Source organism: Streptomyces sp. NPDC059957 (assembly GCF_042730015.1).
Classification (GTDB): Bacteria; Actinomycetota; Actinomycetes; order Streptomycetales; family Streptomycetaceae; genus Streptomyces.
In genome coordinates this window covers 39621-96140 of sequence record NZ_JBHWMB010000011.1, presented here as the reverse complement: position 1 = coordinate 96140, position 56520 = coordinate 39621, and the positions used below count along the sequence as shown (strand labels likewise).

Sequence of the window (56520 nt, the reverse complement as noted above, 5' to 3'; positions counted from 1 at the left end):
CGCGGTCTGCCCGAGAAGGGGTCCAGGACCGCCACGTACGGATCCGACGAGCGGCCGAGGAGCCCGCGCCGCCCGCCCTGGGGGACCTTGACGTACAGGCCGCCGGGCCGCAGACCCAGCAGTTCGAGCCCGCACCCCGCCCCGCCGCACCGGGCCGCCTGGCGCTGCCAGCGCAGCGCGCCCGTCGCCGCGTCGAGCGCGAGGACTGCGTCCCAGCCGTCCCGGCCCTCCGCCGCGTGCGAGGCCGCGTACACCGTGCCGCCTTCCACGAGCAGGCCCTCCGTCAGGGCGCCCGGCGCGCAGCGCCACACCTCCCGGCCGGAGCCCTGGTCCAGGGCCAGCAGCGCGCCCTCGTCCAGCAGGTGGACCAGGCCGCTCCCGGCGAGCCGCGGATCGTGCAGCGTGCGCGCCGTGGGGCGGGACCGCTGGAAGGACCACACCGGGCGGCCGGTCGGCAGGTGCAGCGCCCGCAGCCGCTGATCGTCCGCGAGGACCAGGCAGTCGCCCACCGCGGCGGGAGAGCGCGTCGCCGGGTCGGGAACGGGGCGCTGCCACAGGATCTCGCCCGTCGCCGCCCGCAGCGCGGTCAGGTCCCCCGGTGCCCCGTGCACCAGCACCGGCCCGGCGCTGCGCAGCGGCCGCGGCCCGGGGAGGCCGGCGCCCGCGGTGCCGGGCGGCGGCTGCGTGCCGGGCAGGTCCCGCCACCAGCGCACCCGGCCGTCCCGCGGCTCGCGCGCCAGCAGCCGTACCCCCGGCGTGCCCTGCCGCCGCACCTCGACGTAGACCGTGCCGGCGTCCGCCGTGCAGGACACCAGTACCTGCCCGGCTCCGGGCAGGGGCGGCGCGCCCGCGCCCTCGTCGCCGCGGGCCGTCCAGCGGGTCGCGCCCACGTCGGCCCGTACGCAGCCCACCTCGGGCCCCGACCGCCACACCACATGGGCGCCGGCCGCGTACAGGGCGTCCGGCCGGGCGCCCGTGTGCCAGGCGCGGACCCCTGCCGGAGCCCTGCCCCCGCCGGCCTTCCTCGTGGCTGCCGGGCCGCTCAGCACCGCGGCCCCCGGCGGTGGCGGGCTCCCGGCGTCGGCGGCGGCCTCCGCCAGCCAGGGCGTCCCGCCCGCCGCCACGCACTCCCGGGCGATCCGGGCCAGCGCGCGCGCCCGCTCCGCCGCGTCCGGCAGGTTGCGGGCCCGGCCCGCACGCTCCCGCGCCGCCACGGGGTCCAGCGGCGGCCGAGCCTCCCGCTCGACGCGGGCCCGGGCCGAGGCCAGCGAGGCCAGGGCGTGGTCGGCCTTCTCGTCCTCGGCCTCCTGCGGGTGGCGGCGCAGCAGCCCGGCGGCCTGGTTCCGCAGCCGCTCCGCCTGTACGAGCTGCCCCCGCTCGGCGTGGTGCGCGGCCTCCTCGCGCAGCCAGGCCGCCCGCTCCTCCAGGAACCGGGGCAGCTCCTCCTCGGCCTGCGCCAGCGCCCGGGCCCCGCCCGCCGGGTCCCCGGCCCCGGCACGGTCACGCGCCACCTGGCACAGCGCCAGCAGCCGGCCCCCGGCGGAGCCGATCCGCTCGCTCAGGCGCAGGGCCGCCGCCAGGTCGTTCGGGGCGACGGCCAGCACCATGTCGTAGGTGGCGGCCCCGCGCAGCCCGGCGTCCCGGATCAGCGCGAGGCCCAGTTCGGCCTCGGCGGGATCGGCCGCCGCGACCGCCGTGGCGATGCGGGCGACGAGCCGCTTCTCGGCCGGGCCGTCCGCGAAGTGGTCCGCCGCGATCTGCGCGGCCCGCTCCGGCGCGACCCTGGCCAGCTCCTCCGCCACCGCGCGCAGCGGGCCCGACCGGTTGGAGCCGAACACGGTGAACAGCGCCTGGTGCGCGTCGGTCAGCAGTCGCCGGGCCCGCGCCGGGGCGTGGGCGGAGGTGTCCTTGGCCAGCCCGGTCAGCAACCGGGCCGACCGCGCGCCGTCGCCCCCGCCGCCCTCCCACGCCGCCGCCTCGGCCTCGGCCAGCAGCCGCCCGGCGAGCCCGCCGTCGAAGCGGGCCGCGGCATCGGCGGCGACGGCCAGCACCTCGATCCTCGCCTCGGCCCCGGCGGGCAGCGCGCGCAGCGACTCCTCCACCTCCAGCAGCAGGTCCCGTACGAAATCCCGTACGGCCGCGGGAACGGCCGAGGAGTCCGGTGCGGCGGCGGTCCCGGTGTGCGGCGCGGGCACGGCGACGGGCCCGAACACGCCCCCGGCGTCCGGCGCGGGCACGGGGCCGGGCTCGTACCCGCTCCCGGGAGCCCCGGAGCCCCCGGGCGGATCCGCCAGGGCCGTCGTACCCGCCGTACCGCCCGTACCCGCCGTACCGCCCGTACCCGCCGTACCGCCCGTACCCGCCGTACCCGCCGAGGCCGCAAGCCCCACGGACACCTCCGAGCCCACCGCGGACCCCACCCCCGCCCGCAGCAACGCCCGCAGCGCCTTCGCCACCCCGTCCGCCGACTCCGGCCGGTCCGCCGCGTCCTTGGCCAGCAGGTGCAGCACCATCCGCTCCAGCTCCGGCGGGACCGGGGCGCCGGCCACGCGCAGCGGGAGCGGCGGATCCTCGATGTGCCGGCGCATCAGGACGTACGGGCTCTCGGCCTCACCGAAGGGCGGCTCCCCGCTCAGCAGCGCGTACAGCACGCCCCCCAGCGCGTACAGATCGCACCGGGCGTCCACCCGCTCGCCCCGCCACTGCTCGGGGGCCATGTACGGCGGGCTGCCGAAGATCCGGCCGGTCACCGTCCAGCCGGCCGTGGCGTCGGAGGAGTGCGCGATGCCGAAGTCGCAGATCTTCAGCCGGCCCCCGGGCAGCAGGAAGAGATTGGCCGGCTTCAAGTCGCGGTGGATCACCTCGCGTTCGTGCGCGGCGGCCAGCGCCTCGGCGGTCTGCGCGGCGAGATCCAGTGCGACCGCCACCGGCATCCCGCCCGGAGCCCGGATCAGCGCCGTGCGCAGGTCCTCGCCCGCGAGCAGCTCCATCACGATGAAGAGTCGGCCGTCCTCCTGGCCCACGTCGTGCACCACGGTGATGCCGGGGTGCTGGAGCCGCGCCCCGATCGTGGCCTCGCGCCGGAAGCGGGCGACCAGCTCGTCGTTCGTGGCCGCCTCCAGCAGTACCTTCACCGCCACGGCCCGCTCCAGCGCCGTGTCCTGCGCCCGCCACACCTCGCCCATGCCGCCCTGGCCGAGCCGCTGTTCGAGGCGGTACCGGCCCGCCAGCTGATCCCCCACCCGCACCGCGAATGCCCCCTGACGTGACGTCAACAACGTTGCTCAGGGGGCATTCTGTCGTGCGAAGTGAACAGCTGGGGGCGGCTACGAGCCGGAACGGCGCCCGATCTTGTTCCCCAGCCACACCAGCGGGTCGTACTTGCGGTCCACGGCCCGCTCCTTCAGCGGGATCAGGGCGTTGTCGGTGATCTTGATCCCCTCGGGGCAGACCTCCGTGCAGCACTTGGTGATGTTGCAGAGACCGAGCCCGTGCTCCTCCTGCGCCGCGCGCTTGCGGTCCAGGCCCGCCTCGGCCGCCGCGTCCAGCGGGTGCATGTCCAGCTCCGCCACCCGCATCAGGAAGCGCGGACCGGCGAAGGCCCCCTTGTTCTCCTCGTGGTCGCGCACCACGTGACAGGTGTCCTGGCACAGGAAGCACTCGATGCACTTCCTGAACTCCTGCGAGCGCTCCACGTCGATCTGCTGCATCCGGTACTCGCCCGGCGCCACCCCGGCCGGCGGCACGAAGGCGGGCACCTCGCGCGCCTTCTGGTAGTTGAAGGACACGTCCGTCACCAGGTCGCGGACGATCGGGAAGGCCCGCAGCGGGGTCACGGTGATCGTCTCCTCGCGGGAGAAGGTCGACATGCGCGTCATGCACATCAGCCGAGGCCGCCCGTTGACCTCCGCGCTGCACGAACCGCACTTGCCCGCCTTGCAGTTCCACCGCACCGCGAGGTCGGAGGCCTGGGTGGCCTGGAGCCGGTGGACGATGTCCAGGATCACCTCTCCGTCGTGCACCTCCACGGTGAAGTCGCGCAGCTCACCACCCTCCGCGTCGCCCCGCCAGATCCGGAACGCGGCATCGTAGGTACTCACTCGTAGAGCTCCTCTTCGGCGAGGTACTTGACCAGCTCTTCCTTCTCGAAGAGCGCGAGCAGGTCGGATCGGATGGGATCGGTGCGCACCCGGGTCAGCTCGATCCGGTCCGCCGCCGGATCCGAGGGAGCGGGGTCCACGGGCCGGCACAGCAGGTTCACCGGCCGCCAGGACCGCTCCATCGCCGGGCAGTCCTCGCGGGTGTGCCCGCCCCGGCTCTCGGTGCGCTCGAGGGCCGCGCGGGCCACGCACTCGCTGACCAGCAGCATGTTGCGCAGGTCCAGGGCCAGGTGCCAGCCCGGGTTGAACTGCCGGTGCCCCTCGACCCCGGCCCGGGAGGCCCGTACCCGCAGGGCCGCCAGCTTCTCCAGCGCCTGGGCCATCTCGCCCTCGCGGCGGATGATCCCGACGAGGTCGTTCATGGCCGTCTGCAGCTCCTGGTGGAGGGTGTACGGGTTCTCCGCGCCCTCGGCGGCATGGAACGGGGCCAGCGCCTCCGCGGCCGCCGCGTCGATCTGCGCCTGGGACACCTCGGGCCGCCCGCCGACGGCCGGGGCGTCCCGCGCCGCGTACTCGGCGGCGTGCAGCCCGGCCCGCCGGCCGAAGACCAGCAGGTCGGACAGGGAGTTCCCGCCGAGCCGGTTCGAGCCGTGCATCCCGCCCGCGACCTCACCGGCGGCGAACAGGCCCGGCACCCCGAGGGTGGCGGCCGTATCGGACTCGACGGCGATGCCGCCCATCACGTAGTGGCAGGTCGGGCCGACCTCCATCGCCTCGGCGGTGATGTCCACGTCCGCCAGCTCCTTGAACTGGTGGTACATCGACGGGAGCCGCCGCTTGATCCTCTCGGCCGGCATCCGGGTGGACACGTCGAGGAACACCCCGCCGTGCGGGGATCCGCGCCCCGCCTTGACCTCGGAGTTGATGGCGCGGGCCACCTCGTCGCGGGGGAGCAGCTCGGGCGGGCGCCGGTTGTGGTCCGGGTCCTCGTACCAGCGGTCGCCCTCCTCCTCGGACTGCGCGTATTTCTCCTTGAACACGTCCGGGATGTAATCGAACATGAACCGCTTGCCCTCGCTGTTGCGCAGCACCCCGCCGTCGCCGCGCACCGACTCGGTGACGAGGATCCCCTTCACCGAGGGCGGCCAGACCATGCCGGTCGGGTGGAACTGCACGAACTCCATGTTCAGCAGCGGGGCCCCGGCGAGCAGCGCCAGCGCGTGGCCGTCGCCGGTGTACTCCCACGAGTTGGAGGTGGTCTTGAAGGACTTCCCGATCCCGCCCGTGGCCAGCACCACCGCCGGGGCTTCCAGGACGAAGAACCGCCCGGTCTCGCGCTCGTAGCAGAAGGTCCCGGAGACCCGCTCCCCGTCTTTCAGGATCCTCGTGACCGTGCACTCCTGGAAGACCTTGAGCCGGGCCTCGTAGTCCCCGTACTCCTTGAAGTCCTCCTGCTGGAGCTGGACGATCTTCTGCTGGAGGGTGCGGATCAGCTCCAGCCCGGTCCGGTCGCCGACGTGCGCGAGCCGGGGGTACTCGTGCCCGCCGAAGTTGCGCTGCGAGATCTTCCCGTCGGGCGTGCGGTCGAAGAGCGCGCCCCAGGTCTCCAGCTCCCAGACCCGGTCCGGGGCCTCCTTGGCGTGCAGCTCCGCCATCCGCCACTGGTTCAGGAACTTGCCGCCGCGCATGGTGTCGCGGAAGTGCACCTGCCAGTTGTCGCCCTCGTTGACGTTGCCCATGGAGGCGGCGATCCCGCCCTCCGCCATCACGGTGTGGGCCTTGCCGAAGAGGGATTTGCAGATCACGGCCGTACGGGCGCCCCGCTCGCGCGCCTCGATCGCGGCCCGCAGCCCGGCGCCGCCCGCGCCGACCACGACCACGTCCCACTGCTGCCGTTCCACTTGAGCCATCTCAGAAGATCCTCGGGTCGGAGAAAGCGCCGCTGGCCACCAGGTAGACGTAGAAGTCGCACGCGGCGACGCTGATCAGGGAGGCCCACGCCAGCTGCATGTGACGGGTGTTGAGGCGGCTGATCCAGCCCCACAGGCGGTAGCGGACCGGGTGTTTGGAGAAGTGCTTCAGGCGGCCGCCCATGATGTGCCGGCAGGAGTGGCAGGACAGCGTGTACGCCCAGATCAGCCCGATGTTGAGCAGGAACAGCACGGTTCCCAGACCCATGTGGCCCCACGCGTAGTGCTCGTCGCGGAAGGTCAGCACGGTGTCGTACGTGAGGATGCCCGCGACCGGGACCGCCGCGTAGAAGAAGTACCGGTGCATGTTCTGGAAGATCAGCGGGAAGCGGGTCTCCCCGCTGTACGAGGCGTGCGGCTCGGCGACCGCGCAAGCGGGCGGCGAGGCCCAGAAGCCCCGGTAGTAGGCCTTGCGGTAGTAGTAGCAGGTCAGCCGGAAGCCGAGCGGGAAGACCAGGATCAGCAGCGCGGGGGACAGGCCCCACCAGCTGCCGAAGAGGTCCAGGTTCGGGCCGCCGCGCATCTCCTGGCAGTTCTCCGCGAGGCACGGGGAGTAGAAGGGCGAGACGTACGGCGCCGCGTAGTAGTCGGCGTTGGCGAAGGCCCGCCAGCTCGAGTAGACGATGAAGGCGAGCAGCCCGGCCGCGGTGCCGGCGGGGGAGAGCCACCACCGGTCGGTGCGCAGGTGCCGGGCTGCGATCGCGGCCCGCGAGGCGTCGTGGACGCCGCCGGGCCGCTGTGCCGGTGGTTGGGTGCCTGTGGCCAAGAGGGACTCCGAGTGGAGTGATGAGGGGTGCCCCGGGGGCCCGGCCGCCGTCGCTGCGGGTGACCGGGTCCGGTGGGGTGGTGGGGTGTGCGGGACAGGGTGGGTCAGGGTGGGTCAGGGAGCGCGGCGGTCGCGGGCACCGAGACCTTCGTCGTCGGCGTCCGTCCACAGCGCACTGTCGTACGGGGTGTCCGGGACGCTGACCATCGCGCCCGCGCCGGGAGGCCGGGAGGCGGCCGGCGTCTGCCGCGCGACATCCCTCTCCAGCTGCTCCACCGAGCGGACCAGCTCGTTCAGGTTGCGCCGTACGGCGGTCAAATCGTCTTGCAGGGACATGATTTGCCCTCACTTCACCTTGGGTGCGGTGGCAACGCTCATGTGCGCCTGCGAGTGTCGCGCCTCCCGTCCCCGGTTGTGAAGGGACGTGCAGCGATTGCGGGCGCGCAGGCGCGAACTGTGCGCCCCTCCCTGCCCCCATTTTCATCCCTCTTACGGGGGAACGCCCGTCCGGAAAGCAAGCCGGATTGGTCCGCACGGGTGGGGTTCGCGGCGTGGCGGGGGTCGGCTGCGGTGGCTGTGGCGGGGTGTCGATTTCAGTGGGTTTCGGCACCCAGTGTGATCAGCTCCATATACCGCCGAACGTGATCGAAACATCCGCTTTCACGGCCCCCCACGCCCCGTCCCGGAGGTACCACCCATGTCCCAGAGAAGGCGCAGGTCCTTGGCGCTCCTGACCTCGGGAGTTCTTGCACTGCCGCTGCTCGCGGGCTGCGGCGCGGGTGAAGACGAGGGCGGCCCGGCCGCCGCCGGGCAGGACATCGCGGCCGCCACCCGCGACAAGGTCGCCGACGGCGGGGTGGTGCGGTGGGCCGTCGACTCCATGCCGGGCACCCTCAACGCCTTCCAGGCCGATGCGGACGCCACCACCAACCGGATCGCCGGGGCGGTGCTGCCCCAGCTGTTCGTGCTGGACGGCAAGGGGCGGCCGGTGGCCAACCCCGACTACCTGGAGAAGGCCGAGGTCGTAGAGCGGGAGCCCAAGCAGGTCGTCCTGTACAAGCTCAACCAGCAGGCGGTCTGGAGCGACGGCCGCGAGATCGGCGCCGCCGACTTCGTCGCCCAGTGGCGGGCCCTGAACGGCAAGGACTCCGCGTACTGGACGGCGCGCAACGCCGGCTACGACCGGATCGAGAAGATCGAGCGCGGCAAGACGGACCTGGAGGTCAAGGTCACCTTCGTCAGGCCGTACGCCGACTGGCGCTCCCTCTTCAGCCCCCTTTACCCCAAGCAGGTCACCGGCACCCCGGAGAGCTTCAACGAGGGGGCCCGGGGCGCCCTGAAGGTCACCGCGGGCCCCTTCGGTCTGGGCGCCATCGACAAGAAGACCGGTACGGCCTCGCTGACCCGCAACCCGCGCTGGTGGGGCAGCCCCGCCAAGCTCGACACCCTGGTCCTCACCGCGGTGCCCCGCTCCGAACGCCCGGCCGCGCTGGCCGCCGGCAAGCTCGACCTGGCGGAGATCGACCGCACCGGGGCCGACCGGATCGCCCTGGCCCGCCGCGCGGCGGCCAAGACCGACAAGGGCGCCGGAGGCGCGGGGGCCCACGGCCCCGCCGCCTCGGTGACGCCCGCGCAGGCCACCCTGTCGTGGGCGCTCGCCTTCGGACCGGACGAGGACAAGGCCCAGGAAGCCCAGGCCACCCGCCAGAAGCACGCGGAGGCGGTGAAGCGGTACGCCGAGGAGCAGAGCGCCCTGCGCGGCTTCACCGTCCGCAAGTCCCTGGAGCCCGCCTACACCCAGCTCGCCATGAACGGCGCGAGCGGCCCGCTCGCCGACGAGCGGGTGCGCCGCGCCGTGGCCCGCGCCCTGGACCGCCAGGCGCTCGCCGACATCGTCCTGAAGCCGCTGGGCCTGCCCGCGAAGCCGGTCGGCAGCCACCTCGCGCTCGCCGGGCAGCAGTCGTACGCCGACAACAGCGAGGCCCTGGGCGGCCAGGACACCCAGGCCTCGCAGGCCCTGCTCGCGGACGCCGGCTGGCGCCGGGGCGGCAAGCTCACCGCCCCGGCGGGCGCCAAGGCGGGCTCGGAGGCCGCCAAGGAGACGGACGACTCCAAGACCCCGGCGGTCCCGGCCGCGGGTCCGGGCACCGGGAACGACGGCCTCTACATCGTCGGCCAGGACGACGGGCGCAACGGAGACGGGCAGCCCGCTCAGGACGGGGAGATCGTCGACGCCGATGCCTTCGCCGAGAGCGGGCAGGGCGGGCAGGACGCCCCCTCCCCGGTGCTCGCCCCGGCCCCGTTCGCGGCCCTCCAGGAGCAGCACCTGCGCACCCAGGCCGAAGCGCAGTCCGAGGCCCGGGCCGACGCCGTGGACGACGGCAAGCGCAGCCCGGACCTGGACGCCGAAGCCGCCGCCGAACCGGCGGCCCAGGACGGGGCGAGCACCGCCCCGGCCCCCGCCAAGCAGGCCGTACGCACCTCCGGCAGCATGCTCGCCAAGGACGGCAAGCCGCTCGCCCTGCGCTTCGTCTTGCCGGCCGGCCCCGGCTCGGAGGCGCTGCGCACGGTGGGCGAGCGGATCTCGCAGATGCTCCGGAAGGTCGGCGTGCAGACCGAGCTGGTCAAGGTGCCCGACGAGAGCTTCTTCAAGGACCACATCGCCTCGGGCCAGTACGACCTGGCGCTCTACTCGTGGCCCGCGACCGCCTACCCGGCCACCGACGCCCGGCCCATCTTCGCCAAGCCGGAGCCGGCCGCCGACGGCTCGCTGCTGGTCGAACAGAACTACACCCGGGTCGGCACCGACCACATCGACCAGCTCTTCGACCAGGCGCTCGGCGAGCTGGACGAGGCGGCCTCGCGCGAGCTGATGCGCAAGGCGGACGCCCGGATCTGGGCCACGGCCGGCTCCATCCCGCTCTACCAGCGACCCGAGCTGGTCGCCGTGAAGCCCGGCCTGACCAACGCGGGCGCCTTCGGCCTCGGAGCCCCGCGCTACCAGGACATCGGCTGGAAGAAGGCGGCCGCGGGGAAGAAGAACGAGAAGAAGAAGTGATGACGAAGGGGTGCATCCGGGGTTGATTCGAAGGTCTCAAGCTCAGATGTGACTCAAGTCCCTTGCCCGCCGGATCACCGGCGGGCAGGGTCGTACACACCCATTGACCCGCGTGTTTACAGGCTTCATCCACGGTCGAGTCCCCCCACCCAGGACCCGTCCCCGCTCAGTCGTCCGGCCTCTTGACAGACCCCCCGGCAGGCGGTTCCCGCCAGCCGACGTACGATGGGGTAAGGCCGTGGCAGGTTTTCCGCCCGGTCGAGGCGCGCGTGCCGGACCGTACGCGTCGCCATCCACGATCCCGGGAGAAGCGCCGAAGTGCCCACGCGCCACGACATCCGTAACGTCGCCATCGTCGCCCACGTCGACCATGGCAAGACGACCATCGTCGATGCCATGCTCAAGCAGGCCGGTGCCTTCGCCGCCCACCAGCACCTCGACGACCGCATGATGGACTCGAACGACCTGGAGCGTGAGAAGGGCATCACGATCCTCGCCAAGAACACGGCGGTGAAGTACCACCCGAAGGACGGGTCGGCCCCGATCACGATCAACATCATCGACACCCCCGGCCACGCCGACTTCGGTGGTGAGGTCGAGCGCGGTCTGTCGATGGTGGACGCCGTCGTCCTGCTGGTGGACGCCTCCGAGGGTCCCCTGCCCCAGACCCGCTTCGTCCTGCGCAAGGCCCTGCAGGCGAAGATGCCGGTCATCCTCTGTATCAACAAGACGGACCGCCCGGACTCCCGGATCGACGAGGTCGTCAACGAGACGTACGACCTCTTCCTCGACCTGGACGCCGACGAGGACCAGATCGAGTTCCCGATCGTCTACGCCTGTGGCCGTGACGGCGTGGCCTCGCTGACCAAGCCGGAGGACGGCACCGTCCCCGCGGACAGCGACAGCCTGGAGCCCTTCTTCTCCACCATCCTGGCGCACGTCCCGGCCCCGGTGTACGACGAGGAGGCCCCCCTCCAGGCCCACGTCACCAACCTGGACGCGGACAACTTCCTCGGCCGCATCGCGCTGGTGCGCGTCGAGCAGGGCGAGCTCCGCAAGGGCCAGACCGTCGCGTGGATCAAGCGTGACGGCACCATCTCCAACGTCCGCATCACCGAGCTGATGATGACCGAGGCGCTCACCCGCAAGCCGGCCGAGGTGGCGGGCCCGGGTGACATCTGCGCGGTCGCCGGTTTCCCCGACATCATGATCGGCGAGACCCTGGCCGACCCGGAGAACCCGATCGCGCTCCCGCTGATCTCGGTCGACGAGCCGGCGATCTCGATGACCATCGGTACGAACACCTCCCCGATGGTCGGCCGCGGCGGCAGCGGCAAGGGCGCGGACGCCAAGTCCGCGGTCAAGGACCGTAAGGTCACCGCCCGCCAGGTCAAGGACCGTCTGGACCGCGAGCTGGTCGGTAACGTCTCGCTCCGCGTCCTCGACACCGAGCGTCCCGACGCCTGGGAGGTCCAGGGCCGTGGTGAGCTCGCGCTCGCCATCCTGGTCGAGCAGATGCGCCGCGAGGGCTTCGAGCTGACCATCGGCAAGCCGCAGGTGGTCACCCAGGTGATCGACGGCAAGGTGCACGAGCCGGTCGAGCGCATGACGGTCGACGTCCCCGAGGAGCACATGGGCGCGGTCACGCAGCTCATGGGCGTCCGCAAGGGCCGCATGGACAACATGTCGAACCACGGCTCCGGCTGGGTCCGCATGGAGTTCGTGGTTCCCTCCCGCGGCCTCATCGGCTTCCGTACCGAGTTCCTGACCGGTACGCGCGGCACCGGCATCGCCCACTCGATCCACGAGGGCCTCGAGCCGTGGTTCGGCCCGCTGGTGACCCGTAACAACGGTTCGCTGGTCGCCGACCGCTCCGGTTCGGTCACGCCGTTCGCGATGATCAACCTGCAGGAGCGCGGCGTCCTGTTCACCGAGCCCGGCACCGAGGTGTACGAGGGCATGATCGTCGGCGAGAACTCCCGCGCCGACGACATGGACGTGAACATCACCAAGGAGAAGAAGCTCACCAACATGCGTGCGGCTTCCGCGGACAACACCGAGAACGTGGTGCCCCCGCGCAGGCTCTCCCTGGAGCAGTCCCTGGAGTTCTGCCGCGACGACGAGTGCGTCGAGGTGACCCCCGAGGCCGTCCGCATCCGCAAGGTCGTCCTGGACCAGAAGGACCGCTCGCGCACCGCTTCGCGCGCCAAGTCCGGCAAGTAGTCGCGTAGGACCTAGGTCACACTTGGGTCCTGCCCGGTACGCGCTTTTGTGAACAGCCCCTGTCGTCACGGTCTCCGTGACGACAGGGGCTGTTCGCTTTTGTCAAGCGGATTGTTTCGGTCCGGTGTCCGCATACCGACCGTGACACTCCGGAAGAAGAGCTAACAGTCCGTTTCGTTCATGTCTGTCTCCTATCCGTTTGTCCGGATTTCGGGTTTTAGCCGTAGTGCGATGTTGTGAAAACGAGACCACTTAAGTGTGGTTTACGGTCAAGCAGTCCTTGAGGATGGCTCCATTGAGCTCGGGTCAATGGGTCACACGCTGTGGGGAGCGTCGACTCACGAGCACACTCGGGACACCGGTCCTATCGCCGTCAGGGGTGTCGGCGAAGCACACCTGTGTCCTTCACATCAGACAGTGGACTCATGAGGAGGAAACCCATGCGCGGTGCCAAGAGCGCCAAGTGGGTAGCGGGCGCGATTGTCGTCGCCCTGGCAGCGACTGCCTGTGGCGGCGGTGGCGGCAAGGAAGCCGGCGCCAAGGGTGAGGTTGACCCGAACGGCATCTTCTCGATCGAGGTGGGCGAGCCGGAGAAGCTCCTGCACCCGGCCGACACGATGGAGTCCAACGGCTCCATCGCGATGTCCGGTCTGTTCTCCCAGCTGGTCGACTACGACGCCGACGGCAAGCTCGTCATGGTGAACGCGGAGTCGGTCAAGACGGACGACAGCAAGCTGTGGACCGTCAAGCTGAAGCCGGGCTGGACCTTCCACGACGGCACCAAGGTGACCGCCGAGTCCTACGTCAAGGCGTGGAACTGGGCCGCGAACATCAACAACAAGCAGGGCAACGCGTCCTGGTTCGCCGACATCAAGGGCTTCGAGGCTCTTCACCCCGAGGCCGAGGGCGCCAAGCCCACCGCCGAGGCGCTCGAAGGCCTGAAGATCGTCGACGAGAACACCTTCACCATCGAGCTCGCGAGCGCGGTGCCCTACTTCGGGTACAAGCTCGGCTACGAGGTCTTCTCCCCGCTCGCCGCCTCGTTCTACGCGGACCCCGCGGCCGCCGGTGAGAAGCCGGTCGGCAACGGCCCGTACAAGTTCAAGTCGTGGGAGCACAAGAAGCAGATCGAGCTCACGCGCTTCGACGAGTACAAGGGCACCGACAAGGCGAAGAACGGTGGTGTGATCCTCAAGAACTACACCACCCTCGAGACCGCCTACGAGGACCTGAAGTCGGGCAACGTCGACGTCCTGCGTCAGATCGGCCCGAAGGACCTCCCGGTCTACCGTGCCGACCTCGGTGACCGCGCCGTGGACCAGGCGTACTCCGCCGTCCAGACGCTGGCCATCGCGTTCTACGCCGACCAGTGGAAGACCCCGAAGCAGGTCGACCCGAAGGTCATCCAGGGTCTGTCGAAGGCGATCGACCGCGACACCATCACCAAGACCGTGCTCCAGGGCACCCGCGAGCCGGCCACCGGCTGGGTCGCCAAGGGCGTCCTCGGCTACACGCCGACCGGTGCCGGTGACGTCACCAAGTTCGACCCGGCGGCGGCCAAGGCCCTCATCGCCGCGGGCGGCGGTGTCCCGAACAACGAGATCTTCATCCAGTTCAACTCGGATGGCGGTCACAAGGAATGGGTCGAGGCCGTCTGCGGCAGCATCACCCAGGCCACCGGCGTCAAGTGCACCGGTGACGCCAAGCCGGACTTCCAGGCCGACCTCCAGGCCCGCAAGTCCAAGCAGGTCAAGTCGATCTACCGCTCCGGCTGGGTCCTCGACTACCCGGTGAACGCCAACTTCATCAGCGACCTGTTCCGTACGGGCGCCGGCGGCAACCAGGGTGGCTTCACCAACCCCGAGCTCGACGCCAAGATCGCCAAGGCCGACAGCGCCGCGTCCCTCGACGAGGCGGTGAAGGCATACCAGGGCATCGAGAAGGAACTCGTCAACTACATGCCTTCCATCCCGCTCTGGTACTACAAGGTCAACGCGGGCTACTCCGAGAAGGTCCAGAACGTGAAGTACGCCCAGGACGGCGACCCGATCCTCGACCAGGTCGAGGTCAAGAAGTAAGTCCTACCGCGTAATTCCTTTCGACGGATGTGGGCCGGCGGGGAGCCGGCCCACATCCGGGCCTACATGCAGCGCCCGGGGGGCCCTTTCGCGACGCAGTGACGATTCGTCACGCGCGTGCGTGGCGAAAGGGCCCGTCCGGCTGCGCCTGCCGCATCTTCTACGGAGGCATGATGGGGCGCTATGTCGCACGACGACTGCTCCAGATGATCCCGGTCTTCTTCGGGACGACCCTGCTCATCTTTTTGATGGTGTACAGCCTGCCCGGCGACCCCGTGGCCGGTCTCTTCGGAGACAAGGGTGCGGACCCGGCAACACTGGCCGCCCTGCGTCACGAGCACGGCTTGGACCTGCCGATCTGGCACCAGTACTACAACTACATCACCAACATCCTGTTCCACTTCGACTTCGGATCCCAGATCCGCAGCGGACGTGAGATCACCGAAGTGATCGGTGCTGCCTTCCCGGTCACCCTGCGCCTCGCCTTCCTGGCGTTCGCCATCGAGATCGTCCTGGGCCTGACCCTCGGGATCCTCGCCGGCCTCAAGGCCGGCAAGCTGGTCGACAACCTGATCCTGGTTCTCACCCTGCTGATCATCTCGATGCCGGTGTTCGTCCTCGGCTTCATCGTCAAGTCGGTGTTCGCCTTCCAGCTCGGCTGGATCGCGCCGAACGTCAGCACCGAGGAGACCTGGGGCGAGCTGATCGCACCGGCGATCGTGCTCGGGTCGCTCTCGCTCGCCTACGTGGCCCGCCTGACGCGCACCTCGATGGCCGAGAACCTGCGCGCCGACTACGTGCGCACCGCCGTGGCCAAGGGCCTGCCCAAGCGCCGCGTCATCGGTGTGCACCTCATGCGCAATTCGATGATCCCCGTCGTCACCTTCCTCGGTACCGACATCGGCGCCCTGATGGGCGGCGCCGTCGTCACCGAGGGCATCTTCAACGTCAAGGGCGTCGGCGGTCTGATCTACGAATCGGTCGTCCGCCGCGAGGGACTGACGGTGGTCGGTGTCGTCACCGTCCTGGTCGTCGTCTACCTGATAGCCAGCCTGCTCGTCGACCTCCTCTACGCGGTCATGGACCCGAGGATCCGGTATGCCTGATCTGACCAAGACCGACATCGTGGCGGCCGAGACCTCCGCGGCGCCCGGCGCCCCGGTGGAGCCGGTGAAGGCCGAGAAGGCCCGCAGCCTCTGGGGTGACGCCTGGGCCGACCTGCGTCGCAACCCCTACTTCGTCGTCTCCTCGGCGCTGATCTTCGTACTCCTGCTGATCGCCGCCTTCCCGGGCTGGTTCACCAGCATCGACCCCACCAAGGGCGACCTGGTCAACCACTTCCTCGGCAAGCCGGAGCTGGCCAAGGTCGGTTCCCCCGAGTGGCTCGGCTGGGACGGTCAGGGGCGCAGTGTCTACGCGCGCCTCATTTACGGCACCCGCGCCTCGGTCATCGTCGCCATCGCCGTGACCGCGATCGTCACCGTGGTCGGCGCCATCACCGGCATGATCGCCGGCTACTTCGGCGGTGTCATCGACGCGATCATGTCGCGCGTCACCGACATCTTCTTCGGCATCCCGTTCCTGCTCGGCGCGATGGTCGTCCTCCAGGCCTTCACCGACCGCACGGTGTGGACGGTCGTCTTCGCCCTGGCCTTCCTCGGCTGGACACAGATCAACCGCGTCATGCGCGGCGCGGTCATCACCGTGAAGCAGGCCGACTACGTCCACGCCGCGAAGGCGCTGGGCGCCGGCACCTCCCGGATCCTGATCCGGCACATCCTGCCGAACGCCATGGCCCCGGTGATCGTGGTCGCCACGATCGCGCTCGGCGGTTACATCGCGGCGGAGGCCACCCTGTCCTACCTGGGCCTGGGCCTCGCGTCCCCGACCATCTCGTGGGGCGTGGACATCTCCGCAGGGTCTGCGCAGATCCGAGTGGCCCAGCACATCCTGCTGTACCCCTCGATCATGCTCAGCATCACCGTCCTCGCCTTCATCATGCTCGGCGAAGCGGTCCGCAACGCCCTCGACCCCAAGCTGCGCTGAGGAGGGCGTAAGTGATCACCATGGACAACACCTCCAGCCTTCCCTCCCCGCGTGACGGGGACCCGCAGACGCCGCTCCTCGAAGTGCGCGACCTGCACGTCGAGTTCCACACCCGCGACGGTGTCGCCAAGGCAGTCAACGGCGTCAACTACTCCGTGAGCGCCGGCGAGACCCTCGCCGTGCTCGGCGAGTCCGGCTCCGGCAAGTCCGTGACGGCCCAGGCCATCATGGGCATCCTCGACATGCCCCCCGGCAAGATCCCGCAGGGAGAGATCCTCTTCCGCGGCCAGGACATGCTCAAGATGAGCTTCGAGGAGCGGCGCAAGCTGCGCGGCCGGAAGATCGCCATGATCTTCCAGGACGCCCTGTCCTCCCTGAACCCGGTGCTCACCGTCGGCTACCAGCTGGGCGAGATGTTCCGCGTCCACGAGGGCATGTCGAAGAAGGACGCCCGGCTCAAGGCCATCGAGCTGATGGAGAAGGTCAAGATCCCGGCGGCGAAGGAGCGGGTCGACGACTACCCGCACCACTTCTCCGGCGGTATGCGCCAGCGCATCATGATCGCCATGGCGATCGCGCTGGAGCCCGACCTGATCATCGCGGACGAGCCGACCACGGCCCTGGACGTCACCGTCCAGGCCCAGGTCATGGACCTGCTCGCGGAACTCCAGCGGGAGCTCAACATGGGTCTGATCCTGATCACCCACGACCTCGGCGTGGTCGCCGACGTCGCCGACAAGATCGCGGTCATGTACGCCGGCCGGATCGTCGAGACCGCTCCGGTCCACGAGATCTACAAGCGCCCGGCGCACCCGTACACCCGGGGCCTGCTGGACTCGATCCCGCGCCTGGACCAGAAGGGCCAGGAGCTCTTCGCGATCAAGGGCCTGCCGCCGAACCTGCTGCGCCTGCCCACCGGCTGCTCGTTCAGCCCGCGCTGCCCCGCGGCGCAGGACATCTGCCGGTCCGAGATCCCCGCACTGCAGCCCGTCAGCGAGCAGGACGGCAGCGAGCTGGCCGGCCGTCACAGCGCCTGCCACTTCTGGAAGGAGCAGCTCCATGGCTGAGCTCACCAACGCCCCCGCACGGGAGCCGATCCTCCAGGTCCGCGGCCTGGTCAAGCACTTCCCGCTGACCCAGGGAATCCTGTTCAAGAAGCAGGTCGGCGCGGTCAAGGCGGTCGACGGGATCTCCTTCGACCTGTACCAGGGCGAGACCCTCGGCATCGTCGGCGAGTCCGGCTGTGGCAAGTCCACCGTCGCCAAGCTGCTGATGAACCTGGAACGCGCCACCGCGGGCGAGGTCTTCTACAAGGGCCAGGACATCACCAAGCTGTCCGGCCGCGCCCTGAAGGCCGTCCGCCGCAACATCCAGATGGTGTTCCAGGACCCGTACACCTCGCTGAACCCGCGCATGACGGTCGGCGACATCATCGGCGAGACCTACGACATCCACCCCGAGGTGGCCCCCAAGGGCGACCGGCGCCGCAAGGTGCAGGAGCTCCTGGACGTCGTCGGTCTGAACCCGGAGTACATCAACCGGTACCCGCACCAGTTCTCCGGCGGCCAGCGCCAGCGCATCGGCATCGCCCGCGGCCTCGCGCTCAACCCGGAGATCATCATCTGCGACGAGCCGGTCTCCGCGCTCGACGTGTCGGTGCAGGCCCAGGTCATCAACCTGATGGAGAAGCTGCAGGAGGAGTTCAACCTCTCCTACATCTTCATCGCGCACGACCTGTCGATCGTCCGGCACATCTCGGACCGCGTCGGCGTCATGTACCTCGGCAAGATGGCCGAGATCGGCACCGACGAGCAGATCTACGAGCACCCGACCCACCCGTACACCCAGGCACTGCTCTCCGCGGTGCCGGTGCCGGACCCGGCCGCCCGCGAGGGCCGCGAGCGGATCATCCTCACCGGTGACGTCCCCTCGCCGGCCAACCCGCCGTCGGGCTGCCGCTTCCGCACCCGCTGCTGGAAGGCCGAGGAGAAGTGCTCCGTGGAGGAGCCGCTGCTCGCCATCCCGGAGCGCTTCAAGGGCTCCAAGTCGCTGGCCGCGCACGAGTCGGCCTGCCACTTCGCGGAGGAGAAGGCCGTCCTGGCCGTCTGATCCCGCGTCGCACGAAGCACCGCCGGCGCCCGGTACCGGATCTCTCCGGTACCGGGCGCCCGCGCGTGCGCGGCGGGGCGCGCACGGGGCCGCGCGCCGCCCGCGCGGCCGACGCGCCGGGAAAAGCCGGTTGCGGGCCCGCCCGCGCCGGTCCGAGAGTGGTCCGATGAGCGACCTGCTGACCATGCGGCCCGCCGGGCCCTCGGACGCCGAGGACATCTGCGGCCTCCTCAACGCCGTCGACCTGATCGAGATCGGCCGCCCGGAAACCGACCTCGCCGCCGTCGAGGCCGACCTGAACCACCCCGACGTCGACCTCGCGAGGGACTCCTGGCTCGCCTTCGAGGGCGGCCGGCTGGTCGCCTACGCCCTGGTGTGGGCCGACTCGGGCCCGGGGCGCGTCGACTCCGAACACTACGTCCTGCCGGGGCACCGCGCCGCCGCCGTCCGGCTGCTGGAACTGATGGAGGTCCGGGCCCGCGAACTCGCCGCGGGCGCCCCGGACGCCTTCCTGCGGATCCAGCTCAACGTCGCGCCCACCCTCGACGCCGACCTGCTGCCGGGCCGCGGCTACCGCACCGTGCGCCGCTACCACGTGATGACCCGCGCCGTGGACCGGGCCGAGCTGCCCCCGGCCCCTCCCGTGGGGCTCACCCTTCGCCCCTGCGACGGCGACGAGGCGGAGCGCCGGCGCGCGCACGCCCTGATCGAGGAGACCTTCGCCGAGCACTTCGGCCACGTGGACCGCCCGTACGAACCCTGGCTGGACCACATCGACGGCCGGGGCCTGGACTGGTCGCTGGTGTGGATCGCGAGCCTGCCCGAGCTGGGCGACGTAGGCGTCCTGCTGACCCGCGACGACCGCACCAGCATGGGCTGGGTCAGTCACCTCGGCGTACGTCGGGAGGCGCGCGGCCGGGGCGTCGGCGGCTTCCTGCTGCGCCACGGCTTCGCCGCCCACGCGGCGCGCGGCCGCTCCACGGTGGGGCTCGGCGTGGACGTCGCCAACGAGACCGGGGCGCTCGCCCTGTACGAGGCGCACGGCATGGGGGTGCACTACGCCGTGGTCACCTGGGAGCTGGCGCTGTGACCCCGCGCCGGGAGCCCCCGCTGTGCACTCGCAGGGGTGACAGGCGGGCGGCGCGAGGGTGCAATCGGTCCAACGAGGAGTGTGCGGGACCCCACATAGGGTGACATTGGGCCCTAAGTGAGTCTTGGGATCCAGTAGGAGGCACTCCATGCGCGGAGCCACCCACGCCAAGTGGGCCGCATGTGCGGCGGCCGTCGCCCTCGCGGCGACCGCCTGCGGCGGCGGCGGAAGCGACAGCGGCGGAGGCGGCGCGGACGGCATCGTCAGCTCCTCGTGGGGTGACCCGCAGAACCCGTTGGAGCCCGCCAACACCAACGAGGTCCAGGGCGGCAAGGTCCTCGACATGATCTTCCGGGGGCTCAAGCGGTACGACCCCGAGACCGGTGAGGCGAAGAACTTCCTCGCCGAGAAGATCGAGACCACCGACAGCCAGAACTTCACGATCACGCTGAAGGACGGCTGGAAGTTCAGCAACGACGAGCCGGTCACCGCGCAGTCCTTCGTGGACGCCTGGAACTACGGCGCGGACGTCACCAAGAAGCAGAACAACTCGCCCTTCTTCTCCGACATCGTCGGGTACGCGGACGTCCACCCCGAGAAGGGCGACCCCAAGTCCAAGACCATGTCCGGCCTGGTCGTCAAGGACCCCAAGACCTTCACGGTCGCCCTCAAGGAGAAGTTCTCCACCTGGCCCGAGACCCTCGGCTACCAGGCGTTCTCCCCCCTGCCCAAGGCCTTCTTCACCGACCACGAGGCCTGGCTGAAGAAGCCCGTCGGCAACGGCCCGTACACGGTGGACTCGTACACCAAGGGCACCGGCATGAAGCTGCGCAAGTGGGACGCCTACGCGGGCGAGGACAAGGCGGTCAACGGCGGAGTGGACCTGAAGGTCTATACCGACAACAACACCGCCTACACCGACCTGATCTCCGGCAACCTCGACCTGGTCGACGACGTGCCCGCGCAGCAGCTCAAGAACGTCGCGAACGACCTCGGCGACCGCTACATCAACCAGCCGGCCCTCATCATCCAGACCCTCACCTTCCCGCTGTACGACCCGCAGTGGAGCAAGGAGGGCATGGAGAAGGTCCGCCGCGGCATCTCCATGGCGATCAACCGCGACGAGATCACCAAGCAGATCTTCCACGAGACCCGCACCCCGGCCAAGGACTGGACCTCACCGGCCCTCGGCGACAAGGGCGGCTTCTCCGCCACCGCCTGCGGCGAGGCCTGCTCCTTCAACCCCACCGAGGCCAAGAAGCTCATCCAGGAGGCCGGCGGCCTGCCCGGCGGCAAGGTCTCGCTGACCTCCAACGTGGACACCGGCTCGCACCGCGAGTGGATGGACGCCGTCTGCAACAGCATCAACAACACACTGGGCGAGGGCCCGGTCTGCACCGTCAACCCTATCGGCACCTTCGCCGACTTCAGGAACCAGCAGAGCAGCTTCAAGCTGACCGGCCCGTTCCGCTCCGGCTGGCAGGCCGACTACCCGCTGATCCAGAACTTCCTGGAGCCGCTCTACTACACGGGCGCCTCCTCGAACTACGGCAAGTTCAGCAACCCGGAGTTCGACAAGCTCATCGACGAGGCCAACCGCGAGAGCGACGCCACCAAGGCGACGGCCACGTTCCAGGAGTCGGAGAAGATCCTCGCCGAGCAGATGCCGTCGATCCCGCTCTGGTACCAGAACGGCAGCGCGGGCTACGGGGAGCGCGTCTCGGACGTGAAGCTCAACCAGTTCAGCGTCCCGGTGTACGACCAGATCAAGGTCAGCTGACCCGCCTTCGGATCGAACCTGGAGCAGTCCATGGGACGTTATGTGATCCGGCGACTGCTCCAGATGATCCCCGTGTTCATCGGCAGCACGTTCCTGATCTTCTTCATGGTGTACGCGCTCGGTGACCCGGTCGCAGCCCTCTTCGGCGACAAGGCCCCCGACCCCGCCACCGCCGCACGCATCCGCAAGGACCTCTACCTCGACCAGCCCCTGTGGAAGCAGTACCTGCACTACATGGGCCAGATCTTCCAGGGCGACTTCGGCACCGCCTTCAACGGCCAGAAGGTCACCGAACTCATGGCCTCGGCCTTCCCGGTGACCCTGCGCCTGACCATCGTCGCGATCGCCATCGAGATCGTCGTCGGCATCACCCTCGGCGTGATCAGCGGACTGAAGCGCGGCAGGTCCATCGACACCAGCGTGCTGGTGCTCACCCTCGTCGTCATCTCCGTGCCCACCTTCGTGACGGGCTACCTGCTCCAGTACCTCTTCGGCGTCAAATGGGGCTGGGTCCGGCCCACCGTCTCCCCGGACGCCCCCTTCAGCGAGCTGATCCTGCCCGGCATCGTGCTCGCCCTGGTCTCCCTCGCCTACGTCACCCGGCTCACCCGGACCTCCATCGCCGAGAACGTCAAGGCCGACTACGTCCGCACCGCCGTGGCCAAGGGCCTTCCCCGGCGCCGGGTCATCACCCGCCACCTGCTGCGCAATTCGCTGATCCCCGTGGTCACCTTCATCGGCACCGACATCGGCGCCCTGATGGGCGGCGCCATCGTCACCGAGCGGATCTTCAACATCCACGGCGTCGGCTACCAGCTCTACCAGGGCATCCTGCGCAACAACTCCCCGACGGTGGTCGGCTTCGTGACCATCCTCGTGATCGTCTTCCTGCTGGCGAACCTGCTCGTCGACCTGCTCTACGCGGTCCTGGACCCGAGGATCCGTTATGCCTGAGCCCGATCCCGAGCGCGCCGCCTACGATCCGCTGGGACCCGGCCCCCACGAGTCCATCGCCCCCACCGGCCAGGGGGGCGCCATGGATCTCGCCCTGGAAGAGGGGGAGTCACTGGAGAAGGAGCTCGGGGGAGCCCCCACGGGCCCCCAGGAGAAGGCCCGCTCCCTGTGGTCCGACGCCTGGCACCAACTGCGCCGCAACCCCGTCTTCATCGTCTCCACCCTGCTGATCCTCTTCCTCGTGGTCATCTCCATCTGGCCCCAGCTCATCGCGAGCGGCGACCCGCTCCAGTGCGACCTGTCCAAATCGCAGCAGGGCTCCTCCCCGGGCCACCCCTTCGGCTACGACACCCAGGGCTGCGACGTGTACACCCGTACCGTCTACGGGGCCCGCGCCTCCATCACCGTGGGCATCTGCGCCACGCTCGGCGCGGCCCTGCTCGGCTCCGCGCTCGGCGGGCTCGCCGGGTTCTTCGGCGGCTGGGGCGACTCGCTGCTCTCCCGGGTCGCCGACATCTTCTTCGGCATCCCCGTGGTCCTCGGCGGCCTGGTCTTCCTGTCCGTGGTCACCAGCACCACCGTCTGGCCCGTCGTCGGCTTCATCGTGCTGCTCGGCTGGCCCCAACTGGCCCGCATCGCCCGCGGCTCGGTCATCACCGCCAAACAGAACGACTACGTCCAGGCCGCGCGGGCGCTCGGCGCCGGCAACGGCCGGATGCTGCTGCGGCACGTGGCGCCCAACGCCATCGCCCCCGTCATCGTCGTCGCCACCATCGCGCTCGGCACCTACATCGCGCTGGAAGCCACCCTGTCCTTCCTCGGCGTGGGCCTGCGCCCGCCCACCGTCTCCTGGGGCATCGACATCTCCAACGCCGCCTCCCAGATCCGCAACGCCCCGCACATGCTGCTCTACCCGGCGGGCGCGCTCAGCATCACCGTGCTCGCGTTCATCATGCTCGGCGACGCGGTGCGCGACGCCCTCGACCCCAAGCTGCGCTGAGGAGCCCCGCACATGCTGCTCGAAGTGCGCGATCTGCACGTGGAATTCAAGACGCGGGACGGAGTCGCCAAGGCCGTCAACGGGGTCAACTACTCCGTGGCCGAAGGCGAGACCCTCGCCGTGCTCGGCGAGTCCGGCTCCGGCAAGTCGGTCACCGCCCAGGCCGTCATGGGCATCCTCGACATGCCGCCGGGCCGCATCGCGGGCGGCGAGATCCTCTTCAAGGGAAGAGACCTGCTGAAGATGAAGGAGGAGGAGCGCAGGAAGATCCGCGGCGCCGAGATGGCCATGATCTTCCAGGATGCCCTGTCCTCCCTCAACCCGGTCCTGAGCGTCGGCGCGCAGCTCGGCGAGATGTACGAGGTCCACCGCGGGATGTCCCGCAAGGACGCGCGGAACAAGGCCGTCGAGCTGATGGACCGGGTCAAGATCCCGGCGGCGCGGGAGCGGGTGGGGGACTACCCGCACCAGTTCTCCGGCGGCATGCGCCAGCGCATCATGATCGCCATGGCGATGGCCCTGGAACCCTCGCTCATCATCGCGGACGAGCCGACCACGGCCCTGGACGTCACCGTCCAGGCCCAGGTCATGGACCTGCTCGCGGAGCTCCAGCGCGAGCTCAACATGGGTCTGATCCTGATCACCCACGACCTCGGCGTGGTCGCCGACGTCGCCGACAAGATCGCGGTCATGTACGCCGGCCGGATCGTCGAGGCGGCCCCCGTCCACGAGATCTACAAGAACCCCGCCCACCCGTACACCCGCGGCCTGCTGGACTCCATCCCGCGCCTGGACCAGAAGGGCCAGGAGCTGTACGCCATCAAGGGCCTGCCGCCCAACCTGCTCGCCATCCCGCCCGGCTGCGCCTTCAACCCCCGCTGCCCGATGGCCCGGGCCGTCTGCCGCACCGACGTACCCCCGCTGGCCGAGGTCGGACCGGACCGCGCCAGTGCGTGCTTCTTCTGGAAGGAGTGCCTCGGTGGCTGAGTCCATCCTCGTGGTGGAGGACCTGGTCAAGCACTACCCGCTGACCCAGGGCATCCTCTTCAAGAAGCACGTCGGCGCCGTCAAGGCCGTCGACGGGGTCTCCTTCGACCTGCGGGCCGGAGAAACCCTCGGCATCGTCGGGGAGTCCGGCTGCGGCAAGTCCACCGTCGCCAAGATGCTGGTCAATCTGGAACGCCCGACGGCGGGCTCGATCACGTACAAGGGCGAGGACCTCGCCAAGCTCTCCGCCAAGGCCCTCAAGGCCGTCCGCCGCAACATCCAGATGGTGTTCCAGGACCCGTACACCTCGCTGAACCCGCGCATGACGGTCGGCGACATCATCGGCGAGCCCTACGAGATCCACCCCGAGGTCGCCCCCAAGGGCGACCGCCGCCGCAAGGTCCAGGAGCTCCTGGACGTGGTCGGCCTCAACCCGGAGTACATCAACCGGTACCCGCACCAGTTCTCCGGCGGCCAGCGCCAGCGCATCGGCATCGCCCGCGGCCTCGCCCTCCAGCCCGAGATCATCGTCGCCGACGAGCCCGTCTCCGCCCTCGACGTCTCCGTCCAGGCCCAGGTGGTCAACCTCCTGGAGCGCCTCCAGGACGAGTTCAACCTCTCCTACGTGTTCATCGCGCACGACCTCTCGATCGTCCGGCACATCTCCGACCGGGTCGGCGTCATGTACCTGGGCCGGATCGTCGAGATCGGCACCGACACCCAGATCTACGACCACCCCACCCACCCCTACACCCAGGCGCTGCTCTCCGCCGTCCCGGTCCCCGATCCGCAGGCCCGTGCGGGTCGCGAGCGGATCATCCTCTCCGGCGACGTCCCCTCCCCGGCCAACCCGCCCTCGGGCTGCCGCTTCCGCACCCGCTGCTGGAAGGCCCAGGAGCGCTGCGCCTCGGAGGTCCCGCTCCTGGAGATCCCGGCCTTCCTCCCGGGCGGCCCGACGGCCCACCCCTCGGCCTGCCATTTCGCATCCGAGCGGGCCGCCCTTCCGCCGGGACCGCGGTCGCAGCCGCCGACCAAGGAGTGAGCTCCGGGCCCCCTGCACCGCTCATTTCTCGCCACAGCTGCGAACCGCACCCGGTTTCCCCGCAACTCGGTTTACACGTAGGCAACTTGACCGTTTCTGTCCCGAGATCTGGGCCGGGCAGCCTGGGTCCGTGCGGCCGTGCGGGTGCCGACAGCCGGCCGGGGAGGCGTACAGCTTCCCCGGCCGGCACTCCTGTGACCCCGGACGTGCGCGGCGTGCGCCCCTCGTGCTGCCGGAATCGATCGATGAGGTGGTACGGATAGTTATGATCCGTAGCGCACGGTGGGTATGACTCTGCCGAGCACCGAGTTGCGAGTACGCGAACCCGATGTCCGCTCGACGTGGAGGTGAAACAGCCGTGGCACTATCGATCTCGGCCGTGGTGCTGCTGGCAGTCGTCGTCTTCCTGCTGGTCCGCCGTTCGGGCCTGAAGGCGGGTCACGCAGTGGTCTGTGTACTGCTCGGCTTCTACCTGGCGAGCTCGACCGTGGCTCCGACGCTCTCCCAGCTGACCTCCAACGTGGCGAGCATGATCAGCGGCCTCAAGTTCTAGCGGAGTTCCGGTTCCGGGGGCGGGGCCGCCGTTTCTCGTAGGGTGACCCCATGAACGGTCTTCCCGCCCGTCGGCTCCTGCTCGTGCACGCGCACCCGGACGACGAGTCGATCAACAACGGCGTCACCATGGCCAAGTACGCGGCCGAGGGCGTCCACGTCGCATTGGTGACCTGCACGCTCGGCGAGGAGGGTGAGGTCATCCCGCCCGACCTCGCCCACCTGACGGCCGACCGCGACGACACCCTCGGCGCCCACCGCGTCGGCGAGCTCGCCGAGGCCATGAAGGAACTGGGCGTGTCCGACCACCGCTTCCTCGGCGGCCCCGGCCGCTTCCGCGACTCCGGGATGATGGGCGCCGAACAGAACCGCCGGCCCGGCGCCTTCTGGTCCGCCGACGTGGACGAGGCCGCGGGGTACCTCGTAGAGGTGATCCGCGAACTGCGCCCCCAGGTCCTCGTCACCTACGACCCCAACGGCGGCTACGGCCACCCCGACCACATCCAGGCCCACCGCGTCGCCACCCGCGCCGCCGAACTGGCCGCGGAGCCCACCTACCGCCGTGACCTCGGCGCACCGCACGCCATCGAGAAGTTCTACTGGAACCGCGTCCCGCGCACGGTCGTCGAGGAGGGCTTCGCCCGGCTGCGCGAGGCCGGGAGCGAGGTGCCCTTCCCGGCGCCGGCCGCACCGGACGACGTGCCGGGCGTGGTGGCCGACGAGCGGATCACCGCCGAGATCGGCGGGGACGAGGCCGCGGAGCAGGCGTTCGTGGCCGCCAAGACCGCCGCGATGCGCGCCCACGCCACCCAGATCGCGGTGGACGGGCCCTTCTTCGCGCTCTCCAACGACCTGGCGCAGCCGCTGTTCACCCACGAGTACTACGAACTGGCCGCCGGCCGCCCGGGCGTCCCCGCGGGCGAGCGCGAGCGCGACCTCTTCGCGGGGGTGCGGGCATGACCGGCGCGTGGAACGGCGGGCGGATCGCCGCCCTGCTGGGCCTGTTGGCGGCGGGGGCGCTGACCGGCGTGGCCGGCTGGCTCGTCATCGACCTGTGGTTCCCGGGCGGACTGCTCCTCGCGCTCCTCGCGCTCTTCGGCCTGTTCCTCGGCGCCCGGATCGCGCTGGGCACCGGCATCGGGGTGGGAGCGGCCACCGCGGGCTGGTTCCTCGCCTACGTGATCCTCGGTGTGCCGCGTCCGGAGGGGGACTTCCTGCTCGGTTCGTCCGGAATCGGCATGTACGCCTACCTTTTGGGCGGAGTGGTGCTCGCTGTGATGTGCGCCACGATGGGCTTGCCGGGGAACCGGCCGGTTTCGGCCGCCGGGAACGCCAAGTGACGCGGCGTCGGCCGCGCGCGACGCCTTGACGAGCGCCTCGGCCGGTGCTCCCAAACCCCCCGACAGCTGCTCAGAGGGTGTGCGCCAGGGGCGCGCGGAAGATCAAGGGGAACCCTTCGTTCCCGGCGGTCGGGTGCGCGCGGGCGGCGGCCAGTATGGTGGACCGGCCGCCGAGCTGCCCGCGCACGCTATGACGGGCGGCGGAGCCGATCGGGAGAACCTGCCTTGAGCCGTGAAACTGACAGTCCGTCCTCCGGGCCCAACGGGCGCGGCGGAGCCGCCTACCCCTCGGGTACGCCGCCGTATGGATCAGGCCAGTATCCGTCCACGACAGTGCCCCCCGGTCCGGGCGCGGCGACCACCCCGGAGGAGAGTTCAGTGACCGCACCGCCCGCGAAGCCGTCCACACCCGATTCCGACGGGCCGAAGACGGAGACCCAGCTGACGACCCGGATCCGGATCAACATCCCGGGTTCGCGGCCGATTCCGCCCGTGGTCGTACGCCAGACCATGCCCGAAACCGAGCCGGAGCCCGAGCCCGCCCCCGCCCCGCCGGCCGCGCCCGAGCCGGGTCCCGGCGAGGAGACGGGCAGCAACTGGTTCGCACCGCGCAAGACGGGCACCGCACCCGCCCCGACACCCGCTCCGGCCCCGGGCCCCGGCCGGCCCGGCGGCCCGGCTCCGGCTCAGGCCGGCGGCCCCCGCTTCGACGGGCCCGCGCAGCAGGACTTCGCCCAGGGCCCGGCCGGGCCGCGCCCCGGCGCGCCGATGGGCCCCGGCCCGGGCGCGCCGATGGGCCCCGGCCCCGGTGCACCGATGGGCTCCCGCCCCGGTGGTCCGGGACCCGCCCCGGCTCAGGCCGGCGGCCCGCGCTTCGACGGGCCCGCGCAGCAGGGCTTCGCCCAGGGCCCGGCCGGGCAGCACCCCGGCGCGCCCATGGGCCCCGGCCCCGGCGGCCCCGGCGTCGGCGCCGGGCAGGGCGCCGGCTACCCCGCACCCCCCGCCGGACCCGGCGGTCCCCGTCCGGGTGGCCCCGCGGGCCCCGCGCAGGGCCCCGGTCCCGCCGGGCGTCCCGTGCCGCAGCCCGGCCCCGGAGCCGCCTACGGTCCCGGCTCCGGCCCCGTCACCCAGGCCATGGGCGCCCCCGCCCCGCCCGCTCCGGCCTGGCCCGGCCCGGGACCCGGCACCGGCCGCGGCCCGGACGGGCCGACCGGCGGGCCCGCACTGGGCTCCGTACCGGAGCCGAGCTGGCCCGGACCCGAGCTGGACCCGGCCCGGCACCCGCAGCCCGCGCCCGCCCCGGCGCCCGCGAACAAGGCCAAGGCCCCCGCGCCGGCCCCGGCGAGGCCCGCCAAGAAGGGCCGCAACAAGCTGGTCCTGCTCGGCGGAGCCCTCTTCACGCTGTTCGGCGTGGCCTACGGAGCCGGTCTGCTGCTCAACCACTCCGACGTGCCCAAGGGCACCACGGTCATGGGCACCGACATCAGCGGCAGCCGCGACGAGGCCGTCGCCAAGCTCCAGAGGTCCTTCGGCAACCGCGCCACCACCCCGCTCCGGTTCACCATCGGCGGCAAGCCGGCCGAGCTGAAGCCGGAGAAGGCCGGCCTGAGCCTGGACAGTCAGACCACCGTCCGCAACGCGGCGGGCAGCGATTACAACCCCGTCACGGTCATCGGCTCCCTGTTCGGCAGCGAGCGCAAGGCTGAGGCCGTCCTGCCCACCGACGAGGAGAAGCTGCGGGTCGCCCTCCAGGAGCTCGCCGGCACCGCCGGCTCCGTCACCGAGGGCACCATCACCTTCGACACCGGCAAGGCCCTCGCCGTCCCCGGCAAGCCCGGTTCCACGCTCGATGTGGACGCCTCCGTCGGCATGGTCACCAAGGCCTTCCACGACATGGTCGCCGGCGGCAAGGCCACCCCGGTCGACCTCCCGGTCGCCACCAAGGACCCGGTCGTCGACCAGGCCGAACTGGACCGGGCGATGAAGGAGTTCGCCCAGCCCGCGATGTCGGCACCGGTCCTCGTCAAGGCGGGCGGCAAGTCCATCCCCCTCGGCGCCAAGTCCCTGCCGAAGATCCTGAGCATGCAGGCGGTGGACGGCCACCTCGTCGAGAAGTACGACCTGGAAGCCCTCAAGACGGCCTACGGGAACACCTTCGACGGAGTCCTCATCATGCGCGGCACCGGCGAGAAGACCGCCGTCACCCCGCAGGACGTCGCCGGAGTCCTGGGCAAGGCCCTGCGCGGCAAGACCACCGCCGAGCGCACCGCGGTCATCGCCACCAACCCGAGCTGACCCCACACGCCCAGGAGCCCCTTCCCCGAACACGGGGGAGGGGCTCCGGTGGTTTCAGCCGTCCGGCGTTCGAGGACCGGGGTCTGGGGCGGAGCCCCAGGTCTTTTCAGCCCGTCCGGCGTTTGAGGACCGGGTCAGGGCCGGCCCTGGGAACGGTGGAAGGGCGGGTCGGGGAACTTCGCCCCGCGCAGCGGCAAAGGGCCCCACGCGGACTTCGCCCCGCGCAGCGGCAAGCCATCAGACGGGCTAGTTCAGCAGGGCCCGCGCGGCCATCGCCTCGGCACGAATCCGCACCGCCGACGGCGGATCGATCACGTCCACCACCACCGCGTAGGCCTCCATCTCCGCCGCCCCCGCCACGAACTCCCCCCGCTCCACCAGCAGCTTCGCCCGCTCGTACCGCAACGCCGCAGGATGCGAGGGCAGCAGCAGCGCCAGATCCAGCGCCCACAGCGCCACCCCCGAGTGCTCGGGCCGCGACGAGGCCCACGCCCGGATGTTGTTCAGGATCCGCAGCACGATGTCCATGGTCCGCGCCGGGGTCCGCGGCCCCGCCGCCAGCTCCGCCGGCCCCGCGCCGAGCGAGGCGCCCCCGGCGAAGGGGTCGACGACCACACCCTCCTCCGGATCCCCGAAACCCACCACGAAGTGCCCCGGCAGGGCCAGCCCGTACACCGGGGCCCCGGCCCGCCGGGCCACCTCCAGCCAGACCACGGACAGCAGGATCGGCAGCCCCCGGCGCCGCCGCAGCACCTCGTGCAGGAGCGAGGACGAGAGCCGGTCGTAGTCGGCCGGCGTCCCGTGGAACCCCATCCGCACGCCCAGCAGTTCACTCACCGCCGAGGCCCAGGCACGCGCGCCCCGCAGCCCGTACGGCAGCATCCCCGCCAGCCGGTCCAGCTCGATCTGCGCCCAGTCCATGGCCCGTTCGTCGAGCTCCGGGTCCCCCTCCGCGGCCAGCAGCAGGCACAGCACGGCCAGGTCGGGCCGCTCCGCCCGCGCCTCGGCGGCGAACCGCTCCCGCCAGAGCGAGGTCACGCCGCCACCCGGCGGTAGTGGTGGTAGGAGTGGTGCGTCCCGAAGCCCATCCCCTCGTACAGCGCCCGCGCACCGGTGTTGTCGGCCTCCACCTGGAGCCAGGCCGCCGAAGCCCCCTCCTCCAGCGCGCGCCGGGCCAGCGCCGCCATCACGGCCGAGGCGAGGCCGCGGCGCCGGTGCTCCGGGTCGACCTCGACGGCACCGAACCCGGCCCACCGGCCGTCCACCACGAGCCGCCCGATCGCCCGGCCGGGCACCGTCGCGAACCACACCGAGGGGCCCGCCGTCAGCACCCGGCGGGCCGTCTCGGGGTCCTTCACCCGCCCGTAGCGGGAGAGCCACTCCTCGTCCGGAGCGCGGGTCAGCCGTACGCCCGCGACGACGGACTCGTCCAGGTCCAGGTCCCCGACCGCCGCCAGAGCGCCGACCCGGACCTCCGCCGACACCTCGCGGACCCAGCCCCGGTCCTCCAGCTCCGCGCACAGCAGCTCCTGCGTGCCGGCGGCGCCCGTGGCGGTCTGGACGTAGGCCGGAAGATCACGCTGCGCGTACCAGGAGGTCACTCGCGCGAGTGCATCGTCCAGCGGCGTCCCGGGATCGCCGAGCGGCAGTACGGAGTTGGCGCGGCGGGTGAATCCGCCGGCCGCGCGCAGCGTCCACTCGCCCAGCGGCTCGCTCTCCAGCGGCACCCAGGCCCGTGCGCAGACCCGCGCGAGCTCCTCGAAGGAGGCCGCGGGACCCCTGCGCCGGGCCGGGGCGGCCGGTACGACCTTGCCCGCCACCAGCGAGGATTCCGCGATGCGGACGGACTCGCCGGTCTTTCGTGTGATCGTCACCACACCCGAGTCCCAGGATGTGAGAACCCCTACCGTGTCCGTGAAACAGGGGGCTCCGGCCGAGCCGTGCTCCACCCGTCGCACAGAGACACGTTTACCCACGTCAGCGGGTGTAATCCGGATCTCCAGCCGTCCACCGGCAGTGATTTCCACAGCTCTGTCCGCCCCTCCTGTTCGGATCGTGCCCGGGAACGGAGATACTAGAGGCGGGCATCGACGACGCCGCGCTCCCGCGCGATATGGAAAGCCCTTATGAGGAGGAACGAGAGCGTGACCTACGTCATCGCGGAGCCTTGTGTCGACGTCAAGGACAAGGCATGCATCGAAGAGTGCCCCGTCGACTGCATCTACGAGGGCCAGCGGTCCTTGTACATCCACCCGGACGAGTGCGTCGACTGTGGTGCGTGTGAGCCGGTCTGCCCGGTCGAGGCCATCTTCTACGAGGACGACACTCCGGAGGAGTGGAAGGACTACTACAAGGCGAACGTCGAGTTCTTCGACGAGCTCGGTTCGCCCGGTGGTGCTTCCAAGCTCGGTCTGATCGAGCGCGACCACCCCTTCGTCGCAGCGCTGCCCGCCGGCATCAACGGCGAGCACTGACCTTTCAGGCAGACGCGCCCCTCGGTCCCGTACGGCCTTCCGCCGCACGGGACCGACGTGTTTTCCGACCCGCGCACACCAGCACTCAGAGAGAGCAGAGACCACCGTGGCCGCAGTATCCGACCGTCTTCCCGCCTTCCCCTGGGACAAGCTGGAGCCGTACAAGGCCACGGCGGCGGCCCACCCGGACGGCATCGTCGACCTCTCCGTCGGCACCCCCGTCGACCCGGTGCCGGAGCTGATCCAGCGCGCCCTGATCGAGGCCGCGGACTCCCCGGGCTATCCCACGGTGTGGGGCACCCCCGCCCTGCGCGACGCGATCACCGGCTGGGTGCGCGGCCGCCTCGGCGCGAGCACCGCCGGACACCGCAACGTCCTGCCGGTGGTCGGCTCCAAGGAGCTGGTGGCCTGGCTGCCGACCCAGCTGGGCCTCGGCGCCGGGGACCAGGTGGCCTACCCCCGCCTCGCGTACCCGACGTACGAGGTCGGCGCGCGGCTGTGCGGCGCCGAGCCGGTGGTCTACGACGACCCGACCACCGATCTCGACCCGGCCCGCGTGAAGCTGCTGTGGCTCAACTCCCCGTCCAACCCCACCGGCAAGGTCCTCCCCAAGGAGGAGCTCGCACGGATCGTGGCCTGGGCGCGCGAACACGGCATCCTGATCTTCAGCGACGAGTGCTACCTCGAACTGGGCTGGGAGGCCGAGCCCGTCTCCGTCCTGCACGACGAGGTCTGCGGGGGCTCGTACGAGGGCATCGTCGCCGTCCACTCGCTGTCCAAGCGGTCCAACCTGGCCGGCTACCGGGCGGCCTTCATCGCCGGTGACGCCGAAGTCCTGGGCGAGCTGCTCCAGATCCGCAAGCACGGCGGCATGATGACCGCGGCCCCCGTGCAGGCGGCCACGGTGGCGGCCCTGGGCGACGACGTACACGTCGAGGAGCAGCGGGTGCGCTACGCGGCCCGCCGCGAGGCGCTGCGCACGGCCCTGGAGGCGCACGGCTTCCGCGTCGAGCACAGCGAGGCCAGCCTGTACCTGTGGGTGACCCGGGACGAGCCCTGCTGGGACACGGTCGCCCACCTGGCCGAGCTCGGCATCCTGGTCGCGCCCGGCGACTTCTACGGCGAGGCGGGAGCACACTTCGTCCGCGTGGCCTTCACGGCCACGGACGAGCGCGTCGGGGCGGCGGCCAAGCGGCTGGCGCCGTAGCCGCCACCGTCTGCGTCCACCGTCTGCGCCTGCGCCCGCGCCGATGGACGCGCGGACAGCCCGAGGGGCCCGGGAGTTCGTGCTCCCGGGCCCCTCGGCGTTCATGGCGGTGGCTGCTAGCCGAGGCCGGGCAGCCCGCCCGGGAGACCGCCGGGCAGGCCGCCCGGAAGCCCGCCGCCGGCGAGCGGCAGCCCCGCCAGCAGGCTGCCCGCGGCGCCGGTCACCTCGTCGGCGGGCGCGGGCGCCGGCAGGGTGGAGGCATCGGTGGCGGTGTCGCCCGCGGCGGCGACCGTCGCGTCCGGCGCGGTGAGCGCGCCCAGCTGCGGCACGGACTCCAGGCCCGCGGCGCTGGCCGCGCCGGCCGCACCGACCACGGGCGCTGCCCCGGCTGCGAGGAGCAGCGCGGCACGGGCGATCCGACGGGTCAGGGGGAGGGACATGTTGCTCCTAAGCGGTAGCGGCTGAGTACGCCGTGACAACTGCTCGGAGGGGGGCGCGAGTTGCGGAGCCGGTGGGTAAAGGATCGGTAACGGATCGTTTAATCGGCTTCCGGGCAGACCGCTCGGAACGCGCTCCGACCTGCGGTTGTACGCCCGCCGGGAGCCCCGTGTCCGCCGTACGGGTCACCCCCGTACGGGGGACGGGTCGTACGCCCGTCCAGTCGGGGCTCAGCCGTGCAGGAAGATCCGTACCTGGCCCGGAGCCGCGGCACCGGGGTCCCCGGCGCCGTTCCCGGCACCCGCCGCGCCCCGCTCCCGCCACCGGTCGCCGTCCTTGCCCGCGACCCAGGACTTGCCGCCGTACGAGACCCGGGTGATCCCCAGCTCGCGGGAGCCGGCCACCGCCCACTGCGCGAGCACCTGGCCGGTGCGCGCCGCCCGATCGCCGCCGCCGGGCTTCGCCACCAGGGTCACCTCGGACTCGGCGGCCGCACCGGCGCTCGCCCCGGACGCCGGATCGCCTGCGGTCGCGGGCAATGTGTAGAGGGGGTTCTTGCCGAGCAGCCGGGTCAGCTCCGCCCGGACCTTCGCCGGATCGCCGGACCGGGCGGGCGCGGGCCCGGTACAGGTCAGGTGGCCGCCGCCGGTGAAGGCCGCGGTCAGCACGGTGGCGTCCGGCTCGTGCTTCGCGTAGGCCTGCGGGAAACCGCTCAGCTGCACCTTCTGCGCCGCCACCGTCAGCGGCAGCCGCGAGTACCCCTTGATCTCGGCCAGCCGGTCGTAGAAGATCCCGGCCGAGTACACGGGGTCCATGATCTGCTCCGGCGTGCCCCAGCCCTGTGAGGGCCGCTGCTGGAACAGGCCCAGCGAATCGCGGTCGCCGTGGTCGAGGTTGCGCAGGGCCGACTCCTGCATGGCGGTCGCCAGCGCGATGGTCACGGCCCGGTCGGGCATCCCCTTGGAGACCCCGACCGCGGCTATCGTCGTCGCGTTCGCCGCCTGGTCGGGGGACATCTCGTCGAACTGGCCGGATCCCTTCGTGCCGCTCTTCCCGTCGGCCGAGGCCGTGCAGTAGGGCACACCGGCGTTGTCGTTCGACGCGCGCTGCACGACGAAGTACCCGGCGACCGCGACCAGCACCAGGAAACCGGCGGCCCATCGGAGCGGGCGTCGTCGGCGGCGAGGGCGGGAGTGATCGGTCTGCGGCACGCCGCCCACCGTACTTGAGCCATATGACGCGTCCATCGGCCGGACGGACAAGGCTTCGCCGCAGCCCGGGGGGTTAGGGTCAGCTTCATGTCCGAATCCGAGCTGGACCTCACCCTGGACGCCGCCGAGCTGACCGCCCGGCTCGTCGACATTCCGTCCGTGAGCGGCGACGAGAAGGTACTCGCCGACCTCGTGGAACACGCCCTGCGCGGCCTGCCGCACCTGACCGTGGACCGCTTCGGCAACAACGTGGTCGCGCGCACGCACCTGGGCCGCGCCGAACGCGTCGTACTCGCCGGGCACCTCGACACCGTGCCGATCGCCGACAACGTGCCCTCCCGCCTCGACGAGAACGACGTCCTGTGGGGATGCGGCACCACCGACATGAAGTCGGGCGTCGCCGTACAGCTGCGCATCGCGGCCACGGTCCCCGAACCCAACCGGGACCTCACCTTCGTCTTCTACGACCAGGAAGAGGTCGCGGCCGACCTCAACGGCCTCGGCAAGGTCGCCGAAGCCCACCCCGACTGGCTGACCGGTGACTTCGCCGTCCTCCTCGAACCCTCCAACGCCGAGGTCGAGGGCGGCTGCCAGGGCACCCTGCGCGTCCTGCTCCGCACGGCCGGCGAGCGCGCCCACTCCGCGCGCAGCTGGATGGGCTCCAACGCCATCCACGCGGCGAGCCCGATCCTGGCCAAGCTGGCGGCGTACGAGCCCCGCAAGCCCGTGATCGACGGCCTGGAGTACCACGAGGGCCTCAACGCGGTCCGCATCGAGGGCGGCGTCGCCAACAACGTCATCCCGCACGCGTGCACGGTCACGGTCAACTTCCGCTTCGCCCCCGACCGGACCACGGACGAGGCGATCGCCCACGTCCGCGAGGTCTTCGCGGACTGCGACATCGACGAGTTCGTCATCGACGACCTCTCGCCCGGCGCCCTCCCCGGCCTCTCCCACCCGGCCGCCGCGGCCTTCATGGAGGCCGTCGGAGGACACGCCATGCCGAAGTTCGGCTGGACGGACGTCTCCCGCTTCAGCGCGCTGGGCGTACCGGCGGTCAACTACGGCCCGGGCGACGCCCTGCTGGCCCACAAGGCCGACGAGCGGGTGGAGACGAAGGCGATCCTCCACTGCGAGGAACGACTCCGCGCCTGGCTGACCGCCTGAATTCCGCTTCTCGTCACCTTTGTGCGCCTAACCTGATCCAACGATCAGCAGGAGGGAGCACATCATGGGCAACCCTGAAGGGTCCGCTCGTCGTCGGCCCGAGGAGCAGCAGCTCGGGCCGGTGCTGAGGAGGCGGGGCCAGGTGCAGGCCGGCAGTACGACGGACCAGCGGCTGCTGGATACGGCCGGGCCCTCCGAGTGGGTGCACACCGATCCGTGGCGGGTCCTGCGCATCCAGTCGGAGTTCATCGAGGGCTTCGGCACCCTGGCGGAACTGCCGCCGGCGATCAGCGTGTTCGGCTCCGCCCGGACGCCGGCGGGTTCGCCGGAGTACGAGGCGGGCGTGCGGATCGGCGGCGCGCTCGTGGAGGCCGGGTTCGCGGTGATCACGGGCGGCGGCCCGGGCGCGATGGAGGCGGCCAACAAGGGCGCGCGGGAGGCGAACGGCCTCTCGGTCGGCCTGGGCATCGAGCTCCCCTTCGAGCAGGGGCTCAACGAGCACGTCGACCTCGGTCTGAACTTCCGCTACTTCTTCGTCCGCAAGACGATGTTCGTGAAGTACAGCCAGGGCTTCGTGGTCCTGCCGGGCGGGCTCGGCACCCTCGACGAAATGTTCGAGGCCCTGACCCTGGTCCAGACGCAGAAGATCACCCGCTTCCCGATCGTGCTGTTCGGCACGGCGTACTGGAGCGGGCTCATCGACTGGCTGAAGAACACGGTCATCGCGCAGGGCAAGGCCTCGGAGAAGGACCTGTACCTCTTCCACGTCACCGACGACGTGGACGAGGCGATCGCGCTCGTGACGAAGGAAGTCGGCCTGTAGGAGCCGCCGACCGCTAAGCCGGCCCCCGGCGGGCGACCGCCGGGGGTGTGGGTTCAGGCGAGGCCCCGGCGGGCGACCGCTGGGGGTCGGTGGCCCTGGATCGAGCGGACCATGTCCAGGATCTGCTTGGTTTCCGCGACCTCGTGGACGCGGTAGACCTGGGCGCCCAGCCAGGCCGATACGGCCGTCGTGGCCAGGGTGCCCAGGAGGCGTTCCTTGACCGGCTTGTCGAGGGTCTCGCCGACGAAGTCCTTGTTGGACAGCGAGACCAGGACCGGCCAGCCCGTCTCCGTCATCTCGGAGAGGCGGCGGGTGGCCTCCAGGGAGTGGCGGGTGTTCTTCCCGAAGTCGTGGCCGGGGTCGATCATGATCGACTCACGGGGGACGCCCAGGGCCGCCGCACGCTCCGCCAGGCCGACCGTGACGCGCAGGATGTCGGCCATCACGTCCTCGTACTCGGTCCGGTGCGGCCGGGTCCGCGGCTCGACCCCGCCCGCGTGGGTGCAGACGATGCCCGCGCCGTGGCGCGCGGCGACCTCGGCGAGCTTCGGGTCCACCCCGCCCCACGCGTCGTTGAGGAGGTCCGCTCCGGCCTCGCAGACGGCCTCGCCGACCTCGTGCCGCCAGGTGTCGACGCTGATCACCACGTCGGGGTGGCGGCGGCGGACCTCGGCGACGAAGCCCACCGTGCGCCGGGCCTCCTCCGCCGCGTCCACGTGCTCGCCGGGACCGGCCTTGACCCCGCCGATGTCGATGATCGCGGCGCCCTCGGCCACCGCCTGCTCGACCCGGTCCAGGGCCGGCTCGTCGCGGAAGGTCGCTCCCTGGTCGTAGAAGGAGTCAGGAGTCCGGTTCACGATGGCCATGATCACCGGCTCGTGGTCGTCGAACTCGCGCCTGCCCAGTCGCAGCATCCTGCTCTTTCCTCCTTCGGCGACCCTTGCGCCTCGCCAGCGACCTTAACCTGGTGGCCGGAGTCTCTCAGGGGAGTTGATCGTGTTCGCGTTCTTGCTCATCGCGCTGGTCGTGGTCGTCGCCGGGGTCACCCTCGCGGTGGCCGGCGGAGGGTCCGAGGCCGTGCTGCCGGAGGCCGAGCCCGACCGGCTGTCCGACGTCCTGCCGGAGAACCGTCCCGTCGTACGGGCGGACATCGACGAGCTGCGTCTGCCCGTGGCCCCGCGCGGCTACCGGATGGCCGAGGTGGACGACGTACTGGAGCGGCTGGCGGCGGAGCTGGCGGAGCGTGACGCGCGGATCGCCGAGCTCACCGCCGCGGCCGCGCCCGGGTCTGCCTCCGCGTCCGCGTCCCTGTCCGCTTCCGCTTCCGCCGACGGGTCCGTGGACCTGACCAAGGCCGCCGAGCAGTGAGCGGAGTGCTCGCCGGGCCCGACGGGGGCCTGCGGTGCCCCTGGGGGCTGGCCACCGAGGACTACATCGCGTACCACGACACGGAGTGGGGCCGGGCGGTCCACGGGGACGACGCGCTGTACGAGCGGCTGTGCCTGGAGGCCTTCCAGTCGGGGCTGTCCTGGCTGACGATCCTGCGCCGCCGCGAGGGGTTCCGGGCGGCCTTCGCGGGCTTCGAGATCGCCAAGGTGGCGGAGTTCGGGGCGCCGGACGTGGAACGGCTCCTCGCCGACGAGGGGATCATCCGCAACCGGGCCAAGATCGAGGCGACCCTCGCCAACGCCAAGACCCTGGCCGGGTGGGGTGAGGGCGAACTGGACACCCTGATCTGGTCCCACGCCCCGGAGCCGGGGCGGGCCCCGAAGAGCACCACCGAGATCCCGGCGGTGACACCGGAGTCCACGGCCCTGGCCAAAGCCCTGAAGAAGGCGGGCATCCGCTTCGTGGGCCCCACGACGGCCTACGCCCTGATGCAGGCCTGCGGCCTGGTCAACGACCACCTGGCCCGCTGCGTGGCCCGCGACCTGGCCTGACCCGGCCCGATCCGACCCTGCCGGGCGGCCTGATCCGGCCTGCGGCGCGGGGGCGGGGCCCTGCGGGGCGAGGTCCCCTACCCGCCCTTCCACCGTTCCCCGGGCTCCGCCCGACCTGGTCCGCTGCGCGGCACATCCAGCCTCGCCGGCGTTTGAGGCGCGGGGTCCGGGGCGGAGCCCCAGGGGTCCGGGCGCAGCCCGGGCCCCCCTTCAGCCCGCAGTGGGGACTTCGCCCCGCGCAGGGCCAGGGTCGCTGCGCGGGGCTTTGCCTTGCGCAGCGGTGCCCGGGCCTGGTGGGCGGGGCCGGGTCAGCGGCCGAGGTACCGCGGAGCCTCCTTCGCGAGGAAGGCCGCGACGGCGATCCCGTGGTCCTCGGAGGCCCCCGCACGGCCCTGGAGCACGTCCTCGTGGTCCAGCGCGTCGGACAGCGACCGGGAGGCCCCGTACGCCAGGGACTCCTTCAGCGCCGCGTAGGCGACCGTCGGGCCCTGCGCGAGGCGGCGGGCCACGGCCAGCGCCTCGGCGGCCAGCTCCTCCGAGGGGACGACGCGGTTCGCGATGCCGAGTTCCAGGGCCTCCTGGGCCTTCACGGACCGCGGGAAGAGCAGCAGGTCGGAGGCGCGCGAGCCGCCGATCAGGCGGGGCAGGGTCCAGGAGACGCCCGAGTCGGCCGTCAGCGCGACCCCCGCGAAGGAGGTGTTGAAGGAGGCCGTGTCCGCGACCACGCGGAAGTCCGCCGCCAGGGCGAAACCGAAGCCCGCGCCCGCCGCGACGCCGTTCACGCCCGCGACCACCGGCTTCGGCATCTCCGTCAGGGCGCGGACGATCGGGTTGTAGTGCTCCGCGACGGTGTTCATGGTCAGCGAGGAGCCGTGCTCGCGGTCGGCCGCCAGGAACCCGACGTGCTCCTTGAGGTCCTGGCCCACGCAGAACGCCCGGTTGCCGGCGGCGGTGAGCAGGACCGCCCGTACCGCCGGGTCCGCGGCCGCCGCCCGGGCCGCGTCGCGCAGGGCGACCTTGGCCTCGGTGTTCATGGCGTTCATGGCCTCGGGACGGTTGATCGTGATGGTCGCGAGTCCGTCGGTCACTTCGTAGAGCACGCTGTCGGCCATGGCGGGGGTCCCCCTTCGTCGCGGGCTGGCTACCGGCCGGTACCGGCCGGTGCAAAGGTCAGCATGGCGGACCGGACCGGGGTCGGACATGTGATGTGCGTCAAATAAACGGAAGGGCATTCGCGTGGCGCGGCGGCGAAGTATCGCAGGCGTGTCCCCGAAATGAGTGGTTTTGGTCAAGCGCGTTGCACAAGCGTTCCCAGCCGATGTTGGTCATCGGGTCCTGACATGCGGGATAATGGCCTGGAAGCAATGTGTTCGATGCCGGGTACTAGGCGCCTGAATGGAGCCGTCGGCTGACGATGAACTGGTTTCAGGAAGGGGAACGAGCATGGCGGCCATGAAGCCGCGGACGGGCGACGGCCCGCTCGAGGTCACCAAGGAGGGGCGGGGCATCGTCATGCGCGTACCGCTCGAGGGCGGCGGTCGGCTCGTCGTCGAGCTGACTCCGGACGAGGCGGACGCCCTGGGTGACGCCCTGAAGAAGGTCGTCGGCTGATCCCCCAGGGGCGCTGACAGTACTTTCGCTGCATTCTCTGCACTGCCCCGGCCGCGTCATGCGGTCGGGGCAGTGCTGTGTCCGCACGCCCCGCCCGGCTCCCGCCGGCGGGAGGGATCAGCGCCGGACCGCGCAGAGCAGGCCGTCGCCCACCGGGAGCAGGGCGGCCTCCAGGGCCGGGCTCTCGCGGACGCTGCGCAGCAGTTCGCGGACGCGGAGCACCTCCACCGGCTGGGCCGCGGAGTCGACCGTACGGCCGTCGGAGAAGACTCCCTCGAAGCAGACCAGGCCGCCGGGGCGGAGCAGGCGCAACGATTCAGCGAGGTAGTCGAGGGACTCGGACGGGTCGCCGTCGCAGAAGACGAGGTCGTATCCGCCGTCGGCCAGCCGGGGCAGTACGTCCAGGGCGCGGCCCGGGATGAAGCGGGCGCGGTTGCCCGCGAAGCCGGCGGCGCGGAACGCCTGGCGGGCGAAGGCCTGCCGGTCGGCTTCGGGATCCACCGTGGTCAGGACCCCGTCGGCGCGCATTCCGTGCAGGAGGTGGATGCCGGACACGCCGGTGCCGGTGCCGATCTCGGCGACCGCTTTCGCGTCCGCGGTGGCGGCGAGCAGGCGCAGCGCGGCCCCGGTGCCGGGGGAGACGGAACGCAGTCCCGCTTCCCTGGACCGGTCGCGGGCCCATCGCAGAGCGTCGTCTTCGGCGACAAACGCGTCGGCGAACGCCCAGCTCGTCTGCCGGTTGCCGGTAATGACCCTCTCCTGTCCCCATAGTTGGCGCAACGGTGACTGTATCCGCTGGAGTCGGGAACCCGCAGATGGGACCGGGCGTTGAGAGCAGTAGAGACGTAAGAGGGGCCTGGGGCCCCGAGCCCGTGCAAAGTTACTGCAAAAAAGCTTATCCAGAGCTGACGGGAGGGGTGGCTATGGTAGGGATTCCGCTGGACACCACCAGAGCCGACAGGGGAGGTGCGGCTGCGCCTGTGGATCGTGGGGGTGTCCTCCGACGCCTCTTCTGGTCGGCCGGTGAGCCGAAATCCGTGACCAACATTGCTGACCGTTTCCGCACCGTAGACACCGCAACCACCGCGACGTTCGCCGCCGATGCGGGCTCCCAGGCGTGGACCCCTCCCTCGTGGGAGGAGATCGTCAGCACGCACAGTGCGCGGGTCTACCGTCTCGCCTACAGGCTGACGGGCAACCAGCACGACGCCGAGGACCTGACGCAGGAAGTATTCGTCCGCGTCTTCCGCTCGCTGTCCACGTACACGCCCGGCACCTTCGAGGGCTGGCTGCACCGGATCACCACGAACCTCTTCCTGGACATGGTCCGCCGCAAGCAGCGGATCCGCTTCGACGCCCTCGCCGACGACGCCGCCGAGCGGCTGCCGAGCCGTGAGCCGTCCCCGCAGCAGGTCCTGCACGACACGCACTTCGACGCGGACGTGCAGCAGGCGCTGGACACCCTCGCGCCCGAGTTCCGCGCGGCCGTGGTGCTCTGCGACATCGAAGGCCTGTCGTACGAGGAGATCGCCGCCACGCTCGGCGTGAAGCTCGGCACCGTGCGCAGCCGTATCCACCGGGGCCGTTCGCACCTGCGCAAGGCGCTCAAGCACCGGTCCCCCGAAGCCCGTGCCGAGCAGCGCGCGCTGGCCGGTGTGGCCGTGGGCGCTCCCGGCACCGGGGGAGAGGGCGGAGCCGAGTGAGCGGGATCAGTCCGTCCCCGTCGCCGGCCGAGCAGGCTTTCTCCGCAGAACAGACTGCCTCCGCCGAGCATCACCTGGGCGACCGGCTCGCCGCCCTCGTGGACGGGGAGTTGAGCCACGACGCGCGCGAGCGGGTACTGGCGCACCTGGCGACGTGTCCCAAGTGCAAGGCCGAGGCCGATGCGCAGCGGCGCCTGAAGACCATGTTCGTGGAGAGCGCGGCGCCCGCGCTGTCGGCCGGGCTGCTGGCGCGGTTGCAAGGGCTGCCGGGAGGCGGCTCCGAGGGCCCCTCAGGGCCTTCCGGGCCCTTCGGCCCGTCGGCGGGATCCGACCCCTTCGCGTCTTTCGGCTACGCGCCGCCCGCGGCTGCCGCCGCGCCTCAGCAGCAGGGCTTCCGGATACACGAGGTGGGCCGCCAGCGGCGCCGCTTCGCGTTCGTGGCGGCCGGAGCGGTGTCGCTCGCCGCGATCGCGCTGGGCGGCTCGCTGCCGATGGAAGCGGGCGAGCCCAATGTCCGGGGCGAGGCCCCGGCCGCCCGCACGGGACCGGTGGTTCCGGTGGTCGACGCGGTGGTCCGGGAGAACCGGCTGCCGAAGCCGGGCACCCTCCCGACCTTCCGCCCGGTCAGCCCCCTCGCGGCCCCGTCGCAGTCCCGCCCGACCACGTCGGCCTCCGCACACCCGGTATCCCTGTACCGGTAGCCGGCGGTCCGGATCCGGTCCCGGGCAGTTCCCCCTCCAGCCCGGGTGGGCCCTTCCGTGCGGCCGGCCGTCTCTTTCGGATCTTGCCGGGCCCGTTCGCCCGTTCGGTGCGCCCGGTTCCGGCCGCACTCGGGTGCCCCGTGCGTCCCGCCCGCCGGGGCGGGCGGGACGGTAGACCTGGTTGAATCTCCGCCAGATGTGCCGCCCCGGGCGGCCGGCGGAGACCGACAGGCAGGCAGGCGGGGAGCACCCATGTCCGACAGTCAGCAGACCGATCCGGCGGCGGATCCGGTTCCCGCCCTCCTGCCCCGGTGGTGGAGCCGCCCCGCGGATCCCGTCGGTGCGCACGAGGCATCCGTACCGCCCCCGCGGGCCGAGTCTCCCGCGGACGGGGATCCGGCGCCCCCGCCGGCCCCCGCCCCGGTGCCCCAGTGGTGGAGCCGCCCCGCGCAGCCGGTTGCCGCGCACGAGGGGTCCGTACCGCCACCGAGGACCGTGCCGGACGCGGACGCGGACGCAGACGCAGAGGCGGCCCCGGTCACGGATGCCGAGCCGCGGTACGACCCGTGGGGTGCGCGGCCGCTCCAGGCGGTGGACCACGGCCGGGCGGGTTCCCGCGGGGTCCGGCTGAGCCAGGGCATCGTCCTCGGCGTCGGCATCGCCCTCCTGGCCGGAGGCATCGGCGGCTACGCCGGGGTCCTCGCCGAGCGGCAGGCCGCCACCCGCCTCGAACTCCCGCAGACGCCCCGCACCGACCGCGGCCGCGCCCCCGACAGCGTCGCGGGGATCGCCGCCGCCGCACTGCCCGGCGTGGTCACCCTGCACGTCAGCGGTGCGGACAGCAGCTCGACCGGCACCGGTTTCGTCCTCGACGGGCAGGGCCACATCCTCACCAACCACCACGTGGTCAACGGGGCCCGGACCATAACGGTCACCTTCAGCACCGGCGAGAGCGTCCCCGCCGAGCTGGTCGGCGGCGACACCGGTTACGACCTGGCCGTCGTCAAGGTCGACGGGGTACGGGGCCTGCGGCCGCTCGCGCTCGGCAACTCCGAGAACGTCGAGGTCGGTGACCCGGTCGTGGCCATCGGGGCCCCCTTCGACCTGTCCAACACCGTCACCGCGGGCATCATCAGCGCCACCGGCCGCCCCATCACCGCCGGCGGCGACAAGGGCGACGGAAGCGACGTCAGCTACGTCGACGCCCTCCAGACCGACGCCCCCATCAACCCCGGCAACTCCGGCGGACCGCTCCTCGACGCCAAGGCCCAGGTCATCGGCATCAACAGCGCCATCCGCGGAGGCGACGGCAAGGACAGCTCCGGACAGCAGCGCGGCAGCATCGGTCTCGGCTTCGCCATCCCGGTGAACCAGGGCAAGCGCGTGGCCGAGGAGCTGATCCGCACCGGCCGCGCCACCCACCCCGTCATCGGCGTCACCCTGGACATGGACTACTCCGGCGACGGGGCCCGGGTGGGGGAGAAGGGCGAGAACGGGACGTCGGCCGTCACCGTGGGCGGGCCCGGAGCCCGCGCGGGGATCAGGCCGGGCGACGTGATCACCAAGGTCGACGGCGTACGGGTGCACGGCGGCGACGAGCTCGTGATCAAGATCCGCGCTCACCGCCCGGGCGACCGGCTCGCCCTCACGGTGCTGCGCGAGGGCAGGGAGCGCACGCTGGAAGTGGTCCTCGGGTCGGCGAACGGATCATGACGGGCGGGTGAAAGCCGAACCGGTCCGGTAATCCGCCGGTCCTGGTGTATGGGCCTGCGGACCTGGCCGGGTACCGTGTGACAGGCCTGATGTGAAGAGAGCCGAGAGCGGGGCAGGATGTTCAACGACATAGGCGCACTCGAGCTGGCCACGATCGTGGTGCTTGCCATCCTCGTCTTCGGCCCGGACAAGCTGCCCAAGGTCATCCAGGACGTCACGGGCGTCATCAGGAAGATCCGCGCGTTCTCCGACAGCGCGAAGCAGGACATCCGCTCCGAACTCGGTTCGGAATTCAAGGACTTCGAGTTCGAGGACCTCAACCCGAAGACCTTCATCCGCAAGCAGCTCACCGAGAACGAGGACCTCAAGGAGATCCGGAGCAGCTTCGATCTCCGCAAGGAACTGAACGACGTCACCGACGCGGTCAACGGCAAGGAGTCCGAAGCTGCCGGGGCTGCCGGCGGCGCACTCCCCGCCGCCGCGCCGGGCGCCGGACCCGACATGGTCAAGAAGCCCGTGACCCCGGCGCAGGAGCAGCGCACGCGCTTCGACGCCGACGCGACCTGACGCCACCGGGACCACGCGCGCGCCCGCCTGCCCGGCGAACCGCGGTCGGATGGCTATCCTCCTTTGAGTCCGGATCCAGGACGCCCGAGGGGGGTGGGCCGTTCCGGAGCCCACGGAACGAGAGGCCGTATCGATGGAGACGACGCGCAGTAGCCGGGTAGGCACGCAGCCCGCCGAGGCGCAGACGCCCGCACCCCAGGATCCTCCGCAGTCCCCGGACGCGGCCGCCCCGCCCGTCCCTGCCGCCCGCCGGGCGGCCGAGGGGTACCTGCGGGCCGACTTCCCCTGGTACGGGCTGGACGGGGCCTTCACCGGCCCCCGCTGGCTGATGCAGGTCGCCGCCGGCGCCGACGGCAGCGTGGAGCACGGCTCGACCGGTCACGGGGACGAGCCCTCCGCCCGAGGCGAGATCGCCACCGGGGAGAAGGAGCGCTTCGCCGTGGTCGTCACCGTGGCCAGCAACCCGCTGCGGCGCACCGCCGACGGCACCGGAGTCCTGGAGGCCACCTCGGTCTCCTCGGCGGCCTGGCTGGCCGGCTCGGGGCTGCTGGCCTACAGCTGGCCGGGCCAGATGGACCACAGCCTGCGCGACGACTGGCTCGACCAGCAGACCGAGGCCGCGTGGGAACTCGCGGACGACCTCGCGGGGCCGGACTGGTCGACGCTGTCGCTGCCGGTGGACGGGGAGCCGACGCCGTTCCACTACCGCGAGTCGGAATTCGGGTGGGTCCTCGCAGGATCGACCGGCAGCGGGGTGCACCTGGGTGCGTACGGGCGCGGGATGAGCGCGTACGGGCTCGGCTTCTCGGTGATCGGGGACCTGGCGGCGTACGAATAGGACGCGGCAAAAAGGGGGGCCGGCGAGGGATCTCCCTCGCCGGCCCCCCTTTTTCCCGTCTCAGAACTTGTTGCGCGGCGTGATCCCCAGGGACATGCCCGCCAGGCCGCGGGCGCGGCCGCCGAGCTTGCCCGCGATGGCGCGCAGGGCCGCGCCGGCGGGGGAGTCGGGGTCGGACAGGACGACCGGGGTGCCGTCGTCGCCGCCCTCGCGCAGGCGGACGTCGATCGGGATCGAGCCGAGCACCGGCACCGCCGCGCCGACCGTCTTGGTCAGGCCGTCGGCGACCTTCTGGCCACCGCCCGAGCCGAACACGTCGACCATCTCGTCGCAGTGCGGGCAGGGCAGCCCGGACATGTTCTCGACGACGCCGACGATCTTCTGGTGGGTCTGCACGGCGATCGAGCCGGCCCGCTCCGCGACCTCGGCCGCCGCCTGCTGCGGGGTGGTCACGACGAGGATCTCGGCGTTCGGCACGAGCTGCGCCACGGAGATCGCGATGTCACCGGTGCCCGGCGGCAGGTCGAGCAGCAGGACGTCCAGGTCGCCCCAGAACACGTCGGCCAGGAACTGCTGGAGGGCCCGGTGCAGCATCGGACCGCGCCACACCACGGGCGCGTTGCCCGGGGTGAACATGCCGATGGAGATGACCTTCACGCCGTGCGACGACGGCGGCATGATCATGTTCTCGACCTGGGTGGGGCGGCCCTCCACGCCGAGCATGCGCGGCACGCTGTGGCCGTAGATGTCGGCGTCGACGACGCCGACCTTGAGGCCGTCGGCCGCCATCGCCGCCGCCAGGTTCACGGTGACCGAGGACTTGCCGACGCCACCCTTGCCGGAGGCGACCGCGTAGACGCGGGTCAGCGAGCCGGGCTGGGCGAAGGGGACCTCGCGCTCGGCGGTGCCGCCGCGCAGGGTCGCCGCGAGGTCCTTGCGCTGTTCGTCGCTCATCACGTCCAGCGTGACGGCGACCGAGGTGACGCCGGGGACCCCCTGCACGGCCTCGGTGACCAGGTTGGTGATGGTCTCGCGCATGGGGCAGCCCGACACGGTCAGGAACACGGTGACGGCGACCTCGCCGCCGTCGCCGATCTCCACCGATTTGACCATGCCCAGCTCGGTGATCGGCCGGTGGATCTCGGGGTCGTTCACCGTCGCCAGCGCGTCCAGGATCGCGTCCTGTCCGGGCAAGGCAGCGGCGGAGGCGGAGCTTGTGTCGGTAGCCATGCCCCGATGGTACGGCGCGGTGGCGGGCCTCAGGAAAGCCCGCTAGCGGTCGCCTTCGTCACTCTCGGCGGGGAATAGCCGCCGCTCGTCCATCTCCTTGATCAGATCCTGGAACTCGGAGCGGATCCAGTCGCGCGTGGCGACCTCGCCCAGACCCATCCGCAGCGCCGCGATCTCCCGGGTCAGGTACTCGGTGTCGGCCAGCGAGCGCTCGTTCTGCTTGCGGTCCTGCTCCAGGTTGACCCGGTCCCGGTCGTCCTGGCGGTTCTGCGCCAGCAGGATCAGCGGGGCCGCGTAGGAGGCCTGGAGCGACAGCATCAGGGTCAGGAAGATGAAGGGGTACTCGTCCCACCGCAGGTCGGCCGGCGCAAAGATGTTCCACAGCACCCAGATGATGATGACGACGGTCATCCATACGATGAACCGGCCCGTGCCGAGGAACCGCGCGACCCGCTCCGACAGCCGCCCGAACGCCTCCGGGTCGTACTCGGGCAGCAGCCGGCGCCGGGCCGGGCGCGGCAGGTCGAGGCGCGTGCGCGAGCGCGACAGCGCGCTCGCCCCCGTCGACTGGCCGGCCTTCGCCCGCTCGCCGCGCTCGAAAGAGGAACGTTCCACCCGCTCCGCGGCCGCCTCCGCCAGCCCGTGCTCGCGGGCCTGCGCCCGCGCCTGCTCGCGCCGTTCGCGGATCTGCTCCTTGCGCCGCTCGCGCGGCTCCTCGCCGCGCCCCCGCTCAGTCCCCACGGAGGGCCCCTTCCGCACGCTCGGAATCCTCGGGACCCCCGGGGCCCTCCGAATGGAAGTCCGTCTCCCGCCAGTCGTCCGGCAGCAGGTGGTCCAGAACGTCGTCGACGGTGACCGCGCCCAGCAGCGAGCCGCTCTCGTCGACGACCGGGACGGCGACCATGTTGTACGCGGCCAGGTAGCTGGTCACCACCGGCAGCGAGGCGTCCGGCCGCAGCGGCGCCAGCCCGGTGTCCACGATCGAGCTGACCAGGGTGAACGGCGGATCGCGCAGCAGCCGCTGGAAGTGCACCGTGCCCAGGTACTTGCCCGTCGGCGTCTCGTCCGGCGGCCGGCACACGTACACCTGCGCCGCCAGCGCCGGCGACAGGTCCGACTGCCGTACGCGGGCCAGCGCGTCGGCGACCGTCGCGTCGGGCCGCAGCACGATCGGCTCCGTGGTCATCAGACCGCCCGCGGTGTTCTCCTCGTAGGACAGCAGGCGCCGCACGTCGGCGGCGTCGTCCGGCCGCATCAGCGTCAGCAGCCGCTCCTTGTCGTCCTCCGGCAGCTCCGAGAGCAGGTCGGCCGCGTCGTCCGGGTCCATCGCCTCCAGGACGTCGGCCGCGCGCTCCTCCTTCAGCTTCCCGAGGATCTCCACCTGCTCGTCCTCGGGCAGCTCCTCCATGACGTCGGCGAGCCGGTCGTCGTCCAGCGCGCTCGCCACCTCGGCGCGCCGCTTCGGCGTCAGGTGGTGCAGGACGTTCGCCACGTCCGCGGGGCGCATCTGCTCGAAGGTGGCGACCAGGTTCTCGGCGCCCTGCCCGTGCTCCTCCAGCGAGAAGCCCGTCACCGCCGACCACTCCACGGTCAGGGTCTCGCCGCGCCGCCGCAGGGCGCCCGACTTGCCCTTCCGTACGAAGATCCGGTCGATCTCCCAGTCGCGGCGGGCCGGCAGCTGCTGGATGGCCACGTCCAGGACGGTGACCTCCTCGTCGTCCGCGACCAGGCGCACCCGCCGGTCCAGCAGTTCGCCGAGGATCAGCCGCTCGGTGGGGCGCTGCTCGAAGCGCCGCATGTTGACCACGCCGGTGGTGATCACCTGGCCGGACTCGACGCCCGTCACCCGGGTCATGGGAAGGAAGATCCGCCGCCGGCTGACGACCTCGACCACCAGGCCGAGCAGCCGGGGCGGCCGGCCGCCCACGCGGAGCATCGCGACGAGGTCGCGTACCCGGCCCACCTGGTCGCCGTTGGGGTCGAAGACGGGCACACCCGACAGATGCGAGACGAAGATCCGTGGGGCGCCTGCCGCCATCCGAGCGCCTCCTACGAGCTGCGTCATCCGTCGATCACCGGTACTGCCGCCCTCAGGTTAGCCCGTACCGCACGCAACCTCCTGGTGGGGCCGTCCGCCCGGGCATCCCCCCGGCGCCTGTGCGGCGCCCCCGGCCTCCGTACGCGCGTCCCCACGAGCAGCGCCCGGGTGCCGCGCGGCGGCCCGAGTACGGGCGGGTACGCTGCCAGCTGCTCGCCGACGCAACGAGAGGGGCACCTGCCCGTGACCGCCTATTTCCCCGCCCCGCGGCTGCGCCGGGCCGCCTTCGTCAGTGCCCTCTGCGCGGGCCTGGCCGTCGTCGGCACGGGGTGCGGGGCGGACCCCGACGAGGGGACGAACGGGGTCGGCAAGCTGTCCGCCGACCAGATCGAGGACAAGGCGAAGACGGCCGTCACCGGGGCGCAGTCGGTCCACCTCTCCGGCACGCTCGTCAGCGGCGGCAAGTCCTTCACCCTGGACATGCGGCTCGGGGCGGACGGCGGCTCCGGCGAGGTGAAGTCCCAGGACGACACCACCTTCCAGCTGCTGCGGGTCGGGGAGCAGCTCTACCTCAAGGCGGGCGCCGCGTTCTGGGGCCAGTCGGAAGCGGCCGGCAAGCTCGGCGACAAGTTCGTCAAGGTGCCCGTGGGCGACCCCTCGTACAAGCAGTTCCGCGGGTTCACCGACATGCAGGTCATGCTCGACGGGCTGCTCGGGCTCGAAGGGAAGCTCACCAAGGGCGAGGACTACACCAAGGTCGGGCCCACCCGGGCCGTCCAGGTCTCGGCGGACAAGGGCAAGGGCGGCAAACTCTCGGTCTCCCTGGAGGGCACCCCCTACCCGCTCCTCATGGAACGCGCGGGCGGCGCCGGCCGGGTGACCCTCGCGGAATGGGGCATGCCGGTCGAGCTGACCGCGCCCGAGCCGGACCAGACGGTGGACTACGGTTCCGAGCTGCCCACGACCAAGGAGCAGCCGGGCACCCCCAAGGGCTCCGGCCAGGGCGCCAACCCGCAGGGCTAGGGCGTAAGCAGCCGGCGGCCCGCTGTCCCTAGCGGGCGGCCTTCTTCTTCCGCTTCAGCAGCAGCTTCGGCAGCCCGGCCGGGACGGGCTGCCGGGTCGTCACGGGGGAGCCCAGCGGAGCCGCCGCCAGCGAACCCTCGGGGAGGGTCGCCCGGACCGACTCCGGCTCCAGGCGCAGCAGCCGGCACTCCCGCGCCCAGCGTTCGGTCATCTCGGCGGAGTCGGGCGCGTTGAGCCGCTTGCCCTTCAGCTCGGCCACCGCGGCCTCCCACTGCTCACTGCCGGGCACGAGCTCGCGTACGGTCGCCGTCCACGCGACGAGCCGGCCGCCCTTGTCCTTGCTGCGCACGGTCACCTCGGCCGCCGCCCCGTCCGCGAGCCCCGGGAACGGCTGCTCCCCGGGCCCGTCGCCGAGCACGTGCGCCGCGCCGTCCACCCAGGCGTGCCACAGCCCGCGGTCGGCCCCGGAGCCGCGGACCCAGATGAGGCCGGACTTCTTGGTGGCCTCCTCGACGAGGGCCAGATCGAGCGCGCTGAGAGTCATGCGCACAGGGTAGCCAGCGCCTCCCGCACGCTCACAGCCAGTGGGCTCACAGCCAGCCGTGGCGGCGCAGGGCCCGGTGGATGGTGAAACAGGTCCCCGCGATGGCGGCCATCACCATCGGATAGCCGTAGCGCCACTGGAGCTCCGGCATGTGCTCGAAGTTCATCCCGTACACCCCGCAGATCATCGTGGGCACGGCGATGATCGCCGCCCAGGAGGTGATCTTGCGCATGTCCTCGTTCTGCGCGACGGTCGCCTGCGCCAGGTTGGCCTGCAGGATGGAGTTCAGCAGCTCGTCGAAGCCGACGACCTGCTCGTGCACGCGGGCCAGGTGGTCGGCGACGTCGCGGAAGTACTTCTGGATGTCGGGCTCCACCAGCCGCATCGGGCGCTCGCTGAGCAGCTCCATGGGACGCAGCAGCGGAGTGACGGCCCGCTTGAACTCCAGCACCTCGCGCTTGAGCTGGTAGATGCGGCCCGCGTCACCGCCGCGCGCGGCGCCCTTGGCGGGGGCCGCGAAGACCTCGCTCTCCACCTCGTCGATGTCGTCCTGCACGGCCGCGGCGACGGCGATGTACCCGTCGACCACGTGGTCGGCGAGGGAGTGCAGGACGGCGGAGGGGCCCTTGGCGAGGAGCGCCGGGTCGTCCTGGAGGCGGTGGCGCAGGCCCTTGAGGGAGCCGTGGCCGCCGTGCCGGACGGTGATGACGAAGTCGGGGCCGGTGAAGCACATCACCTCGCCGGTCTCCACCACCTCGCTGGTGGCGGTGAGTTCGGCGTGCTCGACGTAGTGGATCGTCTTGAAGACGGTGAAGAGGGTGTCGTCGTAGCGCTCCAGCTTCGGCCGCTGGTGCGCGTGCACCGCGTCCTCCACGGCGAGCGGGTGCAGCCCGAACACGGCGGCGATCCCCGCGAACTCGGCCTCCGTCGGCTCGTGCAGACCGATCCACGCGAAACCGCCGTCCTCGCGGACCTCGCGCAGCGCCTCACGGGGCGTCAGACAGGAAGCGCCCTGCGCGCGCACGTCGCGCCGCCCGTCGCGGTAGACGGCGCAGTCGACCACCGCGCTGTTCGCGGACGGGTCGCGGGTGGTGTCGTAGCCGGGCTGTGCCGGGGTGGACCTGCGCAGCGCGGGACGGACGGCGGCACGGAGGTAGGGCAGCATCGACATGGCAGGCTCCTTCGCGCGCACGGCTGCGGACCGTACGGGTGGGAGGTCCTTCCGGATGGCACGCTCACCGCGGTCGGCAGGCCGGGCGGGCAGGCGGAAGGATCAGGCAGGACGGGAGGACACAGTTCTTCCGTCGCTCTTCGACCGATCCGACGTGTGGATCCAAAGACGCGCGGATCAAAGGGGGCGCGGCGCGCCCGTCGGCGAAGTGGAAGAGCGAGAGGTACCGCACGTACTGTGCGATCGACTTCGATGCACCGCAGCCCCACCTCCTCCGGCCGGTCCCCCGTAAGGGACGTCCTGTCGCCGGGGCACTGAAACTTCTCTTCTGAGAGCGTCCCCGACCAGCGGTCAACGATATCAGCCGACGGATGGTCAAGAGCCGCTCTTTACCCGGCTGATACGAGTTCTATGCTCGTTCCATGGCAGAAATTCTGGCCCTTGTGGAAGCCCGGCTGCGCGCCGCGCTCGGCGAACCCGACGCCCGCGCCGCCGTCACCTTCCTGGGCACCGACCGCTTCGAAGTCCTCCGCTTCACCGAGGGCGACCTCGTGCGGTACGCGACCCTCGGCATGTCCGCCCAGCCCATGACCGACCCCACGACGGTGGTCGCCGACCCGGTCCGCGGCCCGCGCGCGGAACTCGTCCTGACCGTACGGGGCGGGCTCGCGCCCACCGACAAGCTGCTGCGGCCGCTGGCCGTACTGGCGGCGTCGCCCCAGGTGGAAGGACTCATCGTGACGCCCGGCGCCTCACTGGACGTGGGCGAACCCCTGTGGGACGGGGCGCCGTTCACCTCCGTGCTCGTGGCGGAGCCCGGCGGACTGGTCGAGGACGTCGTCCTGGACGACCCGATGGACCCCGTCTCCTTCTTCCCGCTCCTGCCGATGACGGCGAACGAGGCGGCGTGGAAACGGGTCCACGGCGCCGCCGCCCTGCAGGAGCGCTGGCTCGCGCGCGGCACGGATCTGCGGGACCCTCTGCGTACGGCAGTCGCACTGGACTGAGCGTCCGGCCGCCGCCCGGCCGCCCGGACGGGTGAGCGCGTCTTGACGGGGCGCGCGGCGGGGAGGAGCGTGGCTTCTTATGAGGGGCGAACCGAGTTGCCCGAAGTGTGGTGGCCGGGTCAGGGCGCCCGGTCTTTTTGCCGACTCCTGGCAGTGTGCCGTGCACGGCACCGTCCATCCCCTGCAGCCCGTGATCCCGCCGAGCGTCGAAGGCCTGGGCGTGGTGGTGAACCGGGCGCAGGTGCCGGTCTGGATGCCCTGGCCGCTGCCCGTCGGCTGGCTGTTCACCGGGGTCGCCTCCGCCGGTGACGACCGCAGCGGCGGCCGGGCCACCGCCGTGGCCTGCTCGGGTCCCGGCCCGCTCGGCGGCATCGGCGAGCTGCTGCTGATCGCCGAGGAGCTGGGCGTCGGCCTGGGCGCGCGGTTCGCCGGTCTCGACGCCCCCGACCCGGGCCGCTACATGAACGTCTCCGCCCCGCCGCACGCCAAGGTGGTCGCCGCCGGGCGTCCGACGCCCCTCTGGCACGTCACCGGCGTCCCCGAGGACCGGGCCGTCTTCGCCGGCGAGGCGCGCGGGCTGTGGCTGTGGGCGATCGTCTGGCCGGAGCAGTCGGGCCTGCTGATGTACGACGAACTGGTCCTGACCGACCTGCGCGACGCGGGAGCCGAGGTGGAGCTGCTGCCCTGCGGCGCGCTGAGCCCCCGCATTTTGTCCTCCTGACGCGCCGCTCGCGCGGCTCGGCGCCGGACTCCGTCCGGCGGCCGCCCGCCGCGGGCCGTCCTGCGGTCCCCGGCGCGGCCGGGCCGGTGGGGGCCCGTACCGGGAAAAGCGGACGGTATCCTGGAGTGTCCCCCGTCCGCGTGTGAACCCTGGAGTTCGGCTGTGCGCATCGATCTGCACGCCCACTCCACGGCCTCGGACGGTACGGACACCCCCGCCGAGCTGGTGCGCAATGCCGCCGGTGCGGGGCTCGACGTGGTGGGGCTGACCGACCATGACACCGTCGCCGGATACCGCGAGGCCATCGCCGCGCTGCCCCAGGGGCTGACCCTGGTCACCGGCGCCGAGCTGAGCTGCCGTCTCGACGGCATCGGCATGCACATGCTGGCGTACCTCTTCGACCCCGAGGAACCCGAGCTCTTCCGCGAGCGGGAGCTCGTGCGCGACGACCGGACCCCGCGCGCGCAGGCCATGATCGGCAAGCTGCAGGACATCGGGGTGGACATCACCTGGGAGCAGGTGGCCCGGATCGCCGGTGAGGGCTCCGTGGGCCGCCCGCACATCGCCGCCGCGCTCGTCGAGCTGGGCGTCGTGCCCACCGTGTCGGACGCCTTCACCGCGGACTGGCTCGCCGACGGCGGCCGTGCGTACGCCGAGAAGCACGAGTTCGACCCCTTCGACGCGATCCGCCTGGTCAAGGCGGCCGGCGGGGTCACCGTCTTCGCCCACCCCGCCGCCGTCAAGCGCGGCACCTGCGTGCCCGAGAGCGCGATAGCCGCCCTCGCCTCGGCAGGCCTCGACGGCATCGAGGTCGACCACATGGACCACGACGAGGCCACCCGCGCGCGCCTGCGCGGCCTGGCCGGTGATCTCGGTCTGCTGACCACCGGGTCCAGCGACTACCACGGCAGCCGCAAGACCTGCCGCCTCGGGGAGTACACGACCGACCCCGAGATCTACGGCGAGATCACCCGCCGTGCCACCGGGGCGTTCCCGGTCCCCGGCGCCGGTGGACGCGTACGCGGCTGACCACTGCCGCGTCCCTCCCGCTCTGCCGCCCCTTTTTTCGTGACACCCCTCTCCTGCAAGGCATCACTGTGCTCGATTTCGCCGTCTTCGGATCCCTCTTTCTCACGCTTTTTGTGATTATGGACCCTCCGGGGATCACGCCCATCTTCCTCGCGCTGACCTCCGGCCGCCCCGCCAAGGTGCAGCGCCGCATGGCCTGGCAGGCCGTCTGCGTCGCCTTCGGCGTCATCGCCGTCTTCGGCCTCTGCGGCCAGCAGATCCTCGACTACCTGCACGTGTCCGTGCCGGCCCTGATGATCGCGGGCGGGCTGCTGCTGCTGCTCATCGCGCTCGACCTGCTCACCGGCAAGACCGACGAGCCGAAGCAGACCAAGGACGTGAACGTCGCGCTCGTCCCGCTCGGGATGCCGCTGCTCGCCGGGCCCGGCGCGATCGTCTCGGTGATCCTGGCCGTACAGAAGGCCGACGGGGTCACCGGTCAGTTCTCGGTGTGGGCCGCGATCGTCGCGATGCACGTCGTGCTGTGGGTGGTGATGCGCTACTCGCTCGTCATCATCCGCGTGATCAAGGACGGCGGCGTGGTCCTCGTGACGCGCCTGGCAGGCATGATGCTCTCCGCGATCGCCGTCCAGCAGATCATCAACGGCGTGCTCCAGGTGATCGAGACCGCGTAGTCGACGGATCCGCGCGCCACCCGCCGCGCATGCGAACGCCCCCGCACCGGGACCGGTGCGGGGGCGTTCGGCGAACAGGTGGACGCGGTCAGTTGGACACGGTCTCAGCCGGTCGGATCAGGATGCGCTGGCCTACGGCCGCGGCCTGCTGCACGATCCGGTTGACGGAGGCCGCGTCCACGACAGTGCTGTCCACGGCAGATCCGTCGACGTCGTCCAGGCGCAGAATCTCGAAGCGCATGGGGCTTCTCCCTTCGTCAGTGTTTCTCCTTGTACAGGGTTAACGAAGTGTAAGCCGCAAACATTCCCTACGCTAAGGAAATTTTTTCATTGCCTAACTACTAACCGGTGCCGGAGACGTCAGAGACCCCCAGAACGCCATCAGCGCCGCCGCCGTGGCCGCCGGGTCCTCGGCGTTCGGAGAGTGTTCCGTCCCCGGGACCACCACCCGTGCCGCGCCCAGCCGGCGCGCCATCGCGTCCATCTCCGACACCGGCCACACCGGGTCCGACTCCCCGGACAGCACCAGCTTCGCCAGCCCCGGCGCCGCGGCGACGAGCTCGTCGATCCGGTCCGGCTCCTCGATCAGCGCCCGGCCGGTGACCATCAGCTGCTCCGGGACGGTCCCCAGCCAGCGGGCGCGCAGGAAGTCCGCGAGGGCCGGGTCCTCGGGGGGCGCGTCGCGCGGATCCATGGCGCGCATGGCCGCCCAGATGCCCGGCATGTCGTCGCCCATCGCCTCCAGCGCCGAGACCAGCAGCTTCGTACGGCCCTGCTGGTCCGCGCAGACCGCGCCCGGGCCGCTGCTGAGCAGCGTGAGGCTGGCGTACGGAGCCGGATCGCGGACCACGGCCGCCCGGACGATCAGCCCGCCCAGCGAATGCCCGAGCAGGTGCACCGGACCGGCCGCGGCCAGGGCGGCGGTCTGTGCCAGGACGTCCTGCGCCAGCTCCGCCAGGGCGTACGGGGCCTGCGTGCGCGGGCCGCCGCTCTCGTGCTGGCCGCGGCCGTCGACGGCGAGCACGCGGTATCCGGCCTCGGCCAGCGGCCCGAGGAGGCCGATGAAGTCCTCCTTGCTGCCGGTGTAGCCGGGCACCAGCAGGGCGGAGGCGCGGGCCGGCCCGACGGGCACGGCCTCGTGCGCGGCGAACTCCCCGCGGGCCGTGGCCAGCCGGTACGCACGGGCAGCGGGCGGGAGCGTGAGGGTCGGCGGCTTGCTCATGGCCCGAGGTTACCGGCCCGTACGCTCGTACGGGAGCTCCGCCGGGGCCCCGGGTACGCCGATGGCCCCGGCCCCCCC

53 protein-coding genes (1 of these 53 cut by a window edge) are annotated in these 56520 nt (G+C 71.5%); 34 read left to right on the top strand and 19 right to left on the bottom strand.

Going from position 1 to position 56520, the window contains the following annotated elements:
* From ACFWBW_RS10320 to ACFWBW_RS10300, 5 genes are all read right to left on the bottom strand, one after another.
* A protein-coding gene (locus tag ACFWBW_RS10320; RefSeq protein ID WP_385370273.1) for a serine/threonine-protein kinase crosses the window boundary here: on the bottom strand, window positions 1-3242 show its 5' portion. It extends 103 nt beyond the left edge of the window; 3242 of the gene's 3345 nt are visible here — the first part of the coding sequence; its start codon is at window positions 3240-3242; its stop codon lies off the left edge, out of view.
* An 84-nt stretch (window positions 3243-3326) separates the two neighbouring features.
* Window positions 3327-4100 (bottom strand): succinate dehydrogenase/fumarate reductase iron-sulfur subunit, encoded by a 774-nt coding sequence (locus ACFWBW_RS10315; RefSeq protein ID WP_385370271.1) that lies wholly within the window; start codon window positions 4098-4100, stop codon window positions 3327-3329.
* Window positions 4097-6010 carry a fumarate reductase/succinate dehydrogenase flavoprotein subunit gene (locus tag ACFWBW_RS10310; protein ID WP_385370269.1) on the bottom strand — a complete coding sequence of 638 codons (1914 nt, stop codon included), beginning with the start codon at window positions 6008-6010 and terminating at the stop codon, window positions 4097-4099. The genes ACFWBW_RS10315 and ACFWBW_RS10310 overlap by 4 nt, the downstream gene beginning before the upstream one ends.
* 1 nt (window position 6011) lies before the next feature.
* Complete coding sequence (locus ACFWBW_RS10305; RefSeq protein WP_385370267.1) at window positions 6012-6836, bottom strand: hypothetical protein; 825 nt, start codon at window positions 6834-6836, stop codon at window positions 6012-6014.
* A 114-nt stretch (window positions 6837-6950) separates the two neighbouring features.
* Entirely contained in the window at window positions 6951-7172 is a 222-nt protein-coding gene (locus ACFWBW_RS10300) for a hypothetical protein (protein ID WP_385370265.1), read from the bottom strand.
* Between the two features lie 361 nt (window positions 7173-7533).
* Here ACFWBW_RS10300 and ACFWBW_RS10295 point away from each other — a divergent pair, with 361 nt between their 5' ends.
* The 17 genes from ACFWBW_RS10295 to ACFWBW_RS10215 all read left to right on the top strand — a co-directional run bounded on the left by ACFWBW_RS10295 (window position 7534) and on the right by ACFWBW_RS10215 (window position 29390).
* Entirely contained in the window at window positions 7534-9894 is a 2361-nt protein-coding gene (locus ACFWBW_RS10295) for an ABC transporter family substrate-binding protein (protein ID WP_385370263.1), read from the top strand.
* A gap of 318 nt (window positions 9895-10212) precedes the next feature.
* Window positions 10213-12117, top strand: a complete 1905-nt coding sequence (gene typA / locus ACFWBW_RS10290) for a translational GTPase TypA (protein ID WP_266904846.1) — start codon at window positions 10213-10215, stop codon at window positions 12115-12117.
* A gap of 440 nt (window positions 12118-12557) precedes the next feature.
* Window positions 12558-14195 carry an ABC transporter substrate-binding protein gene (locus ACFWBW_RS10285; protein WP_385370261.1) on the top strand — a complete coding sequence of 546 codons (1638 nt, stop codon included), beginning with the start codon at window positions 12558-12560 and terminating at the stop codon, window positions 14193-14195.
* A 173-nt stretch (window positions 14196-14368) separates the two neighbouring features.
* The gene (locus ACFWBW_RS10280) at window positions 14369-15301 is read left to right on the top strand and encodes an ABC transporter permease (protein WP_385370353.1); all 933 of its coding nucleotides are present in this window, start codon (window positions 14369-14371) and stop codon (window positions 15299-15301) included.
* Entirely contained in the window at window positions 15294-16241 is a 948-nt protein-coding gene (locus ACFWBW_RS10275; protein ID WP_385370259.1) for an ABC transporter permease, read from the top strand. Before ACFWBW_RS10280 ends, ACFWBW_RS10275 begins: the two co-directional genes overlap by 8 nt.
* A 20-nt stretch (window positions 16242-16261) precedes the next feature.
* On the top strand, window positions 16262-17308 hold the full coding sequence (locus tag ACFWBW_RS10270; protein ID WP_385370351.1) for an ABC transporter ATP-binding protein: 1047 nt from the start codon (window positions 16262-16264) through the stop codon (window positions 17306-17308).
* Complete coding sequence (locus ACFWBW_RS10265; RefSeq protein ID WP_385370257.1) at window positions 17301-18350, top strand: ABC transporter ATP-binding protein; 1050 nt, start codon at window positions 17301-17303, stop codon at window positions 18348-18350. The genes ACFWBW_RS10270 and ACFWBW_RS10265 overlap by 8 nt, the downstream gene beginning before the upstream one ends.
* A gap of 166 nt (window positions 18351-18516) precedes the next feature.
* Window positions 18517-19440, top strand: coding sequence for a GNAT family N-acetyltransferase (locus ACFWBW_RS10260; protein WP_385370255.1), 924 nt, complete (start codon window positions 18517-18519; stop codon window positions 19438-19440).
* Between the two features lie 148 nt (window positions 19441-19588).
* On the top strand, window positions 19589-21220 hold the full coding sequence (locus ACFWBW_RS10255; RefSeq protein WP_385370253.1) for an ABC transporter substrate-binding protein: 1632 nt from the start codon (window positions 19589-19591) through the stop codon (window positions 21218-21220).
* A 30-nt stretch (window positions 21221-21250) separates the two neighbouring features.
* A complete protein-coding gene (locus ACFWBW_RS10250) occupies window positions 21251-22174 on the top strand; it encodes an ABC transporter permease (protein ID WP_385370251.1) in 924 nt (307 codons plus the stop codon).
* Entirely contained in the window at window positions 22167-23174 is a 1008-nt protein-coding gene (locus ACFWBW_RS10245) for an ABC transporter permease (RefSeq protein WP_385370249.1), read from the top strand. The genes ACFWBW_RS10250 and ACFWBW_RS10245 overlap by 8 nt, the downstream gene beginning before the upstream one ends.
* 12 nt (window positions 23175-23186) lie before the next feature.
* Complete coding sequence (locus tag ACFWBW_RS10240) at window positions 23187-24161, top strand: ABC transporter ATP-binding protein (RefSeq protein WP_385370247.1); 975 nt, start codon at window positions 23187-23189, stop codon at window positions 24159-24161.
* Window positions 24154-25203 (top strand): ABC transporter ATP-binding protein, encoded by a 1050-nt coding sequence (locus ACFWBW_RS10235; RefSeq protein ID WP_385370245.1) that lies wholly within the window; start codon window positions 24154-24156, stop codon window positions 25201-25203. The genes ACFWBW_RS10240 and ACFWBW_RS10235 overlap by 8 nt, the downstream gene beginning before the upstream one ends.
* A 358-nt stretch (window positions 25204-25561) precedes the next feature.
* On the top strand, window positions 25562-25756 hold the full coding sequence (locus ACFWBW_RS10230) for a hypothetical protein (protein WP_266904827.1): 195 nt from the start codon (window positions 25562-25564) through the stop codon (window positions 25754-25756).
* Between the two features lie 50 nt (window positions 25757-25806).
* Window positions 25807-26715, top strand: coding sequence for an N-acetyl-1-D-myo-inositol-2-amino-2-deoxy-alpha-D-glucopyranoside deacetylase (gene mshB, locus ACFWBW_RS10225; RefSeq protein ID WP_385370243.1), 909 nt, complete (start codon window positions 25807-25809; stop codon window positions 26713-26715).
* Complete coding sequence (locus ACFWBW_RS10220) at window positions 26712-27095, top strand: DUF6113 family protein (RefSeq protein WP_385370241.1); 384 nt, start codon at window positions 26712-26714, stop codon at window positions 27093-27095. The genes mshB and ACFWBW_RS10220 overlap by 4 nt, the downstream gene beginning before the upstream one ends.
* A 378-nt stretch (window positions 27096-27473) precedes the next feature.
* Window positions 27474-29390: a hypothetical protein gene (locus tag ACFWBW_RS10215; protein WP_385370239.1), complete on the top strand. Its 1917-nt coding sequence runs from the start codon at window positions 27474-27476 to the stop codon at window positions 29388-29390.
* Window positions 29391-29636: 246 nt separating this feature from the next.
* On the opposite strand, the gene ACFWBW_RS10210 is transcribed toward ACFWBW_RS10215, so the two are convergent.
* Entirely contained in the window at window positions 29637-30428 is a 792-nt protein-coding gene (locus tag ACFWBW_RS10210; RefSeq protein ID WP_385370237.1) for a tetratricopeptide repeat protein, read from the bottom strand.
* A complete protein-coding gene (locus ACFWBW_RS10205) occupies window positions 30425-31417 on the bottom strand; it encodes a GNAT family N-acetyltransferase (RefSeq protein ID WP_385370235.1) in 993 nt (330 codons plus the stop codon). Before ACFWBW_RS10205 ends, ACFWBW_RS10210 begins: the two co-directional genes overlap by 4 nt.
* Before the next feature lie 117 nt (window positions 31418-31534).
* Between ACFWBW_RS10205 and fdxA the strand changes: the two genes are divergently transcribed.
* Both fdxA and dapC read left to right on the top strand, forming a co-directional pair.
* Complete coding sequence (fdxA, locus tag ACFWBW_RS10200) at window positions 31535-31864, top strand: ferredoxin (RefSeq protein ID WP_030011906.1); 330 nt, start codon at window positions 31535-31537, stop codon at window positions 31862-31864.
* Between the two features lie 106 nt (window positions 31865-31970).
* Window positions 31971-33071 carry a succinyldiaminopimelate transaminase gene (gene dapC, locus ACFWBW_RS10195; RefSeq protein WP_385370232.1) on the top strand — a complete coding sequence of 367 codons (1101 nt, stop codon included), beginning with the start codon at window positions 31971-31973 and terminating at the stop codon, window positions 33069-33071.
* A gap of 116 nt (window positions 33072-33187) precedes the next feature.
* On the opposite strand, the gene ACFWBW_RS10190 is transcribed toward dapC, so the two are convergent.
* On the bottom strand, window positions 33188-33511 hold the full coding sequence (locus ACFWBW_RS10190; RefSeq protein ID WP_385370231.1) for an ATP-binding protein: 324 nt from the start codon (window positions 33509-33511) through the stop codon (window positions 33188-33190).
* Between the two features lie 228 nt (window positions 33512-33739).
* Window positions 33740-34720, bottom strand: coding sequence for a hypothetical protein (locus tag ACFWBW_RS10185; protein WP_385370229.1), 981 nt, complete (start codon window positions 34718-34720; stop codon window positions 33740-33742).
* Between the two features lie 87 nt (window positions 34721-34807).
* Here ACFWBW_RS10185 and dapE point away from each other — a divergent pair, with 87 nt between their 5' ends.
* Window positions 34808-35887 carry a succinyl-diaminopimelate desuccinylase gene (gene dapE / locus ACFWBW_RS10180; protein ID WP_385370227.1) on the top strand — a complete coding sequence of 360 codons (1080 nt, stop codon included), beginning with the start codon at window positions 34808-34810 and terminating at the stop codon, window positions 35885-35887.
* Between the two features lie 64 nt (window positions 35888-35951).
* Window positions 35952-36710 carry a TIGR00730 family Rossman fold protein gene (locus tag ACFWBW_RS10175; protein WP_385370226.1) on the top strand — a complete coding sequence of 253 codons (759 nt, stop codon included), beginning with the start codon at window positions 35952-35954 and terminating at the stop codon, window positions 36708-36710.
* A 53-nt stretch (window positions 36711-36763) separates the two neighbouring features.
* Here the strand turns inward: ACFWBW_RS10175 and folP are convergent, their stop codons facing one another.
* Entirely contained in the window at window positions 36764-37624 is an 861-nt protein-coding gene (gene folP / locus ACFWBW_RS10170; RefSeq protein ID WP_243335938.1) for a dihydropteroate synthase, read from the bottom strand.
* A gap of 76 nt (window positions 37625-37700) precedes the next feature.
* On the opposite strand from folP, the gene ACFWBW_RS10165 reads away from it, so the two are divergent.
* On the top strand, window positions 37701-38078 hold the full coding sequence (locus tag ACFWBW_RS10165) for a DivIVA domain-containing protein (RefSeq protein WP_385370224.1): 378 nt from the start codon (window positions 37701-37703) through the stop codon (window positions 38076-38078).
* The gene (locus ACFWBW_RS10160; RefSeq protein ID WP_385370222.1) at window positions 38075-38650 is read left to right on the top strand and encodes a DNA-3-methyladenine glycosylase I; all 576 of its coding nucleotides are present in this window, start codon (window positions 38075-38077) and stop codon (window positions 38648-38650) included. Before ACFWBW_RS10165 ends, ACFWBW_RS10160 begins: the two co-directional genes overlap by 4 nt.
* A gap of 308 nt (window positions 38651-38958) precedes the next feature.
* Here the strand turns inward: ACFWBW_RS10160 and ACFWBW_RS10155 are convergent, their stop codons facing one another.
* Window positions 38959-39762, bottom strand: coding sequence for an enoyl-CoA hydratase/isomerase family protein (locus ACFWBW_RS10155; RefSeq protein WP_385370220.1), 804 nt, complete (start codon window positions 39760-39762; stop codon window positions 38959-38961).
* Between the two features lie 331 nt (window positions 39763-40093).
* On the opposite strand from ACFWBW_RS10155, the gene ACFWBW_RS10150 reads away from it, so the two are divergent.
* On the top strand, window positions 40094-40261 hold the full coding sequence (locus ACFWBW_RS10150; protein ID WP_003966491.1) for a DUF3117 domain-containing protein: 168 nt from the start codon (window positions 40094-40096) through the stop codon (window positions 40259-40261).
* 117 nt (window positions 40262-40378) lie between these two features.
* Here ACFWBW_RS10150 and ACFWBW_RS10145 read toward each other — a convergent pair whose 3' ends face one another.
* Window positions 40379-41041, bottom strand: coding sequence for an O-methyltransferase (locus ACFWBW_RS10145; protein ID WP_243335946.1), 663 nt, complete (start codon window positions 41039-41041; stop codon window positions 40379-40381).
* Between the two features lie 143 nt (window positions 41042-41184).
* On the opposite strand from ACFWBW_RS10145, the gene sigE reads away from it, so the two are divergent.
* From sigE to ACFWBW_RS10120, 5 genes are all read left to right on the top strand, one after another.
* Window positions 41185-41964 carry an RNA polymerase sigma factor SigE gene (sigE, locus tag ACFWBW_RS10140; RefSeq protein WP_250741750.1) on the top strand — a complete coding sequence of 260 codons (780 nt, stop codon included), beginning with the start codon at window positions 41185-41187 and terminating at the stop codon, window positions 41962-41964.
* The gene (locus ACFWBW_RS10135; RefSeq protein WP_385370219.1) at window positions 41961-42665 is read left to right on the top strand and encodes an anti-sigma factor family protein; all 705 of its coding nucleotides are present in this window, start codon (window positions 41961-41963) and stop codon (window positions 42663-42665) included. Before sigE ends, ACFWBW_RS10135 begins: the two co-directional genes overlap by 4 nt.
* A gap of 252 nt (window positions 42666-42917) precedes the next feature.
* Window positions 42918-44378, top strand: coding sequence for a S1C family serine protease (locus tag ACFWBW_RS10130; RefSeq protein WP_385370217.1), 1461 nt, complete (start codon window positions 42918-42920; stop codon window positions 44376-44378).
* 117 nt (window positions 44379-44495) lie between these two features.
* Window positions 44496-44945, top strand: coding sequence for a sec-independent translocase (locus ACFWBW_RS10125; protein ID WP_385370215.1), 450 nt, complete (start codon window positions 44496-44498; stop codon window positions 44943-44945).
* 133 nt (window positions 44946-45078) lie between these two features.
* Window positions 45079-45783 (top strand): hypothetical protein, encoded by a 705-nt coding sequence (locus ACFWBW_RS10120; RefSeq protein WP_385370213.1) that lies wholly within the window; start codon window positions 45079-45081, stop codon window positions 45781-45783.
* A 60-nt stretch (window positions 45784-45843) separates the two neighbouring features.
* Here the strand turns inward: ACFWBW_RS10120 and ACFWBW_RS10115 are convergent, their stop codons facing one another.
* The 3 genes from ACFWBW_RS10115 to ACFWBW_RS10105 all read right to left on the bottom strand — a co-directional run bounded on the left by ACFWBW_RS10115 (window position 45844) and on the right by ACFWBW_RS10105 (window position 49051).
* Window positions 45844-47013, bottom strand: coding sequence for an Mrp/NBP35 family ATP-binding protein (locus ACFWBW_RS10115; RefSeq protein WP_385370211.1), 1170 nt, complete (start codon window positions 47011-47013; stop codon window positions 45844-45846).
* A 42-nt stretch (window positions 47014-47055) separates the two neighbouring features.
* Entirely contained in the window at window positions 47056-47628 is a 573-nt protein-coding gene (locus ACFWBW_RS10110; RefSeq protein WP_385370350.1) for a DUF1003 domain-containing protein, read from the bottom strand.
* A gap of 115 nt (window positions 47629-47743) precedes the next feature.
* Entirely contained in the window at window positions 47744-49051 is a 1308-nt protein-coding gene (locus ACFWBW_RS10105) for a magnesium transporter MgtE N-terminal domain-containing protein (RefSeq protein WP_385370209.1), read from the bottom strand.
* Window positions 49052-49294: 243 nt separating this feature from the next.
* Here ACFWBW_RS10105 and ACFWBW_RS10100 point away from each other — a divergent pair, with 243 nt between their 5' ends.
* Entirely contained in the window at window positions 49295-50074 is a 780-nt protein-coding gene (locus tag ACFWBW_RS10100; RefSeq protein WP_385370207.1) for a hypothetical protein, read from the top strand.
* A 28-nt stretch (window positions 50075-50102) separates the two neighbouring features.
* On the opposite strand, the gene ACFWBW_RS10095 is transcribed toward ACFWBW_RS10100, so the two are convergent.
* Window positions 50103-50618: a hypothetical protein gene (locus ACFWBW_RS10095; RefSeq protein ID WP_385370205.1), complete on the bottom strand. Its 516-nt coding sequence runs from the start codon at window positions 50616-50618 to the stop codon at window positions 50103-50105.
* A 46-nt stretch (window positions 50619-50664) separates the two neighbouring features.
* Entirely contained in the window at window positions 50665-51789 is a 1125-nt protein-coding gene (locus tag ACFWBW_RS10090; protein ID WP_385370203.1) for a magnesium and cobalt transport protein CorA, read from the bottom strand.
* Window positions 51790-52211: 422 nt separating this feature from the next.
* On the opposite strand from ACFWBW_RS10090, the gene ACFWBW_RS10085 reads away from it, so the two are divergent.
* The 4 genes from ACFWBW_RS10085 (at window position 52212) to ACFWBW_RS10070 (ending at window position 55220) form a co-directional block, all read left to right on the top strand.
* Window positions 52212-52796, top strand: coding sequence for a suppressor of fused domain protein (locus tag ACFWBW_RS10085; RefSeq protein ID WP_385370201.1), 585 nt, complete (start codon window positions 52212-52214; stop codon window positions 52794-52796).
* Window positions 52797-52875: 79 nt separating this feature from the next.
* Window positions 52876-53517 (top strand): DUF6758 family protein, encoded by a 642-nt coding sequence (locus tag ACFWBW_RS10080; protein ID WP_266904792.1) that lies wholly within the window; start codon window positions 52876-52878, stop codon window positions 53515-53517.
* Between the two features lie 162 nt (window positions 53518-53679).
* Window positions 53680-54546, top strand: coding sequence for a PHP domain-containing protein (locus ACFWBW_RS10075; RefSeq protein ID WP_385370199.1), 867 nt, complete (start codon window positions 53680-53682; stop codon window positions 54544-54546).
* Window positions 54547-54614: 68 nt separating this feature from the next.
* Window positions 54615-55220, top strand: a complete 606-nt coding sequence (locus ACFWBW_RS10070) for a MarC family protein (protein WP_385370197.1) — start codon at window positions 54615-54617, stop codon at window positions 55218-55220.
* Between the two features lie 88 nt (window positions 55221-55308).
* On the opposite strand, the gene ACFWBW_RS10065 is transcribed toward ACFWBW_RS10070, so the two are convergent.
* The gene (locus ACFWBW_RS10065) at window positions 55309-55461 is read right to left on the bottom strand and encodes a hypothetical protein (RefSeq protein WP_243335969.1); all 153 of its coding nucleotides are present in this window, start codon (window positions 55459-55461) and stop codon (window positions 55309-55311) included.
* Between the two features lie 93 nt (window positions 55462-55554).
* Window positions 55555-56442: an alpha/beta fold hydrolase gene (locus ACFWBW_RS10060; protein WP_385370195.1), complete on the bottom strand. Its 888-nt coding sequence runs from the start codon at window positions 56440-56442 to the stop codon at window positions 55555-55557.
* Window positions 56443-56520: the final 78 nt, after the last annotated feature.

Bases quoted from the DNA above. Each gene is read 5' to 3' on its own strand.
- ACFWBW_RS10275 (WP_385370259.1), top strand. From the start codon at position 15,294: ATGCCTGATCTGACCAAGACCGACATCGTGGCGGCCGAGACCTCCGCG.
- mshB (WP_385370243.1), top strand. From the start codon at position 25,807: ATGAACGGTCTTCCCGCCCGTCGGCTCCTGCTCGTGCACGCGCACCCG.
- dapE (WP_385370227.1), top strand. From the start codon at position 34,808: ATGTCCGAATCCGAGCTGGACCTCACCCTGGACGCCGCCGAGCTGACC.
- ACFWBW_RS10060 (WP_385370195.1), bottom strand. From the start codon at position 56,442: ATGAGCAAGCCGCCGACCCTCACGCTCCCGCCCGCTGCCCGTGCGTAC.
- ACFWBW_RS10285 (WP_385370261.1), top strand. From the start codon at position 12,558: ATGCGCGGTGCCAAGAGCGCCAAGTGGGTAGCGGGCGCGATTGTCGTC.
- ACFWBW_RS10090 (WP_385370203.1), bottom strand. From the start codon at position 51,789: ATGTCGATGCTGCCCTACCTCCGTGCCGCCGTCCGTCCCGCGCTGCGC.
- ACFWBW_RS10125 (WP_385370215.1), top strand. From the start codon at position 44,496: ATGTTCAACGACATAGGCGCACTCGAGCTGGCCACGATCGTGGTGCTT.
- ACFWBW_RS10155 (WP_385370220.1), bottom strand. From the start codon at position 39,762: ATGGCCGACAGCGTGCTCTACGAAGTGACCGACGGACTCGCGACCATC.
- ACFWBW_RS10300 (WP_385370265.1), bottom strand. From the start codon at position 7,172: ATGTCCCTGCAAGACGATTTGACCGCCGTACGGCGCAACCTGAACGAG.
- ACFWBW_RS10080 (WP_266904792.1), top strand. From the start codon at position 52,876: ATGAGGGGCGAACCGAGTTGCCCGAAGTGTGGTGGCCGGGTCAGGGCG.
- ACFWBW_RS10190 (WP_385370231.1), bottom strand. From the start codon at position 33,511: ATGTCCCTCCCCCTGACCCGTCGGATCGCCCGTGCCGCGCTGCTCCTC.
- ACFWBW_RS10280 (WP_385370353.1), top strand. From the start codon at position 14,369: ATGGGGCGCTATGTCGCACGACGACTGCTCCAGATGATCCCGGTCTTC.
- ACFWBW_RS10250 (WP_385370251.1), top strand. From the start codon at position 21,251: ATGGGACGTTATGTGATCCGGCGACTGCTCCAGATGATCCCCGTGTTC.
- ACFWBW_RS10095 (WP_385370205.1), bottom strand. From the start codon at position 50,618: ATGACTCTCAGCGCGCTCGATCTGGCCCTCGTCGAGGAGGCCACCAAG.
- ACFWBW_RS10310 (WP_385370269.1), bottom strand. From the start codon at position 6,010: ATGGCTCAAGTGGAACGGCAGCAGTGGGACGTGGTCGTGGTCGGCGCG.
- ACFWBW_RS10240 (WP_385370247.1), top strand. From the start codon at position 23,187: ATGCTGCTCGAAGTGCGCGATCTGCACGTGGAATTCAAGACGCGGGAC.
- ACFWBW_RS10270 (WP_385370351.1), top strand. From the start codon at position 16,262: ATGGACAACACCTCCAGCCTTCCCTCCCCGCGTGACGGGGACCCGCAG.
- ACFWBW_RS10065 (WP_243335969.1), bottom strand. From the start codon at position 55,461: ATGCGCTTCGAGATTCTGCGCCTGGACGACGTCGACGGATCTGCCGTG.
- ACFWBW_RS10085 (WP_385370201.1), top strand. From the start codon at position 52,212: ATGGCAGAAATTCTGGCCCTTGTGGAAGCCCGGCTGCGCGCCGCGCTC.
- ACFWBW_RS10150 (WP_003966491.1), top strand. From the start codon at position 40,094: ATGGCGGCCATGAAGCCGCGGACGGGCGACGGCCCGCTCGAGGTCACC.
- ACFWBW_RS10130 (WP_385370217.1), top strand. From the start codon at position 42,918: ATGTCCGACAGTCAGCAGACCGATCCGGCGGCGGATCCGGTTCCCGCC.
- sigE (WP_250741750.1), top strand. From the start codon at position 41,185: ATGGTAGGGATTCCGCTGGACACCACCAGAGCCGACAGGGGAGGTGCG.
- folP (WP_243335938.1), bottom strand. From the start codon at position 37,624: ATGCTGCGACTGGGCAGGCGCGAGTTCGACGACCACGAGCCGGTGATC.
- ACFWBW_RS10120 (WP_385370213.1), top strand. From the start codon at position 45,079: ATGGAGACGACGCGCAGTAGCCGGGTAGGCACGCAGCCCGCCGAGGCG.
- ACFWBW_RS10115 (WP_385370211.1), bottom strand. From the start codon at position 47,013: ATGGCTACCGACACAAGCTCCGCCTCCGCCGCTGCCTTGCCCGGACAG.
- ACFWBW_RS10255 (WP_385370253.1), top strand. From the start codon at position 19,589: ATGCGCGGAGCCACCCACGCCAAGTGGGCCGCATGTGCGGCGGCCGTC.
- ACFWBW_RS10245 (WP_385370249.1), top strand. From the start codon at position 22,167: ATGCCTGAGCCCGATCCCGAGCGCGCCGCCTACGATCCGCTGGGACCC.
- ACFWBW_RS10260 (WP_385370255.1), top strand. From the start codon at position 18,517: ATGAGCGACCTGCTGACCATGCGGCCCGCCGGGCCCTCGGACGCCGAG.
- ACFWBW_RS10220 (WP_385370241.1), top strand. From the start codon at position 26,712: ATGACCGGCGCGTGGAACGGCGGGCGGATCGCCGCCCTGCTGGGCCTG.
- ACFWBW_RS10105 (WP_385370209.1), bottom strand. From the start codon at position 49,051: ATGGCGGCAGGCGCCCCACGGATCTTCGTCTCGCATCTGTCGGGTGTG.
- ACFWBW_RS10295 (WP_385370263.1), top strand. From the start codon at position 7,534: ATGTCCCAGAGAAGGCGCAGGTCCTTGGCGCTCCTGACCTCGGGAGTT.
- ACFWBW_RS10175 (WP_385370226.1), top strand. From the start codon at position 35,952: ATGGGCAACCCTGAAGGGTCCGCTCGTCGTCGGCCCGAGGAGCAGCAG.
- ACFWBW_RS10265 (WP_385370257.1), top strand. From the start codon at position 17,301: ATGGCTGAGCTCACCAACGCCCCCGCACGGGAGCCGATCCTCCAGGTC.